Below are 56,897 nucleotides of genomic sequence, written 5' to 3'. Positions count from 1 at the left end.
CTGCCAGTACTTCACGCCGATCACGAGGAACTGGTCGGTCCCCTCCGGCAGCGGCAGGTCGCCCAGCGCGCGGCGGACCCGGTCGGTCACGTCGCCGGTGAGCAGCCGCTGGAAGGCGTGCTGCGGGTTGGCGTAGTAGTAGATCCCGGGGGTCATCGGGCCGCTCGACCCGGACACCCAGTAGACGGAGCACGGGTAGAGCCCGCCGCCCGAGGCGGTGCCCCGGTGCCAGTTGGCGTACGCGTACTGCGGCAGCGCCGCCATGTCGGTGTTGGCCTGCACGCCGAGGCGGCGGCCGAGCAGCCCGTACGAGTCGCGCAGCATCCCGCCGAGCAGTGGCAGGGTGAACCCGGCCGCCTGCTCGCCGAGCGCGTCGAGCCCGGCCTGCACGGTGGCCTCCGCCGGGGGCGGCGCGTCGGGCAGCGGGAGGTTCTCCGCGTCCGGGTAGAACTTGCTCTTGCGCGGCGCGTCCGGCCAGTTCGGCTCGAAGTTGAACGGTGGCATCGCGACCCGCCCCCGGTGCATGATCGCCGTGGCGTAGTCATGGGCGTATCCCACGGTGGTTCCTCTCTCGTCGTCGTCGGCTCAGGGGAAGGGGTGTGGCGCCGGGTTCAGGTCCTGCGGACGCAGGTCGGAGTCGCGCAGTCCCGCCGCCCGCAGCGCGGTGCGCACCCGGGGCATCAGCGGGGCCCGCTGGCGCATCCAGCCGAAGTCGATCGGCAGCAGTCCGGGCACCAGCACGCTGACCGTGTGCAGGCCGAGGTCGCGCTGCTCGGGCATGGTCTGGTCGACCACGATCACGTCGAAGCCCTTGTCCGCCACCGCCTCCACGCAGCGCTGCAGGTCCTCGCGCAGGTCGATGGCGAGCGGCGGGGCGGGGCGGCTGCCCCCGTAGATCTCGGCGACCGGGCGTGCGGGCGTGTGCGGCTGCCCCTCCGGTCCGATGAGGAACTCGGCGTAGCGCCGCATCTGCGGCACGCCGTACATCAGCGGGTGGTCGTGCAGGCCGCGGACCAGGTCGAAGTCCTCGGTCAGCGTGCGCAGCCGGGCCTCGTCGGCCAGCGTGCGCCCGCGCACCTTCACCGAGTCGGTGGCGATCTCGCACAGCGCGGCGCTCATCGCCGCCTCCGGGTCGAGGCTCGCGCCGCCGCCGAAGCACAGCGTGCCCAGGCCCCCGTCGCGGCGTACGGCCACGCCGGTGACCACCGGGATGTCGAAGGTGATGCGGGTGTCGAAGAAGCGGGCCTGGTAGCCGTACATCGCCATCCGGTCCACCATGTGCCGGGTCGCCGGCCGGGCGCTGGACTGGGGGTCGATCTCCGGCAGCGCGCTGCGCCCGTGCCACATCAGCAGGAACGCGTCGCGCTCGACGAGCTCCATGAGCCCGAAGTAGATGGCCTCCTCCAGCGACCCGCCGGAGGCGCAGCCGTTGGAGGTCTCCTGCACGAACCGGTTCTCCATGCCGGTGGCGTGGTAGTACACCAGCACCTCGGGCACGAGCACGGGCCGCTGGTCGCGCAACGACCAGCCGTACACCCAGGGGATCTCCCGCTCCGGGGTGAACCGGGTGACGTAGGGGTTCTTCTCGTAGAACTCGTCGGAGTGCACCCCGCACACCCGCGGGTCGAGCGCGGCGTCGCCCAGTTCGAGCAGCGACGCGACGACCTTCGCCGGTTTGGCGCGGGCACGCAGCCCGGCGGCCCGTTCCATGCCCTCCAGCACCCCGATGCGCGCGCTGCGGGCGTACGTGTCGGCGTGGCCGCCGTAGAGCGTCTCCCGCAGGTACACCCCGGAGCGCAGGGTGAACGCGCCGATGGTCGGCGAGGTGGACACCGAGGACATGTCGTAGAGCAGGTTGGTGCTCAGCGCCCCGCACACGGGGTTGGCGAAGGCCTCCAGTTCGAAGCCGTAGTCCTCGACCCGGCGCACCCGGAACGAGTTCTGGTCCAGCTTCGGCGCGGGACGCAGCGTGATCTGCGCGCCTTCGGCGGTGTCGTCGAGCTGCCGGGCGCAGTCGGGGCACTCGGCGTCGGGCACCAGCGGCCAGCGCCGCACCCGCAGCGTCTCCAGGTCGACCTGGTAGACGCAGGCCGCCGCGTCGGCGCGCGCCGTCTGCTCCGCGCGGACCAGCTCGGTGATCAGGGCGGCGACCGTGTCGGCGGCGAACGCCGTCGCGTACGGGTTGTCCCCGACCGCCTCGGTGTCCGAGCCGAGCTCCAGCGCGTCCCGCAGCTCCGTCGAGCGGATCGACTGCCACCGCCGGGCCAGGCAGCGCCCGCAGGCGCCGGCCGTGCCGATCGGGCCCACGATGGCGGTGCGGCCGTACACGTGCACGGGCACGCCGCCCGCCGACGCCTCGGTCGCGGGACGCGACAGCTCGTCGCGTACCCCGAGCGCGCTCACCTCGACCGGCCGGCGCGTCCCGCCCCAGCGCTGGGCGCTGCGGCGCAGCGCGGCGTCGAGCGGCGCGCAGGTGCGGTCCCACAGGACCTGCGCGGTGGTCATCGGTCGGCCCTCCGTGCGAGCAGCACCCGGGCCGTGTGGATCCCGGCCGTGCGCAGGTCCTCGGGGGTGGTCGGGACGGCCAGCGCGGTCAGCCCGAGGCAGGTCAGCGCGTCGAGGACCCCGGTCCAGGTGGTGGCGGCGTCGAGGGTCGCGGCGGCGGACCCGGCCGGGTGCAGGGTGCCGGCGTCGAAGTCGCCGAGCACGGGGTCGCCGCAGTCGACGTCGGCATCCGCGGGCAGTTGCTGGCGCAGCTGCACCTGGCCGAGCAGGTCGCGCACCGCGGCCAGCGCCGCGGCCTGCCAGGAGGTGTCGGCGGCCACCGCCCACACCCAGCCGGCCCCCTCGGGCGCGGGGGTGCGCGCGAACAGCGCGTGCCCGGCCCCGTCGCTCGGCAGCTGCAGCAGGTCGAGCCGGATGCCGAGGTTGTGCGCCGACTTGACCAGGAAGGTCAGCTCGGCGTCACCGTCCATGGTGTCCAGCCCGATCCGGGTCACCTCGCCGCCGCGGATCGCCGCGGTCAGCGCCCGGTGCGCCAGCGCGGACAGCAGGCCCTGCCCGACCGCCTCGGTCAGGTCGGCGCCCGCGCCCGCACCGGCCCGGGTGGCGGCGAAGACCCGCCGCTGGTTGGCCGGGCCGAACGGCTGCACCGCCGCCACCGGCACCTGCACGGCCTCGCCGGTGGTCAGGCAGACCGCCGTGGTCTGCGGGCCGGCCGGGTCGCCGACCGCGGGCACGCCCGTGGCCGTGCCGAAGGCCGCCGCGTCGCACCGCGGCAGGGCCGGGTCCGCGGCGGGCAGCAGTCCCGCCCGCTCCACGTAGACCACCGCGGCCTCGTGCAGTGCCCGGCGGCGCGCGCCCGCGACGTGGTGCACGTCGAAGGCGGACACCTGGCGGCGCTGCCCGGCGACGGTGGCCAGCTCGACGGTGCTGAGCTTGAGCGGGGTCTGCGTCCACTGCTCGTCGGTGTACTTCACGAACACGCCGGTGTGCGGCTGCAGCAGCATCGCGCGGGCGTTGAGCTCCTCGACCAGGGCATCGGCCGCGTCGTCGGCGTTGGCCTCGGCGTCGGCGCGCGCGGCGGCCGCGGCGGCGAGCACCACGTCGGCCGTGGTGCGCCAGGAGGTGTCGAGCACGTCGTCGACGGCCGTCGTCGACGGGCCGCAGTGCGGGCAGCGCGGATGCGGCAGCAGCCGCTCGCTGATCACGTCCAGCGAGGCCAGGTTCTGGATGATCACCTTGCCCGCGGTCTCGGCCGGCAGCGCGCCGGTGGCGATCCGGAACACCTCGTAGCCGAGCAGGTTGCCGATCATCGCGGCCAGCGGGCCGCCCGGGCGGCGCACGGGGGCGGCCACCGCCTCGGGCAGCGCCACCGTGCTCCACAGCGCGGCGCCGACACCGGCGTCGCCGTTGGCGCTCAGCCGCAGCGCGGAGCAGGTCCAGCAGCCGGTCGAGCCGGCGGTCATCAGCGGGCCGACGACGGCCCGCTCGCCGAAGACCCAGGTCGGCACCAGCGTCTTGCCCTCGGGCACGCCCGCCGACAGCAGGCGCAGCGTCTGGTACGGCGCGCGCTCGCCGCCCGCCACCACGACCACGTCGTAGTCGGCGAGGTCGGCCCAGTCGAACACGGACCCGGCCCCGCCCAGCGGCAGGATGGTCACCGGCGCGGCGGCCGCGGTGAGCTCGGCGGCCTCGGCCAGGTTCTGCTCGTGCAGGTCGGCCGCCTCACCGCCGCCGGGCACCACGCCGATGGCGGCCGCACCGTTGCGGACCAGGCTGGAGGCGCACCAGCGGGCGACCGGCGACTCGCCGAGCACGGCGATCCGGGCCTGCCGGAACCGGTCGAACCGGGTCTCCGGGGCGTCGGCGTAGTGGTCGATGTAGGCGATCTGCGCGGCGAAGCGCTCGGCGACCGCGGCGGCCAGGATCGGCTCGCCGGTTCCGTCGTCGGTCGGCTCCGCCGCCCGCGCGAAGTCCCGTGCGTACAGCGCGCTCACCAGCTCGCCGACCATCTCCCGCTGGTCGTCGCCGAGCCCCTGGCAGATGTCCGCGACCCGGTTGCGACCGGTGAAGTGCGGCATCAGCAGCGACGCCAGCCGGTACGCCGTCTTGGCGTTGACCCGGAAGCCTCCCTGCGAGTTGTGGAACAGCACACCGTCGGGTGTGCGGGTGAACAGCAGGTCACGGCGGACCCGCGGGCGGGTGTCGGCGACTCGTTCGTAGGCGGTGGTCATGGTGGATACACCTCTGTCCTATGCGGCGTTGACAACGCGGAGGGATACGGCCGGTTCGCCCGGGATGGCGACCATGCCGCGGCCGGCGGTACGCGCGGCGCTGGGTTTGCGGTTGACGTCGACCAGGCGGGTGGTGCCGGTGGTGCGGGGAAGGGCCGGGCCGACCGGTTCGGCCACCGCTGGCACGAGCCGGCTGCGCGCGTACAGCCACAGCAGTTCGTGCAGCGCGTAGTGGCCCGGCCCTTCCTCCAGGAGGTTCGCGTCGACAAGCTGGTCCAACAGCTCTTCGGCCGACGCGCGAGCGGCACCGAACAGCTGGGCGCTGTCGGTGACCGTGAAGACGGGGTCAGCGGCCGCGCCGAGCCTGGTGAAGGCTTCGGCGAGGGCTGGTTCCAGGCGGGCCAGCGCCCGCTGGAAGCTGTTGCGCACCGACAGCAGCGGCTCGTCGGGCAGCGCGAGCCGGGCGATCCGGTCGTCGCGCAGCCAGGTCACCGCGTCGGCGATGCGCAGGCGGGGGCGGGTCTGCAGCCGCGCGCCGACGATGCGCAGCGCCAGCGGCAGGTGGCCGCAGGCGATGGCGAGCCGGGACAGCTCGTGTGGCTCGGCCCCGGACCGCTCCGCGCCGAGCACCGTGGCCAGCAGCTGGTCGGACTCGTCGGGGTCCAGCACGTCCAGCCGGTGCACCCAGCCGCCGTGCGTGGCGACCAGGCCGGCGAGGCTGCGCTGGCTGGTGATGACGACGGCGTTGCCCGCGGCCGCGCCGTAACCCGGCAGCAGCGGGCGCACCTGCTCCACCCCGAGCACGTCGTCGAGCACCAGCAGGCCGCGCGGATTGCCGGTCACCGGCCGGTGGCCGGCCGGCCCGAAGGCGGCGTCGAGCTGCCGAGTGATCTCTGCGGCCGGGCGGGCCAGCCCGTCCGGGCCGGTCATCGCCACGAACAGCTCGCCGCCGGGAAAGCCCGCCTGGACGAGCCCGGCGACGTGCACGGCCAGCGCCGTCTTGCCGATCCCGGGCGGCCCGGTGAGCAGCACGGTCGCCGCGCCGGGATCGGCCAGCCGGGCGACGATCGCGTCGCTGACCACGGCCCGCCCGGTGAAGCTGGACACCGTCGGCATGCCGTGCGTGGCGACGGGCACCGCCGAGGCGGCGGGGCCGGGATCGGGCCGCTCGGCCACAGCCACCGGCGGCAGCTCCTCGCCCCGCAGGATGACCATCTCGAGCCGCTGCAGCCCGCGCCCCGGATCGACACCCAGCTCGTCGAGCAGGTACTCCTTGATCCGGCGGATCTCGCTGAGCGCGTCGGCCTGCCGGCCGGTGCGGTAGAGCGCCTCGATGAGCTGCTCACCGAAACGTTCGTGGCCGGGGTGGCTGCGCGCGGCCTCCCACAGGTCGACCAGCGCCGACCGGGACCGGCCGAGCGAGATCTTGATGTCGCTGGCCCGCTCCAGCACCTTCAGCCGCTCCTCGGTCACCCGCGGCACCACGTCGCGGTGCAGGGCGTCCGAGGGCACGTTGGTGAGCAGCGGGCCGCGCCACAGCGACAGCGCGCCCTCCAGCAGCGAGAGCTCGGCCTCGGCGTCGACCTCCGCGGCTGCCCGGCGCACCAGCTCGCGGAACCTGAGCAGGTCCAGCGACTGCGGGCCGGCCAGGATGCGGTAACCGCCGGGCACGGTCTCGATGGCGTTGGCGACGATGCCGTGCCGGCCGAACAGCTGCCGCAGTCGCATGGCGCAGGTCTGCAGCGCGGCCTTCGCGGTGACCGGCTGGTCCTCGCCCCAGATCGCGCGCTGCAGTGCCCCGACCGAGACCACCGCGTTGGGGTTGAGCAGCAGCACGGCCAGCAGGATCGTCGGCTTCGACGGTGCGAGCACGACGGAGTCCGAGCCGTCGGTGATGGTCAGCGGCCCGAGCAGTTGGAAGCGGGTCCGGCCCGGCGCCGGGTCGGCCTGACCTGGCGCCGGTGGCGTCTCGTGCCCCGGTCCCGGACCGTCGATGGTCCAGGCGTTGCGTATTTGCTGCATGGCGATGGCACCTCTCGGCGGGATCTGAGGGCCCAGCGGGCGGTGGAACACTCGGCTGCGGCGGGGCCGGCCGGTCTGGCACGGGTCACGGCCGGTGAATGGACCAACCGCGGAGTGCCGGCACGTTGTGAATCGCGCGTCCGCAGACCTTGCGGACGATGTAGTCGGAGATGCTCTGCTCGGAGGCGACCGTGAATACGCCGACTTCCACACAGTCGGCGCCGGCACGGGCGTGGATGTGCTTCACTCCGTCAGACAGAGCCGCGTTGAGCCATAACAGGTCGACGATCTCGCTGACTGACAGGTGGATGCCGGGGCTTTCCGGCGGCCGGAGGACGATCATTGTCAGCAGCATTTCCTGGTGCCGTTCTAGTCGGTCTTGGCTGTCGGGCTCTGCGGCACCCGGCTCCAGTCGAAGCCATCCGCGACGGTGTCGGTGCGGTGTTGCGGTACGCCGGTGAATGCAGCATTGGACGCGATGACCGAGAGGCTGAAGAATGCGGCGACGGCGAGTCCGCAGCGCATTGCGACAGACATTTTCATGACCTTCATGACAGCTTCTCCCCAAGCTAGTAGGTCGTTTTCTCCGGTGCTTTTCTCGCTCTGGGATAAGCGTGCATCCAGCAAGCCGCCGTGTCATCGATTCTGTATTGGACCGAAGCGGCCCTGGCCACTTCCGTCCACGCCCGCAGCGGAGAAACAGCAGCTCAGGGCCGGTTCATCCGGACAGGCGCGCCGGAGCTAGCCCGGGTGCCGAGGCGCGCGATCCGTTGCGGCGCACGGGTTCGCGAGCGTCCGGGCAGGTGAAGGGTGGTCTAGGTGGCCGGAAACGGCCAGCCGCGGCCGGCCGCCGATGGGCCGGGCCCACCCGGGCCGGGCACCCGCGATGCGGGCTGCGGAGCAGCGCACATCTACCGCCGGGTAACGATCCACCATCAGCCGAACGGCTCATGCCAATAAGCCGGTTGTCATATTCTCGGTCACGTTTGCTGTCCTATTCCGCCACTCCACAATGGACCGAATGTGTTGCACAATGTGGCCGAGGCGCGCTCTGAGGACGACGGGGGAAGCATGCTGGAGCGACTCGGGGTGTCGGCCGAGGCCGAGTCTGTCTACTGGGCCATGCTGAAGCACCCCACCTGGGACGTCGAGGAGATCGCCGAGGCGCTCAGCCTGCCGGAGTCCCGGGTCAGGGAGGCGCTCGGCTTCCTCGCGGAACGGGCGATGATCCAGCCGGCGGCGGGCCGTCCGGGGATGCTGCGCGCGGTCAGCCCGAAGCTGGGGCTCACCGCGCTGCTGGCGCATGTCGAGGCCGAGCTGTCCGAACGCCAGCAGTACTTCGCGACGGTCCGGGCGTCCATCGTCGCGGTGGCCGACGCGTACGACAACGGCCACGAGCGCGACGAGGTGGTGCGCCTCGACGGCCTGGACGCGGTGCGCGACCGGCTGGCCGAGCTGGCCCGCACGGCGCGGCACGAGTGCGCCACGTTCACGGCCGGCAACGCCCTGCCGCCCACCGCGATCGCGTCCGGCAAGTCGCTCAACCAGCTGGCGCTGGAGCGCGGCGTCGCGATCCGCAACATCTACCAGGAGAGCAGCCGCAACGATCCGGCGACACTGGCGTACGCGACCTGGATGGCCTCGATCGGCGGCCGCAGCCGCACCGTGGCGACCGTGCCGATGCGCCTGACCCTGGTCGACCGGGAGATCGCGCTGCTGCCGCTGGACGTCGCCGACAGCAGCAAGGGCGCGCTGGAGATCCGCAGCGGCAGCATGGTCGCCGCGCTGTGCCTGCTGTTCGACCAGACCTGGGAGCTGGCCACCCCGTTCGGCGAGACGCCCCAGCTCGACGAGCACGGGCTCAACCCGCAGGAACTCACCGTGCTGCGGCTGCTCAACGCCGGGCACACCGACGAGTCGGTGGGCCGCAAGCTCGGCGTGTCCGGGCGCACCGCCCGGCGGATCGTGGCCGACCTGATGAAGCGGCTCGGGGTCGAGAGCCGCTTCCAGGCCGGCGCCGAGGCGGTGCGGCGGGGTTGGCTCTGAGCCCCTCGCCCACTACTTGATCTTGATCGACACCGGCACACTGCGGTCGGTGCCGACCCTGGCGAACAGCTGATACGACCCCGCCGCCGGCGCGGGCCCGGTGGCCACCCGCACCTGGTTCTTGGCGCAGGCGCTGCTGGACTTGCCGTTCCAGAGCACGGTGAACACCATCTCCCGGCCCGCCGCGAGCCCGGTGACCTGCTTGCCCTTCGGCGCGCCGCAGTGGTCCGACGACCACACCTTGTCGGTGCCGTGCATCAGGAACAGCTCCTGCGCGTCGGCCCCGATGTCGCGGTTGCAGGTGTGCTTCGACAGGTTCTTGAGCACCAGCGTGAAGCCGATCGGGGTACCGCTCTTCACCTCGGTCTTCGACGCCCGCGCGATCACCTGCAGGTCGCCGTCGGTGCAGGACTCCTTCGCCGCCACCGGCTTGGGCTTGGCCCCGGCCGCCTGCGGCGCGTACCGCACGCGGTAGATCTTCGCGGTCGGCAGGATCGGGTTGTAGCCCTGGTCGGGGTAGAGCCCCGAGAAGTAGAGCCCGTCCGGGCCGGCGGCGATGCCTGCGACCGTCGTCTTGCCGTACCCGTTGTATTCGACCAGGGTCTTGGGCTTGGACACCGAGCCGTCCTTGCCGAAGGTGAACTCGACGATGCGCTTGCCCCGCAGCTGCGGACCGGTCCCGTAGGTCGGGCCGCTTTCGGACACGAACGCGTTGCCGAGCTTCGTGTCGGGGAACCCGGCCGTCTGGTTGCCCTCCTTCTGGATGAAGGTGATGCCCACCGGCGCGTGCGTCGGCGCCCAGTTGTAGAGCGCCTTCTTCTTCAGGCTGGAGGTGTTGGAGTTCCAGCCGTAGTCGGCGCCCTTGAGGATCCGGGCCAGCCGGTCGTTGTTGGTCGAGCCGTTCTCCACCGAGTAGTGCTGGCCGTCCGCCGCCCGCCAGGCCCCGCCGAACGGGTTGCGGAAGCCCGACGCGAAGACCAGGTCCTTGACCTTGCTCTTGTCCGCCGGGTCGTAGAACGGGTTGTCCTCGGGCGCGGTGCCGTCCAGGTTGACCCGCAGCACCTTGCCCCGGGCGTCGGTGAGATCGCGCGCGCTGGTCGGGACGAACCCGTCCCCGATGTGGATGTACAGCTTGCCGTCCGGCCCGATGGTCAGGTTCGAGATCTGATGCGAGGCGACCAGCGGATCGTCCTTGAGGTCCAGGACGGTGGTGACGGTCTTGCCGGTCAGGCCGCCGTCCTCGCTGTGGATGCGCACGACCTTCGGGAAGAACTCCAACCCCGCCTTGTACAGCATGCTGGCGAACACGTCGCCGGTCGTCGGTTCGACCACGACGCCGGTCAGGCCGATCTCGCCGGTGCCCGGGAAGTCCGCGTACGGGTCCCAGTTCAGCAGGTTCTTGGCGTACACCCCGACCTTCAGGTCGCCGCGCACCACCTTGATCGTGCCGTAAAGCTCGGTGACGTAGAACATCGGCTTGTCGGGCGCGATGGCGTGCGAGGGCACCATGGCGATGTTCACCGGCAGCTCGAACCCCGACGCCACCTCCTCGACCTTGTACCCGGGCTGGGCCACCACCCACTGCGGCGCGCCGGGCAGCGGCTTGCGCTCCTTGTCGGTCCGGAACGGCCGCGAGGTGTACGGGCTCCACTCCGTCGCCGGGTTGCCGCTGCTGTCCTTGTGCCGGACCCGCAGCTCGTAGTCGCGGTCGCCGGGCAGGTCACGGCGCGTCGCGAAGGCGTTCTCGAAGACGCCGTCGCCGAAGTGGGTGTGCGTCTTCTGCACGCCGCTGATGCAGTCGGCGAACCACACCCGCTCGTGCGGCTGCACCGTCCAGATCTCCCAGTCGGTGCAGACGTGCTCGCTGCCCGCGTCGACATCCTGCATGGGGCTGGTCTCCATGTGCACGTCCGCGCCGCTGAGCAGCTGGCCGGCGTTCTCCGGCTCGGTGATCACCGGGCCGAGCGGGGCCGACGTGGCGGGCAGCACCGGGCCACCGGTGTGCTGGCACGCGGCGATCACACCCAGGATGGTGAGCAGGATCGCGACCAGGATGGACTCGCCGGCGAGCGCGATCTTGCGAGCGTTCATGCGGGCTGTCCCCCGGGGTCGTGTCGTCACCTCACGTAACTCGGGCGAGGGTACAGAGACTTTTGGGGGCTGTTGTGTATTACACGCCCATTATTACGAACAACGACCCATTTGTCCGTTTATCTCTGCCGGGGCTGCGGGCGCTGTCGTCACGCAGGCCTTGCGGATCGGCACCGGCCGGAGAGCAGGGTTCCGCCCTGCTCGCACTGGAGGCGGAGTCGAATATTGCCATAGCGTGTCCGGATGACGCATGCGACCTTCGCCGACGGTGACGCCTACGAGGCCTATGTGGGCCGGTGGAGCCGTCCCGTCGCGCGGGCCTTCCTCCGGCGGCTGGGCGTGCCGGCCGGACGCGAGTGGCTCGACGTGGGCTGCGGCACCGGCGCGCTGAGCGAGACCATCCTGGACATGGCCGATCCCGCGCGGGTCACCGGGGTGGACAAGTCCGAGACCTTCGTCGACCTGGCGCGGACCCGCCTCGGCGACGCGCGGTCGAGCTTCGAGGTCGGCGACGCCGGGGCCCTGCCGCTGACCGACCACAGCATCGATGTGGCCGTCAGCGGCCTGGTCCTGAACTTCGTACCCGATCCGGCGCAGGCTGTCGCCGAGATCGCGCGGGTGCTGCGGCCGGGCGGCGTGGCCGCCGCCTACGTCTGGGACTACGCCGAGGGTATGGCCATGATGCGGCACTTCTGGGACGCCGCCGCCGAGCTCGACCCTGCTTCGGCCGCGTGGGACGAGGGCCGCCGCCCGTCGGTGTGCAACCCTGACGCGCTGCGCGCGCTGTGGACCGAGGCCGGGCTGACGGCGGTGGCCGTCGAATCCGTCCAGGTCCCGACGGTCTTCGCCGGCCTCGGCGACTACTGGGGACCGTTCCTGGGCGGGCAGGGTTCCGCGCCCGGATACCTGCGCGGGCTGCCCGACGCGCATCGCACCGAACTGCGCGAGCTGCTGCGCTCCCGGCTCCCGTCCAGCCCGGACGGCACGATCTCCCTGACGGCCCGAGCCTGGACGGTGCGGGGCCGAGCCTCCTGACCAGCTATTACAAAGAGGACAAAAGGCCCGACGGCATGTACGGGCTGACTCCATGATCCGTTTTTGTGGACGCCGGTTGCCCATATAGGGGCAGCTATCGTCCGCAAAAACGGATCATGGAGCGGTGTCAGGTTCGCTCAGGCGATGCCGCTCGTCCGCAACGCAACCGAACACGCAAGGACGTTGCTGGACCGAAGATCGCCCCGCAACGGGTCGAATTCGGCCGTCCATGGCGCGCTGTCCGGCCTGGCCAGCGAGAATTCAGGCATGTGGGAGCCGGTGCTGGACCGCGACGCGCGCGGCACCGCAGCACGGGCCGCCGCCGCCCGACTGGCGTCCGCGGGCGTGCACGCCGTCGCCCTGACCTGGGTCGACAACGCCGGGGTGACCCGGGTCAAGGGCGTCCCCACCGAGCGTCTGGACCACGCCGCAGCGTGGGGCGTCGGCATGTCCCCGGTGCACGACGTGTTCTGCGTCGACGACAGCATCACCGCCGGCGACCTGATCGGCGGCCCGGTCGGCGACCTGCGCCTGCACCCCGACCTGGACGCGCTGACGGTGCTGGCCGCGATGCCCGGCTGGGCCTGGGCGCCGGTGGACCGCTGGACCCAGGACGGCGAGCCGTACCCTGTGGACCAGCGGCTGTTCGCCAAGCGCATGGTCGAGCGGGCCCGTGCCGCGGGCCTGCATCTGCGCATGGCGTTCGAGATCGAGTGGTATCTGGCGAGGCCCGACGGGAGCCCCGCGGCCGACGGTCCGGCCTATGGCATGGCGCGGCTGGCGGAGCTGTCGGGCTTCGGCAGGGACCTGCTGGCCGCGCTGGCCGCGCAGGGGGTGGCGGTGGAGCAGTTCCATCCCGAGTACGGCCCGGGGCAACTCGAGGTGTCGGTCGCGCACGCGGACCCGGTCACCGCCGCCGACCGGGTGGTGCTGGTCCGGGAGACGATCCGGGCGCTGGCGTTCCGGCACGGGTTCCGCGCCTCGTTCGCCCCGGTGTCCGTCGCGGACCAGGTGGGCAACGGCATGCACCTGCACTTCTCGCCCTGGGCGGGCGGGGTGAACCTGCTCTCCGGCGGCGACGGCCCCTACGGCATGACGCGCCGCGGGGAGTCGGTGCTGGCCGGGGTGCTGCAACGGCTGCCCGCGCTGGCCGGGCTGGGCGCGCCGAGCCCGGCCAGCGCGCTGCGCCAGGCCCCGCAGCGCTGGGCCGGGGCCTACCAGTGCTGGGGGCACGAGAACCGGGAGGCGGCGCTGCGCTTCGTCACCGGCGCGACCGGCCACCGGGACACCGCCGCCAACGCCGAGATCAAGTGCGTGGACGGCTCGGCGAACCCGTACCTGGTGGCCGGGGCCGTCTGCGCGCTGGCCACGGACGCCGCGGGGGCGGGCATACGGCTGCCCGACGAGGTGCGGGTCGACCCGTTCACGCTCGCCGAGGCGCGCCGCCCACCCCGGCTGCCGGACTCCCCCGCGCTGGCCGCCGAGCGCCTGCGCGCCGACGCGGGCCTGGTCGCGATGCTCGGCGAGCCGCTGCTCGACGCGTTCGGCGCGGTGCACCGCGCCGAGGCCGACACCCTCGGCCGCCTGACCACCGCCCAGCTCGTGGAGGCCGTCCGGTGGCGCTACTGACCGCGAGGTGCCCGAAGGCGGCGGCCCGAGCGGCGCTCACCGCGACGCGGCAGGCAGCGGCGGTCCGATGGATGGGCTGACCGAGGACCTCCCGCTGATCGACGGGCACTGCCATGCGATCACGATGGCTCCGCTGGACGACGCGGCGTTCGAGATGTGGTGCACCGAGGCGGACGAGCCGCCGCCGGCGGGCACGTCCTACCTGGACAGCCAGGTCGGGCTGGCGCTGCGCCGCTGGTGTGCGCCAGTGCTGGAGCTGCCCGCGCACGCCCCGGTCGAGGAGTACCTGCGGCGGCGGCGCAGGCTGGGGCCGGACGAGGTCGCGGGGCGGCTGCTGCGGGCGGCGGGCCTGTCCGCGCTGCTGGTGGACACCGGCCCGGTCGCGGGCGGCCTGGCCGACCGCGGCGTGCTGGGCACGCTGGCCGGAGCCCCAACCCACCAGGTGGTACGCCTGGAGCTGCTGGCCGAGCAGGTCGCGCCGGGAGCCGACGCGGGCGGGTTCGCGGCCGCGTTCGCCGAGGCGCTCGACGAGGCACTGCCCGGGGCGGTGGCGACGAAGTCGATCGCGGCGTACCGGCACGGCCTGGACCTGGACCCGGCGCGGCCGGAACCGTACGAGGTGAGCGCGGCGGCGGCGCGCTGGTTACGCGACGGCGGGCGGCTGGCCGATCCGGTGCTGCTGCGCCACCTGCTGTGGAGCGCGGTCGACGCGGGGCTGCCGATCCAGCTGCACACCGGTTTCGGCGACCGCGACGCGGCGCTGGCCCGCGCCGACCCGGCGCTGCTGCAGCCGTTCTGCGAGGCCACGCTGCCGTTCGGGGTGCCCCTGGTGCTGCTGCACTGTTACCCGTACCACCGCCAGGCCGGCTGGCTGGCCCAGGTGTATCCGCACGTCCACGCCGACCTGGGGCTGGCCGTCCCGCACCTGGGCGGCCGGGCCACGGCGGTGCTCGGCGAGTTCCTGGAGCTGGCCCCGTTCGGCAAGGTGATCTACTCTTCCGACGCGTACGGCCTGCCGGAGCTTTACCTGATCGCCGCGGCGCAGCTGCGGCACAGCCTGGGCCTGGTGCTGGCCGAGATGGTCGACGACGGCGCGGCGGCCCCGGCCGACGCGCGGCGCATCGCCGAGCAGGTCGGCGCGGGCAACGCGGCCCGGGTCTACCGGCTGGGCTGATCACGCCCGGCACACCGGTCGCCGGGTAGACGATCAGAACGTGAGGGAATGGGTATGGGCCAGAGGTCAGCCGCACCCACCGGATCGAGGTGACGCATGAACCCCGCCGCCAGAACGCGCTACGGCACGCCCGCTGGTACCGCCCCGTACCGCAGGACCCGGCGGAACCTGCTGCCTCCCCCTGCCCCGCCGGTGCCGGAGCACGAGGAGGCGGCCGGGCACGACGTCCCGACCGGGCCGACCCCGATGACGCCGCACGACCAGGTCCTCGTGGAGGGCCCGTTCACCCGGGTCGACCTGCGCGGGATCCGTCGGCGCATCCACGAGCTGGGCGCGTCGTGGCGGCTGCCGGAACCGGTCGGCTGGGCGCTGGAGCTGGTGACGACGGAACTGGTCGTCAACGTCGTCATGCACGCCGAGGGGCAGGGCAGGCTGCGGCTGTCCCGCTACCCGGGATGGGTGTTCTGCCAGGTCAGCGACGTCGGGTCGGGAGTGAGCCGGCCTTACACGGCGGGCTGGCAGCCACCGTCGGGGACGCAGACCTCCGGCCGGGGCCTGTGGATCGCCCGATGCTTCTCCGAGCGGCTGACCATCGACTCCAGCGCGCTGGGCACCACGGTCACCGCGAAGATCTGGGCGCCGTCCGGGCCGCGGTGAGTCAGAGCCAGGTCGGGCGCAGCGGCATACCGCTGCCTCCGCGCGTGTCCAGGCGTACGCCCAGCACCTGGTGCAGCTGGACCTGGTCACGTTCGAAGCCGAGGCGGCAGCCGGCCAGGTAGAGCCGCCACACGCGGGCCCGGCTGTGCCCGATCTCCTCGGCCGCCTCCGCCCAGTGCCGTTCCAGGTTCGCCGACCACTGAGCCAGCGTCAGCGCGTAGTGCTCGCGGAAGTTCTCCTCGTGGCGGATCTCGAACCCGTTCTCGTTCATCACGCCGATCAGGTGGCCGATGCCCTCCAGCTCGCCGTCGGGGAACACGTACTGGTTGATGAACGTGCGCCGGTAGCGCCCCGGGTCGCGGTTGTCGGGCCGGGTGATGCAGTGGTTGAGCAGCCGCCCGCCGTAGCGCAGCCGCTGCTGCAGGAACCGGAAGTAGCCGGGCAGCTGGGCACGGCCGATGTGCTCGGTCAGCCCGATCGAGCTGATCGCGTCGTAGTGGTTGACCGGCACGTCGCGGTAGTCCATGTGGCGCACCTCCGCCAGGTCGGACAGGCCCGCGTCGGCGATCGCCTTGGCCGCCCACTCGGCCTGCCGCCGGGACAGGGTGACCCCCAGCGCCTTCACGCCGTACTCGCGGGCGGCGTGCATGACCATGCCGCCCCAGCCGCAACCGACGTCCAGCAGCCGTTTGCCGGGCTGCAGGTCGAGCTTGCGGGCGACCAGGTCGTGCTTGGCGAACTGGGCCTGCTCCAGGGTCGCCGCCGCGTCGGGGAAGACCGCGCAGGTGTACGCCATGGACGGGCCGAGCAGCCACTCGTAGAACCGGTTGGACACGTCGTAGTGGTGGGAGATCGCGGCCTGGTCGCGCTCCTTGGAGTGGCGGCGGCCGTGCAGCCGGGCCTCCATCGGCGGCCGGGGCGGCGGCTTCAGCAGCCGCAGCCCGCCCAGGTCGCGCAGCGCGTGGTAGCGGCCGGACCAGGACTGGTCCAGCTTCAGCCCGTTGACGGCGACCAGCGCCTCGTACATGTCGCCGTGCACCTCCAGGTCACCGGAGACGTAGGCGCGGGCCAGGCCCAGCTCGTTGCGGCCGGTGGCCAGGTAGGACAGCGCGCGCTCGCTGCGCACCTCGAAACCGACGGCGGCGTCGGACGGGCCCGCGACGCTGCCGTCGTAGGCGGAGAATCGCACCGGGACCGGGCCCGTGACGAGCCCCTGGACTACCTTCGCAATCGCCATCTCAGCCTCACCGAACACACTTGTCGTAAAGGTCGGGCAGCCGACCGTCCGGGTCGTACTCGCCCTTCACCGCCGCGTACGCGGGGCCGTTGTAGAGATCCCAGAACTCCTCGCGCGTGTAGTGCACCGTGGAATAGAGGGACTTGTGCCCGCCGAGCGCGTCGACGCGGGACTCGATGAGCCGGTTGTGGAAGTCCGCGGCCTGGCCCGGCCGCCGCGCGACGCTGGACCAGAACCCGAAGTTGACGTACAGGTCGTCGGGTTTGAGCGGGTAGAGCGGCCACGGCACGGGATCGCGCAGCCGCAGCGGGCACAGCCACAGCGGGGTGATGCCGACCTCGCCGAGGAAGAAGTCCAGGAACTCCGGGCCCTGGCGCACCGGCACCTCGACGTCCTGCACCACCGCCTCCTGGGCGGGCCGCCCGCGCACCTTGTCCAGGCGGGCGCTGAGCCGGTGCCTGCGGTCGAAGGCGACGATGCGGTGGTAGACGTCGGAGCGCCGGTAGGCGCTCGGCCACAGCCTGCGGACCAGGGGATGCTGCGCGCCGAAGGCCCGCGAGCACCAGAACCAGTCGGTGTCCCAGCGCCACAGGTAGTCGCGCACCGACAGGTAGTCGATGGGCCGCCGGGCGGGCGACCGGTAGTAGATCTCCTGACCGGTGTAGTCGCTGGTCCACGGCGCGGTGTCGGTGAGCGTGCCGATGGTCAGGTACATCTGGCGGCCGTGGAAGACGGTGCCGTCGAGGAAGTCGACCCGGGCGTCGCCGTCGCGGCCGGTGCTGCACAGCTCGTCGAGCGCGGCGAAGCAGGCGGCGGCGTTGTCGAACCGGCGGTGCCGCAGCCGCACATACGGCTGCACGGGCTCCAGTTCGATGGTCAGCCGCAGCGCGTAGCCGAGCGTGCCGTACGAGTTGGGGAACGCGCGGAACAGCTCGGCGTGCTCGTTGTCGGGCCGGGCGACGACCACCCGCCCGTCGCCGGTGAGGATCTCCATCTCCAGCACGGACTCGTGTGGCAGCCCGTTGCGGAACGACGACGACTCGATGCCCAGCCCGGCCACCGCCCCGCCGATGGTGATGGTCTTGAGCTGCGGCACGACCAGCGGCATCAGCCCGAAGCGCAGGGTCTCGTCGACCAGCCGCTCGTAGGTGACCATGCCCTGCACCTGGGCGGTGCGCTCGGTCTCGTCCACGTAGATCACCGAGTCGAACGCGCTTACGTCCAGGCCGCGCCCGGCGTCCGAGCGGCCGAAGCGGAACAGGTTGGACGTGCGCTTGGCCAGCCGCACCGGTTCCGTGCGGGGCAGAGCCTGGTACTGCGCCCACAGCGCGCGTACCGCACCGGCATGGTCCTCAACGGATGGCCCCACGCTCGAAACGTACCGCCGCCGGGTGTGCTCGGCGTCATAAATCACTCATCACCGATACCCACCCGTGGTTGACTTCATGTGTGCGCAAGTACGTGATCATGGGCGTCCAGGGCAGTGGCAAGGGCACCCAGGCCAAGCAGCTGGCCGCCGACTTCGACCTCGTGCACATCAGCGTCGGCGACGTCTACCGCTGGCACGTGCAGTACCACACCAAGCTCGGGGCGCAGGTGCGCCGGGCGATGAACGCCGGCGACCTGGTCGACGACGCCACCACCGAATCCGTGGTGCGCGACCGGCTGGCGCTGCACGACTGGAACTACGGCTTCGTGCTCGACGGCTTCCCCCGCAACCGCCGCCAGGCGCAGTTCTTCCTGGAGAGCTACGACGTCGACGCGGTGATCCACCTCGACCTGCCCGACAGCGAGGTGCGCCGCCGCGTGCTGGCCCGGCGGCTGTGCTCGAACTGCGGCATGGACTACAACCTCATCGAGCACCGCCCGGCCCGCGAGGGCCGCTGCGACGCCTGCGGCGGCGAGCTGGTCAGCCGCGCCGACGACACCGAGGAGGCGCTCGCCTCCCGGCTGGCCGACTACCACGCCAAGACCGACCCGGCGCTGGAGCTTTTCCGCGGCAAGGAACTCGTGATCAGCGTGGACGCCCGGGCCGCCAAGGCCGCCGTGCAGCGCGCCATCCGCGAGCAGCTCGGCCTGCCCGTGCCCGCCCGCAGGCCGTCGCGTGCCGCGGGCTGACCAGCGCAGATGATCTGCTACGGATCGAATTTGCGTACACTGGCGGGCATGACCGCGATGGCGCCCACCCGCACCAGCCCCGACCTGTCCTTCCTGCTGGACCACACCAGCCACGTGCTGCGCAGCCGGATGGCCGCGGCGCTGGGCGAGATCGGGCTCACCGCGCGGATGCACTGCGTGCTGGTGCACGCGCTGGCGGAGGAGCGGACCCAGATCCAGCTCGCCGCACTCGGGGACATGGACAAGACCACGATGGTGGTCACCGTCGACGCGCTGGAGAAGGCCGGCCTGGCCGAACGCCGCGCGTCGAGCACCGACCGGCGGGCCCGCATCATCGCGGTGACCCCGGACGGCGCGAAGGTGGCCGCGCGGAGCCAGGAGATCGTCGACCGGGTGCACGAGGAGACGCTGTCGGCGCTGCCCGCGGCGCAGCGCGAGGCCCTGCTGCGCGCCCTGGAAGGCCTGGTCGGCGGGCATCTGGCCACCCCTGCCGAGTCTGCGCAGCCGGTGCGGCGGGCGCGCCAGTAGCCAATCTGCTCCCGTAAAAGATTGTCTGCAACGAAACTATCCACTACGGTCACTCCTATCGGCACAGTCCACAGGAGGACCCGCATGTCCACGCCCGTCTCGTCCGCCCCGCCCCGTTCCCGCTGGATCGCCCTGGGGGTGATCGCGACCGGGCTGCTGATGACCGTCCTCGACGGCAGCATCGTCACCGTCGCGATGCCCGCCATCCAGCAGGATCTGGGCTTCTCCCCCGCCGGCCTGAGCTGGGTGGTCAACGCCTACCTGATCGCGTTCGGCAGCCTGCTGCTGCTGGCCGGGCGGCTCGGCGACCTCATCGGCCGCCGCCGGCTGTTCCTGGCCGGAACCGCGGTGTTCACCGCCGCCTCGCTGCTGGCCGGGCTCGCCGACACCCCGGCGCTGCTCATCGCCGCCCGCTTCGGCCAGGGCCTCGGCAGCGCCATGGCCGCCGCGGTCGGCCTGGGCATCCTGGTCAACCTGTTCCCCAAGCCCGCCGAGCGGGCCAAGGCGATCGCGGTGTTCAGCTTCACCGGCGCGGCCGGGGCCTCGCTCGGCCAGGTGCTCGGCGGCGTGCTCACCGATGCGCTCGACTGGCACTGGATCTTCTTCGTCAACCTGCCCATCGGCGTCGCCGCCCTGGCGGTCGCCGTCGCGGTGCTGCCCGCCGACCGCGGCCTGGGACTGGCCGCCGGAGCCGACACGATCGGCGCGCTGCTGGTCACGGCCGGGCTGATGCTGGGCATCTACACCGTGGTCAAGGTCGAGGAGCACGGCTGGACGTCGACCCGGACGCTGACCACCGGCGCGGTGGCCGTGCTGCTGCTGGCCGCGTTCGTGGTCCGACAGGCCACCGCCCGGCGGCCGCTGATGCCGCCCCGCGTCCTGCGCTCGCGCAGCGTCGCCGGGGCGAACCTGGTGCAGATGCTGATGGTCGCGGCCCTCTTCTCCTTCCAGATCATCACCGCGCTGTACCTGCAGAAGGTCCTCGGGTACGGCGCGGGCGAGACCGGGTTGGCGATGCTGCCCGCCGCGCTGGTGATCGGCGCGGTGTCGCTGGGGGTCTCGGCCCGGCTCAACACCCGCTTCGGCGAGCGCCGGGTGCTGCTGACCGGCCTCGCCCTGCTGATCGTGCTGCTGGGGCTGCTGGCCCGCATCCCGGTGCACGCGTCGTACGTCACCGACCTGCTCCCGGCGATGCTGTTGGCGGCCGGGTTCGGGCTGGCCCTGCCCGCGCTGACCACGCTCGGCATGTCCGGCGCGGGGCCGGACGACGCCGGGCTCGCGTCCGGCCTGTTCAACACCACGCAGCAGATCGGCATGGCGGTCGGCGTCGCGGTGCTGTCGACCCTGGCCGCGGGGCACACCGGACACGCGCTGGCCGGGGGCGCGAGCCAGGCCGCGGCACTGACCGGCGGTTACCGGTTGGCGTACACGGTCGGGGCGGGACTGATGGTCGCCGCCTTCGCGGTCGCGTACACCGTGCTGCGCGAGCCACGCCGGACCATACCGGCGCAACCGGCGCGCCCAACCGTGCCCGCCGCCGCCTGACCCCGCTCATGATCCGTTGTGCGGAGCGGTGTCCCGGCTGATCCGAGATAGACGTTGGCCTATCTAGATGAGAAATCGTAGATCGAATCCATCTAGATAGGCCAATGTCTATTGGAAGCGCGGACGGGGCGACGCTCAGCGCTCGTCGGACGGCGGGCGGTCGTCGTCGGCGGGGACGAAGCCGGCGGGGACCTGGGGGGACGCGGACACGGCGTGGCGGCCTGATTCGGTTACCGGCTCGGACGACATCTGCAGGTCCGCGGCCTGCGGCGGGACCAGGCCGAGGCGCACCGACGGGGTGGGCAGCACGGCGTCGAGCAGCCAGTCGGCGGCCACTCTCGCCCGGTTGCCGGGCAGCGAGACCAGGTGGTAGCCGCGGGTCACCAGCGACGCGGGCAGCCCGGACAGGGGCACGCCGAACGGGTTCGCGGCCGCGTCCAGCCCGCCGAGGTCGACCAGGAAACCCAGGTCGTGGTGCCGGTACGGCTTGCGCGTGCCGACCCCGCAGGAGGCGGCGACGTTGTGCGCGGCGACCCGGCCCTGCCGTACCGCGTGCTGGGCGGTCATCGGGGTGTGGTGGCCCGGACGGGTCAGGTCGGGCACGGCGGCGGCGTCGCCGCAGGCGAACACCTCGGGGTGGCCGGTCACGGTGAGGTATTCGTCGACGATCAGGCGGCCCTCCGCCGACGGCAGCCCGAGCCCGTCCACCAGCGGGTCGGGGCGCACGCCGACGCACCAGATCAGCGAGCGCGTCGGCACGTACGAGTCGTCGGTGAGCTGCACGCCCTCGGCCTCGGCCTGGCGCACCGAAGTACGCATCCGCACGTCGACCCCGCGCCGGGCCAGCACCCGCGCGGCGGTGCGCGACAGCCGCGGGTCGAGCTCGGGCAGCACCCGCTCGGCGGTGTCCAGCAGCAGCCAGCGGGGCCGTTCCCGCAACCGGGGCAGCGACTTGGCCAGCGCGTCGGTGAACAGCTGCCCGTGCGCGGCGACCTCGGTGCCGGTGTACCCGGCGCCGACCACGACGAAGGTGCACCGGGCGCGGCGCTCCTCCGGGTCGGTGGCCTGCGCGGCCAGCTCCACCTGCAGCGTGATGTGGTCGCGCAGGAACATCGCCTCGGCCAGGCCGCGCAGGCCGTGCGCGTACATGCCGACGCCCGGGATGGGCAGCAGCCGGTTGACGCTGCCCGGCGTGAGCACGAGCCGGTCGTAGTCGATCGTGTTCTCCGCGCCCTCGGGGCCGGTGTAGGCGAGCCGCCGGTTCGCCAGGTCGACGTTCGTGACCATGCCGGGCACCTGCCGCACGTGCCGCAGCGTGCCGGTCAGCGACACCGCGATCCGGCGCGGCTCCAGCAGGCCCGCCATCACCTCCGGCAGCAGCGGCACGTAGAGCAGGTAGTCCGCCGGGTTGATGAGCGTGATGTCGGCGTGGCCGCGCGACTTGCGCGACAGGCTGCGGGCAGCGTGGAAGCCCGCGAATCCCGCTCCGACGATGACGATGCGAGGCCGGGCCATAGCCGTCTCCATTCCCCGGGACGGCATTCGCCAAACGCGCCGTGACCGGCTCTCGCGCACACTCTGTCACAGAATCGCAACGCTCCGCCGCCGGTTCCTCGCGCTTGGTAGTGTCCTGTCAGGCCTCGGGTTCCGCGTGGCTCACCCGGTTCCCATACGGCCTTCGGTTCCGGATCGGCGTTCGCGCCGGTAGAGCAGGGGGTGCGACACATGTTGGACGTTCGGAGCGAGCGGCTCGCGCGGCGGTTCCGGCTGTGGGACACCGACGGCAACGGCCACGTCGACCGGTCGGACTTCGAGGCCGAGGGCCGGCGCATCGTGGCGGCGTTCGGCGAGGACGAGCAGTCCCCGCGCGGCCGGGCCGTGCTCGACTCATACCTGGCGATGTGGGAGTACCTGGCCGCCAAGGCGAGCCTGCAGCCCGACGACACGCTCTCGGCCAAGCAGTTCGACCGCATCGCGCAGACCGAGATCATCCTCATGGGCAACACCGGTTTCAGCACCGTGCTGCGCCCGACCATCAGCGCCACCCTCGACCTGTGCGACACCGACGGCGACGGCCAGGTCAATCCGGCCGAGTTCCGCCGCTGGATCGAGGCCATCGGCGTGACCAAGCCCCACGCCGAGGAGGCCTTCGACCAGATCGACGAGAACCACGACGGCCAGCTCAGCATCGACGAACTCGCCCAGGCCGTCCGCGACTACCACGCCGGCCTCCTCGACATCCCCCTCCTAGGCAGGTAAGAAAGGCCACCTGCTGAACCCGGTCAGGACTCGGGGACCACCTCGGACGGGGACTTGTCCGGGCGTAGGCCGCGCCAGGCGGGGTGGCGCAGCCTGCCGTCGCGGGTCCATTCGGTGAACCGCACCTCCCCGACCAGCTTCGGTGTGACCCAGTGCGCGTCCTTGGCGTCGCGGGTCGGCAATGCTTCCGCGAACGGCGACGTGCTCCGCTCCAGCTTGGACAGCCGCTGCCGCAGGTCGTCGAGCATCTGCCGGGTGAAGCCGGTGCCGACCGAGCCGACGTAGCGCAACCCGTCCGGCCCGGGAATCCCCAGTAGCAGCGCCCCGATCGTGTCCGCACGGTTGCCCTGGCCCGGCCGCCACCCCGCGACGACCACCTCCTGCGTACGCAGGTTCTTCACCTTGATCCAGGCCCGTGACCGCCGCCCCGGCTCATACGCCGAGTCCAGCAGCTTCGCTACGACTCCCTCCAGGCCCTGCTCCCGCGAGGTCTCCAGCAGCCGCGTCCCGCCGCCCTCGGTGTACGGCGGGGTGTCCCAGTGCGCCCCCGACAGGCCCAGCCCCTCCAGCAGTTCACGCCGCTGCCGGTAGGGCAGCTTCGTGGTGTCCCGCCCGTCCAGGTGCAGCAGATCGAAGATGACGTAGGTGACCGGCGTCTGCGCGGCCAGCCGGCGCACCCGCGCCGCGTCCTGCACATGCATCCGCGGCTGTAGCGCGCCGAACGAGATCCGCCCCGAGCGGTCGAACGCCACCAGCTCGCCGTCGAACACCGCGGTGGTCGACCCGAGCGCCTCCGCGAACGCGCGCAGCTCCGGGTACGCCGCAGTGACGTACAGGTCGTTGCGGCTCAGCGCCCGCACCCGGCCGCCCTCGGCGTAGACGACGGCCCGCACCCCGTCCCACTTCAGCTCGTAGCCGTACCGGCCGTCCTGCGCCTTCGGCGGCAGTTCCCCCAGCGTCGCCATCATGGGCCGGATCAGGTCCGGCGGCGCGGTCCGGTCCGCCGGGGGCGGGTCCATGCGGTGCATCAACCACTGCGTGCCCTTCGTATGGATGAGCACGTAGCGCCCCTCCACCCGTTGCCCGTGCAGGACCACCTTGACCTCGTCGTCGGTCCACTTCTCCAGCTCGTACGCGCCCCGGTCCCAGATGCTCACCTCGCCCGCACCGTACTCGCCCGCCGGGATGTGACCGGCGAAGTCGGCGTACTCGAGTGGGTGGTCTTCGGTGTGGACGGCGAGGCGGTTGTCCTTCGGGTCCAGTGGCAGGCCCTTGGGGACGGCCCAGGAGACGAGCACGCCGCCGTGCTCCAGGCGGAAGTCCCAGTGCAGCGCGCGGGCGTGGTGCTCCTGGATGACGAAGGTGTCGTCATGCCCACGCGGCAGCGGCCCGGCCGCGGGCACCGGCTCGGGCGTACGCACCGCCGACCGCTTCCCCCGGTACGGCGCGAGCTTGTCGGCCACAGTGCAGTTCTACCCCGCCGCAGGCACATGCGGACCTGGTTTGCCCTGCACAACGGTCAGGTTGACGCCGGGCGTCGTCAGTCCTGCTCGGGCACGAAGGTGCCGCGCCCGGGGACCCCCACGATCGTTCCGCGCGTGCGCAGCACGATCATCACGCGCGAGATCGTTCCGTCGCTGACGTTGTAGAGGCTGGCGAGCTGCGCGATGGTCGGCAGTTGGCTGCCCGGCGCATACTCCCCAGCCGCGATACGGGCAGTGATGTCCTCTGCGATCTGCGCAGAACTCATGGGGATGGCAGGCATGGTGACTTCCTCGGGTCGGCTGCCCGAGTTGATCACGTCTAGTTACTTCATGGCAATCAAGTCTTGTGGCTCTACAACCTCTTACAGTAGGTTGCAGAAGAGCCTCCGGTCGGCACTTGAGGCTCACGAGCGGGCTGGAACGCACCCCAGCCCGCCTCCAGGACCGCCCCTGCCGTTCGCGCCCACCGAGACCGGGCGGCGGGGTGCCCTGCTTGGTGAGGAGTAAGCAGCATGGAGCCGATCACCGACAAGCGGGCGGCCTTCCTCTACGAGGAGCTGTACCGGCACCGCAACAGGAAGCGGACGGGCCGCTGCCGTATCTGCTCCCGGGTGAGCTGCCAGGCGACCTGGCAGGCGACGGCGGAGCTGCTCATGGCCGGTCGGCAACCCACCCAGCCCGGCAGACGGACCTGGCCGCTCTTCGGGTGAATGCCCCCGAGCCGCGCGACGACCTGCCGCAGCCGGCGGGGCAGCGGAGCCGGGATGCAACGGGCACACTCTCCCGCATGACGCCGACGACATCGCAGACGCGGCCGGACGGCGACCCGGCCGGCAGGCCTTCGCGTCGCGGCGCAAAGTTGCTGGAGACGCTCGGACACCTGCTTCTCATCGCGTGGATCGGCGCGTTGGTGGCGCTGGCGTTGTCGAAGTTCGAGCTGTTCGACGGCTGGGACACGCCGGCGGAGAACGCGGCGGAACTGCGGCTGACCGTCGGCTGCCTGAACGCACTGCTCGCGATTCAGGGCGCGGGCGCGCTGCTCTTCCTGGCGCAGCGCGGCAAGCGCGGGACCGGCGTGGCGCTGGCAGCCGCGACACTGCTGCTCTCGCTGGTCACGATCGGGTTGCGCGCCCCCGGCGGCACCCCGACGCCCGACGTCACGCCCACCGGTTGCTACTCCCGCAGTGGCGGCACCAACACCTGCGCCGGAGGCTGAGCAAGACCAGTCCGGGTCCACGTGACCCCGCGTCGTCCGGCCACATCGGAGCGGCACGGCGAATCCGTGACACGGCCGCGACAGACCCACCATCCGTACACATGATTTCGATGTCCATCGATCAGCTCTAGCGTCCCTTCCACATGCATGGGAACGGCGCGGACTACCCCACCGCGCCAGGGGCAGGAGAGGTGATTCGATGAACCTGAGGCGCTCCCTCAGCACACTCGGACTGACCGCGCTCGTCGCGGCGTCCACGCTCACCGGAGGGGCGGCGGTCGGTGTGGCCGCGGCACCCGCGCCGGTGTGCGTGGAGCCGGCCGCCGCGATGAAGGCCAAGCCGGGCGGCTCCGCCAAGCACGACCCCAACGAGCTCACCACGGAGCAGGTGGCCGCCAACGAGAAGGCACTGGAAGCCGCCCTCAAGGCCAAGGGCAAGGCCCGTGCCACCGCGGCCGCCGCGGCGGCCACCGTCACCATCCCGGTGGTCGTGCACGTGATCTCCGAGGACGGCACCCGCGCCAACGGCAACATCCCCGACTCGATGATCAACAACCAGATCAGCGTGCTGAACCAGGCGTACTCCGGCGGCACCGGCGGCGCGGCGACCGCGTTCGCGTTCCAGCTGCAGTCGATCAACCGGGTCACCAACGCCGCCTGGTATCCGATCGTCTACAACTCCAACACGGAGAAGGCGATGAAGTCGGCGCTGCGCGTCGGCGGCGACGGCACCCTGAACATCTACACCGGCCTGCTCAGCCAGGACCTGCTCGGCTGGGCCACCTTCCCCCAGTCGAACATCACCTCGTACGACGGCGCGGTGATCCTCGCCGAGTCGCTGCCCGGCGGCAACGCCAGCCCGTACAACCTGGGCGACACCGCCACCCACGAGATCGGCCACTGGCTGAACCTGTACCACACCTTCCAGGGCGGCTGTAACGGCCAGGGCGACCAGGTCGCCGACACCCCGGCGGAGAAGGCCGCCGCCTTCGGGTGCCCGACCAACCTGGACACCTGCAAGAACAAGCCGGGCCTGGACCCGATCCACAACTTCATGGACTACACCGACGACGCCTGCATGTTCGAGTTCACCGCGGGCCAGGCGACCCGCATGCTCGACGCCTGGACCGCGTACCGCGCGTGACGGCAGGTGGGGCCCGGTGCGTCCGCGCCGGGCCCCACTCCTGTTCGCCGGGTCCCGGCGACAGGTGGGTGCCGGGGCCCGGTGTCGGTCAGCTCTGCCGCAGTGCAGGCATCGGCACGGGGATGTTCAGGCTGGTCGCGCCGACGCCCATGCCACCCTCGCAGGTGTTCGGCGGGGCGGTGCCGACCCCGCGGGTCGACGGCTTCTCCGCGGCCCAGAACATGAAGCCCAGCATGCCCGCCGTGGTGCCCGCACCGTTCGGAGCCACCGACTGCACGTACGGGGCCGCGGCCTGCTGCACCGAGTTCGCAAAGTTCGTGCACTCCGCGCGGACCTTGCTGCCCTCGGCGATGTAGAGGCCGCCGGTGAACTTCGCCGGGGCCAGCGGCGGCACCGGCGGGTTGTACTGCGGCTTGCCGTCGATGTGCTCCTGCCAGTTGGCCTGCGCCGTCGACGCCGCCGGCTGCCGGGCCGGCACCATCGCGTTGGCCCAGTCCAGCACCGGGTTGTCGGTGCGCAGCCAGTCGGCGGTCGCCTTCTGGTTGAGCGCGATCAGCCAGCGGTCACCCGCGGCCACGTCGATGGTCAGCCGCGCCCGCGGGTTCGCGCCGCTCGCGTCGTACGGGTGGACCGCCCGGTACGCGGTGATGAAGTTCTGCAGCGCCGCGACGTTCGGGCTGCTGTTCTGCTCGTAGTCGATCTCGATGCCGACCCCGAACTGCGTCGCCACCGCGGCCGCGCGCTGCCCGAGCAGGGTGCCGCTCGTGGCGAGCGCGGTGTCCCAGTCGTCGGTGTAGGTGATGCCGCCGATCGACAACATCACCCGGATGCCGCGCGAGGTGAAGTGGTTGACGATCTCCTGCGTCATACCCCGCGGCACACCGTTGAGGGTGGCCGCGTCGGTGGTCTGGTTCAGCAGCTTCAGCGGGTTGACGAAGCTGAGCACGACCAGGTTGACCGACGGCCGGCCGTCACCGCGGTCGACGAGCCAGTGGTTCTGGCTGTCGAACTCGGCCACGGTGCGCGGCGTCGCCCACAGGCAGGCGTCGTTGCTGCAGTGCCAGGCGCCGTAGATCTGGATCGGTGTGATCGCCGCGGCCTGCGGCGTGGGCGGGGGCGCGGCCGCCGCGGGCAGCGGGCCGGCCAGCCCGATCAGTACGGCGAGGAGCAGCGTGAGGCGTCTCATGAGGACCTCCGTTGATGGTGCCTGAACAGAAACCGGAAAGAAGGTTCACCGTTAAGGCGTCAACGAACGCCGATGTGTCACGGGCCCCAGGCGCACCATGATCGTTCGACTTGCCGGGCAGGTGGGCGAATGCGGGGTCAAGATACGCACAGGTGCCAGGCAGGTCGAACGATCAAAGCGGGACGATCACGCAGGCTCAGGCGCTGATGCGGGCGTGGGCGGTGGCGGCGCCGGTGCGGGCCATGCGGTGCCAGCGCAGGCGGTCGCCGACCAGCGCCATGACCGTCGACTGGATCACCACGAGGTACATCAGCTGCCGGTACACGACCTGCTGCAACGGCAGGCTCCACAGTGGGCCGTAGCGCTCCCCGTCGAGCTTGAGGGCGTACGCCGCGGTCAGTACCTGGACCATGGTGAAGCCCAGCCACACCGCCGCCACCTGCGTCGGGGGCAGGAAGATCGCGCCGTACACGCCGTAGACGTCGACCATCGGCGCGGACAGCGGCAGCAGCACCTGGAACAGCGTCAGGTAGGACAGGCCGCGCCGGCCCAGCCGCCCCGACGCTCCGCCCTCGGCCAGCGCCCGGCGGTGCTTCCACATCGCCTGCATCGTGCCGTAGCACCACCGGTAGCGCTGCCGCCACAGCTGCCGCAGCGAGGCCGGGGCCTCGGTCCAGGCGATGGCGTCGGGCGCGTACACCACGCGCCATCCGGCCCGGATGATCGCCATGGTGAAGTCGGTGTCCTCGGCCAGCGTCTGCGTGGAAACCCCGCCGACGTCGACGACCGCCTCGCGGCGGAACGCGCCGATCGCGCCGGGCACGGTCGGCATGCACTGCGCGACGTCGAACATCCGGCGGTCCAGGTTGAAGCCGATCACGTACTCCAGGTGCTGCCAGCGGCCCAGCAGCCCGCCGCGGTTGGCCACCTTGGTGTTGCCGGACACCGCGCCGACCGCCGGGTCGGCCAGGGGCTGCACCAGCTCGCCGATCGCGTCGGGCTCGAAGACCGTGTCGCCGTCGACCATCACCAGGATGTCGCCGCGGGCGAACATGACCCCGGTGTTCAGCGCGGTCGGCTTGCCGGCGTTCTCCTGCTCGACCACGTAGACGTTCGGCAGCCGCAGGCGGCGCACCAGCTCGGCGGTGCCGTCGGTGGAGCCGTCGTCGACGACGATGACCTCGACGCTCGGGTAGTCGCCGCCGATCAGCGAGCGCACGGTCGCCTCGATGTTGGCCGACTCGTTGTAGGCGGGCACGATCACCGACACCGCGCCGACGTACCGCTTGCGCCCGCGGGTCAGCTTGCGCACCCGGCGCACGTGCACGCGGGCGCACCATACCTGCACGATCAGCCGCAGCACGGCGAGCACCACCGCGGCGAGCATGAGCCAGGTCATCGCGCCGGCCAGCCAGCCCGCGCCGAGCTGCGCGAACCGCAGGGCCTGTCCGCGTATCCGCTGCCCGGCGGGCGCGGCGGGTGCGGCGGGCAGCTCCATGGCCTGCGACACGGTGGTGAACCGGTAGCCCTGCTCCTGCAGCCTCGGGATGAGGATCTCCAGGGCGGCCACGGTCTGCGCGCGGTCGCCGCCAGCGTCGTGCATCATCACGATCGCGCCCGCGCCGCGGGAGGGCGTGGCCGCGGCGACGATCGCGTCGACGCCGGGCCGGCTCCAGTCCTTCGTGTCGAGGTCGGCCAGCACGGTGAGGTATCCCTCGTCGGCGGCCTGCCGCATCGCCTCGTACGCGGGCACGGTCACCGCGTCCGGGGTCGCCGAATAGGGCGGGCGCATCAGCGTCGGGCGCAGGCCGGTCGCGGCGGCGATCGCGTTGCCGGTCAGCGTCGTCTCCGCCGAGCGCTGCCAGCTCGGCGCGGCGGTCAGGTCGAGGTGGGTGAAGGTGTGCGCGGCGACCTCGCTGCCGCTGTCGACGATCTGCCGCGCGATGTCGGGGTGCTGGTTGACCTGCGCGCCGACGGCGAAGAAGGTGCCGGCCGCGTCGTGACGGCGCAGCACGTCGAGGATCGCGGGCGTCCAGCGCGGGTCGGGTCCGTCGTCGAAGGTCAGGGCGATCGTCTTGGCCGGCATCGCGCGCGTGGTCACCGTGCCGTCGGCGGCGAGCCGCTGCACCGGGCCGCCGTCGACCACCTCGTCGGGGGCGGGGCGCTCGTCGGCGACGGGGTGCGGGCCGCTGCCCTCCGCGCCGATGTGCTCGACATAGCCGTTGAGGGACAGTCCGGCCAGGGCGAGCAGCAGGGACAGCGCCAGCAGCAGCCAGTGCGCCTTGGGCGCCCGGCGCGGGGACTCGCGCCGTCTCGCGTGTCGCGACATCGCTACTTCTTCTTCGACGCGGTCGGGTGCGGCCGGTCGGTGGGCCGGTTGCCGTGGATGGTCGACGAGGAGCTGGGCGCGGCGCTCGGCTTGCCGGTGGTCTTCGTCGGCGACGCGGAGGGCTCCGTGACCGGTTGCGGCCGCGGCTGCGGCGTCGAGTCGGCCGGCGCCGGGCTGGGCGACTCCTCGGCCGCGGGACGGTCGGGCAGCAACTGGGGCAGGCCGGGCAGCCCCGCCCCGTCCACCCCGAGGAATCCCGCCACCACGACGCCCAGCATCAGCGTGAGCGCTATCCCGCCACCCGCGGCGAGCACGGTGAACAGGCGCCGCCTGCGGCCCGTGCGGTCCACGAACACCGGCCGGTTCGCGCCTTTTCTTCTGCTCATCCCCTGCTGCCCTGACCTAGCCCTCGCCTCCTGGAGGAGGCCTGTCACCGCGCACGACATGCGCCACCGGTAGAGCGCCGCACGCCCGCCGAACGTCACACCGGGTGACGCGTATCCCAAGGCAGGGGTCAGCCGGTTCGCACTGGCGGGTGCGATGTGTGCACAATCAAGCGCTCAGCCAGAGACGTGTGGGAGGGGAGCTGCCGGTGACCGAGCTGCGGCCCTCTGCTGCCGACCTGACGGCAGCGGTCGATGCGGCCCGGCACGGCGACGAGGCGGCGTTCAACAGCCTCTACCTGGCGGTTCAGCCGGGACTGCTGCGCTACCTGCGGATGCTCGTGGGCTCGGACGCCGAGGACGTCGCCTCCGAGACCTGGCTGCAGATCGTGCGCGACCTGCACACGTTCCGTGGCGACGAGGGCGGTTTCCGGCGCTGGGCGGCGACCGTGGGCCGGCACCGGGCCATGGACCACCTGCGCCATCACCAGCGCCGCCCGTCGGTGCCGTTCCCGGTCGAGGCGATGGCCGACCTGCCCGCCGCCGACGACACCGCGGCCTCCGCCGAGCAGTCGATGACGACCGACGAGGCGCTGTCGCTCATCGCCTCGCTGCCCGCCGACCAGGCCGAGGCGGTGCTGCTGCGGGCGGTGATGGGCCTGGACGCCCAGTCTGCCGCCGACGTGCTGGGCAAGCGGTCCGGCGCGGTGCGCATGGCGGCGCACCGGGGGCTGCGGCGGCTGGGCGAGATGCTGGGTGGCGCACGTCACGGTGGCGAGGCAGTGACACCCCGCGCGGATCCGACGCTCAACGAGGTGACATGAGCGAGTTTTCCACGACCGGCGGAATCGACCCCGGCACGAGCGAGCGGCTGCTCGATGGCGCCCGGACCCAGGCCGCCGACCAGGGACCGGTCGGCGACCTGCTGGCCCGTGCCGCCGCTCCGGGACGACCCGAGGAACTCGCCGGGGCGGCCACCGTGCTGGCCGCCTTCCGTGCGGCGTACCCGCAGCCGGCGGCGCGCCGGCGGCACACGCTGCGGCGGGCCCTGGCGCTGAAGGTCGGGGCGATCGTCGCCGCGTTGACGGTCGGCGGCGTCGCGTTCGCGGCCCACTCGGGCGTGCTGCCCAACCCGTTCCCGATCGGCCCGCAGTCTCCGGTGTCGCCGTCGAAGTCCCGGCCGGGCGCCACACCGGGCCACAGCGCCCTGCCGTCGCCGAGTGGCACGCCGTCGCCGAGCGGCTCGCCGCCGGCCCTGCCCTCGGCCCCGGCGAACCTGCACGGCCTGTGCCGCTCGTTCCTGGCCACCGCGGACAGGGACAAGCCGAAGGCGACGGACAGCCCGGCGTACGCCGCGCTGGTCGCCGCGGCGGCCGGGCAGGACCTGACCGGCTACTGCACCGCGCTGATCGAGCCGAACGGCGCTCGGCCCAGCGGGAATCCCGGCAACGGGCCCTCGCCGAGGCCGAGCAAGGCCAACCCCGCACCCTCCGCGAAGAAGACTAAGCACGGCTGACGGCACGCGCGTGACATGCGGGCGACGCCCGGCGCTAGCAGAGTGGGACCAGCAGGACGCACCCCTGCTGGTCCCATGATCCGTCCATGGTGAGCGCGTCCTCCGTCGCAGCCCATGGCGGCCGGGCGCGGCGCGCGCGCACTCCTCCCGCACGCGCGGCGCGCACCGGCGACATTGCTGAGACGACTCCCGCACGGCGCGTGCGCTTTATACCACTCTGCGCTATAGGTAGCCTGACCTGGTTTGTCGCATTTGTTGACATTTCAGGAGGCATATCCAGCATGAATAACGGATTAAGAGCAGGCGCGCTCGGCACCTCACTGCTGTCCGCTGTCCTGATGTTCGGCACCGCGGCCGCGCCGGCCCCGGTCGCCGCCCGCGCCGCAGGCCCCGCGGCCCCGGTCATCACCGAACCGGAGAAGGACAACAGACTGCTCAGCGCCGCCGACGTGCACATGGAGACGCGGGCGATGCAGAACAACGACGCCGGCGACGCCCACCTGTGCACCGACTGGGAGATCTGGGCCGGCAACGCCGGCTCCGGCGAGCGGGTCTGGTTCGACTCCTGCGCCAGCGGCACCGGCCGGGTGCACGTGCACCTGGGCGACGGGGTGTTCGAGAACTCGTTCGCCGGTCGCAAGGACCTGATCGCGGACAAGGCCTACACGTTGCGCGTGCGGCACCGCGACGCGAGCGGCGTGTGGAGCGCGTACTCCACCCGGCCGTTCAAGACCGACGTCGAGCGCAAGCCGCTGCCCGGCGCGGGCGACTGGAAGATCCACCAGCCCGGCTTCGTGGTCGAGGAGGTCACCGGCGACCTGGCGCTGCCGGTGAACATCGCGATGGTGCCGAACTACTCCGGCGACCCCACCAAGCCGCTGTTCTACGTCACCGAGCTCTACGGCCGCATCCGCGTGGTGACCGGTGACTACAAGAAGCACACCTACGCCGACGACCTGCTCGACTTCGACCCGAGCGCGCAGTTCCCGGGCACCGGCGAGATGGGCGTGACCGGCATCGTGGTCGAGCCGGAAACCGGCGACCTGTTCGTGTCCATGCTGTACAAGGACGACGGCGACCTGCTTCCCAAGATCGTGCGCTTCCACAGCGCGGACGGCGGCCTGACCGCCGCCACCAAGACCACGATCTTCAAGGCGCCGGGCGAGGAGCAGTCGACCTCGCACCAGATCTCGAACCTGAGCCTCGGGCCCGACAAGAAGCTCTACGTGCACATGGGCGACGGCTTCATCGCCGACACCGCCGAGGACATGGACTCCTTCCGCGGCAAGGTGCTGCGAATGAACCTGGACGGCACCGCGCCCAGCGACAACCCGTTCTACAAGGGCACCGGCAAGTTCCAGGCCAAGGACTACATCTACGCGTACGGCCTGCGCAACCCGTTCGGCGGGGCGTGGCGGGCCGCGGACGGCCAGCACTACTCGGTGGAGAACGGCCCGTCGGTCAACGACCGCCTGGCCCGGATCACCAAGGGCGGGCGCTACCACTGGACCGGCGGCGCCAGCGGCCTGACCAAGAACGCCCTCTACAACTGGAAGGAGACGCAGGGACCGGTCAACATCGCGTTCACCGAGCCCGGCGTCTACCACGCGGCCGGTTTCCCGCAGGAGAAGTACGGCAACGGCTTCGTGACCCTGAGCGGCCCGACCTACGCCAGCGGCCCGCAGCGGCGGGGCAAGAAGATCGTCGAGTTCTCGTTCAACGAGGACGGCTCGGTCGACGACCCGAAGACCCTGATCGAGTACACCGGCAGCGGCAAGACCAGCGTCGCCGGCCTCGCCCCGGGACCCGACGGGCTCTACTTCACCACGCTGTACACCAAGAGCGGCGACGCCACCGACTCCGGCGCCAAGGTGCTGCGCGTGCGGTACGTGCGCAAGGACACCGGCTCGCCGGTGACGCTGTACTCCGACAGCGGGTTCAAGGGCGAGTCCAAGGGCCTGGGCACCGGGATCTTCGACACCGCCGCGTTCGGCAAGGTCAAGGACAACACCGTCAGCTCCCTGCGGGTGGCCGGCGGCTACCGGGCCGTCGCCTGCGACAGCCCGGCGACCGCGCCCGACCTCGGCGCCTGCCGCTACTTCGGGCCCGGCGAGCACGGCGCGCTCGGCGACTTCAACGACAAGGTCTCGTCACTGACCGTCTTCGGCGGCCCGGTCGAGGGCAAGGGCGTCGTCGGCTACGGCGAGACCGGCCTCAAGGGCGCCGCGCAGCCGCTGGGCGCGGGCATGCACGAGTCGGTCGCGGGCGAGCTCGGCGGCGGCGAGAGCACGTCGATCAGCTCGCTGAAGGTCGGCGCGGGATACCGGCTGATCGCCTGCGACAAGGACCGCTCGGCCGGCACCGACCTCGGGGTCTGCCGCATCCTCGGCAGCGGCGAGCACGCCACGATCGGGGCGCTCAACGACAAGATCTCGCTGATCGGCGTCGTCGGGCCGCCGCTGACCGTGTTCTCCGAGGCCAAGGGCAAGGGCAAGAGCCAGAGTTTCGAGGCCGGGGTCCACGAGGGCACCCGGGGCGAGCTCGCGGGCGTCGGCGACAACGCGATCACCTCGCTGCGCCTGGAGCCGGGCTACCGGCTCGTCGCCTGCGCCGGTGACGGCAGCACCGGGGCCGGTGTCGCCACGCTCGGCCGCTGCCGGTCCTTCCCCGCCGGGGAGCACACGCTGACCGGCACCGACCTCGACGACGCCATCTCGCTGCTGCTGGTCTCGGGCGACCCGGTCAAGGGAGCGAACCTGACCGCGTACTCCGACCAGGAGTTCGAGGGCGGGGAGTCCGCCCTGGGCCTGGGCGTCTTCGAGGCGTCGCGGGGCGACCTCGGCGAGGCCGGCAACGACGACATCAGCTCGCTGAAGGTCGCCGCGGGGCACCGGGCGGTCGCCTGCGAGCACGGCACCAAGCCGGTCGTGCTCGACGCGGGCATCTGCCGCTACTACGCGGCGGGCGACGTCGCGTATGTCGGCGCGGACATCAACGACCTGATCTCGCTGATCGCGGTCGACAAGGTAGGCGGGACGCCGGCCAAGCGCTGACGCTCCGCACGACAAAGGCCCCGTTCCCGCCGCACGGCGGGGACGGGGCCTTTCCGCATACCCCCTAGGAACTGCTGCTGCCGGAGTCGCTGCCGCCGCCACCGGACGAGCTGCCACCACCGGAATCGCTGCCGCCGCCGGACCAGCCGCCGCCGGAGTCGCTCCCGCCCGACGAGCCGCCGGAGTCCGAGCTGCCCGACCAGCCGCTGCCGCCGGAGTTGTGGACCCAGGTCTGTTCGTCGGTCCAGACAGGGTCACCGGAGGTGGAGCCGCTGTACACCGGTCCGACGTACCCGCCGGGGCGGCGCTTGGGCCCCTGGCCCTGGCGCGCCGTGCCGCGCGACGCGGCGACGCTCACCATCACGACGACGATCACGACGAGGAACAGGCACGCCACTCCGGCGACAAGAAGGACGAATGATTCCATCGGGCCAATGTAGACGTCTCGCGCCATTCCTTCACACCGTCAGGAACCGACCCCGCCGCCGCCGTCACCCGAGCCGCGCGATGCGGCGGGCATGGAAAAGGCGCGAGGAGTGACCGGGTCACCCCTCGCGCCCTCGTGACGCTCAGCCCAGGTCGATCGTCGGGTACAGCGGGAAGCCCTTGAGCAGGTCGGTGGTCTGCCCGGCGACCCGGTCGGCGACGCCGTCGGCCAGCACGTACGCGGCCTTGGACGGCTTGCCGTCGGTGGTGCCGGGCGTGGTGCCCGCCAGCACGGTGTGGATCAGGTCGGCGATCTCGTCCATCTCGGCCGTGCCCAGGCCGCGCGTGGTCAGCGCCGGGGTGCCCAGCCGGATGCCGGAGGTGTACCAGGCGCCGTTGGCGTCCTGCGGCACCGCGTTGCGGTTGGTGACGATGTTCGAGTCCAGCAGCGCCGACTCGGCCTGACGGCCGGTGATGCCGTACGACGACACGTCGAGCAGCACCAGGTGGTTGTCGGTGCCGCCGGTGACCAGCTTCGCGCCGCGGCGCAGCAGGCCCTGGGCCAGCGCGTGCGCGTTGTCGACGATGCGCTGGGCGTAGTCGCGGAACTCCGGCCGGCGCGCCTCGGCCAGCGCCACCGCCTTGGCCGCCATGACGTGCGGCAGCGGGCCGCCGAGCACCATCGGGCAGCCGCGGTCGACCTGGTCGGCGAGCTCGGTCTGGCACAGCACCATGCCGCCGCGCGGGCCGCGCAGCGACTTGTGCGTGGTGGTGGTGACGATCTGCGCGTGCGGGATCGGGTCGAAGTCGCCGGTCAGCACCTTGCCCGCGACCAGGCCCGCGAAGTGGGCCATGTCGACCAGCAGGGTCGCGCCGACCTCGTCGGCGATCTCGCGCATGATCCGGAAGTTCACCAGCCGCGGGTACGCCGAGTAGCCCGCCACGATGATCAGCGGCCGGAACTCGCGCGCCGACCTGGCCAGTGCGTCGTAGTCGACCAGGCCGGTCGCCGGGTCGGTGCCGTAGCTGCGCTGCTCGAACATCTTGCCGGAGATGTTGGGGCGGAAGCCATGCGTCAGGTGACCGCCCGCGTCCAATGACATGCCGAGCATGCGCTGGTCGCCGAGCTCGCGGCGCAGCGCCGCCCAGTCTGCCTCGTTCAGGTCGTTGACATGGCGGGCCTGCGCCTTGGCCAGCGCCGGAATCTCCACCCGCTGGGCGAGCACGGCCCAGAAGGCGACCAGGTTGGCGTCGATGCCGGAGTGCGGCTGCACGTACGCGTGCTGCGCCCCGAACAGCTCGCGGGCGTGCTGCGCGGCCAGCGCCTCGACGGTGTCGACGTTCTTGCAGCCGGCGTAGAAGCGGCGGCCGACGGTGCCCTCGGCGTACTTGTCGCTGAACCAGTTGCCCATCGCCAGCAGGGTCGCGGGCGAGGCGTAGTTCTCACTGGCGATCAGCTTGAGCGATTCGCGCTGGTCGTGCAGCTCGGCGCCGATCGCGGCGGCCACCGCCGGCTCGACGGCGCGGATGGTGTCCAGTGCATGGCGGTAGGCCAGGGACTCGCTGGACAGGGACGCGTCAGACATCGGACCTCCTAGACGATACGGAAGAGGCCCAGGCGCTCGGCACAGCGTCACGACGACGGAGCCGCTCCCCGATGGTGACCCATCCCAGCGCGCCAGTCACGGCCCACCGCCCAGCCTAACAATCCCGGCCCGCCCCCGCCCGCCGCCGCACCGCCCGCGCCCACATCCCGGACAGTTGATCATGAAGTTGTGGCAGCGACACGCCGTCGAACCGTGCCATATGTTCATGATCGACGCTCGGGAGGGGGTCAGCCGAGGGCGCGGTCGAGGTTGAAGGCGGCGCTGATCAGGGCCAGGTGGGTGAAGGCCTGGGGGAAGTTGCCGAGCTGCTCTCCGGTGTGGCCGATCTGCTCGGCGAACAGGCCCACGTGGTTGGCGTAGGTGAGCATCTTCTCGAACGCCAGGCGGGCCTCGTCCAGGCGGCCCGCCCGGGACAGCGCCTCGACGTACCAGAAAGAGCAGATGGAGAAGGTGCCCTCCGCGCCGCGCAGGCCGTCGGGGCTGACCGCCGGGTCGTAGCGGTAGACCAGGGAGTCCGAGACCAGGTCGTTGCCGAGCGCGTCCAGCGTGGACAGCCACTTCGGATCGGTTGGCGAGACGAACTTCGACAGCGGCATCATCAGCACCGCGGCGTCGAGCACGTCGTCGTCCTCGTGCTGGGTGAACGCCGCACGCTCCGGCGACCAGCCCTTGCGCATGATCTGGTGGTAGACCGCGTCCCGGGCCTCCCGCCAGCGGCGCAGGTCTGCCGGCAGGCCGCGGCGGTTGGCCATCCGGATCGCCCGCTCGATCGCCACCCAGCACATGAGCCGTGAGTACAGGAAGTTCTTGCGGCCGCCGCGGGTCTCCCAGATGCCCTCGTCGGGCTGGTCCCAGTGCCCGCACACCCACTCGACCAGCTCCGACACCTCCTCCCAGCGGTCGCTGGAGATCGGCTGGGCCCATTTGTCGTAGAGGTAGATCGAGTCGATCAGCGCGCCGTAGATGTCGAGCTGCATCTGGTCCACCGCGGCGTTGCCGACCCGGACCGGGGCCGAGCACCGGTAACCCTCCAGGTGAGGCAGTTCATGCTCGTCGATGTCGGTGCGGCCGTCGATGCCGTACATGATCTGCAACGGGCCGTCCGGGCCGTCGCCGCGCATGGCCACATGGCGTTCCAGGAAGTCCATGAACGCCGACGCCTCGTCGGTGAAGCCGAGCCGCAGGAGCGCGTACACGCAGAACGCGGCGTCGCGGATCCAGACGTAGCGGTAGTCCCAGTTGCGCTCGCCGCCGATCTGCTCCGGCAGGCTGGTCGTGGCGGCCGCGACGATCGCACCGGTCGGCGCGTAGGTCATCAGCTTCAGGGTGAGCGCCGAGCGGTGCACCATCTCCCGCCACCGGCCCCGGTACCGCGACCTGGACAGCCAGCTCCGCCAGTAGCGCACCGTGTCGTTGAACTGCTCCTCCGCCTCCGCCAGCGGGCACGACCGGGGACGCACCTCGTCGGAGACCCGGTCCAGCGCGAACACCGCCGTCTCGCCCTCGTTCAGGGTGAAGGCCGCGCGCACGTCGCCGTCCTCCTCGGTGACCTCGACGCTGCTGGTCAGCGCCAGGGACAGCAGCGGGCACTCGAAAAGCACCCGGTCGCCGTCGCGGCGCAGCATGTGCGACTGGCGCCCGTAGTCGAAGCGCGGCGCGACCAGCGCGGCGAAGGGCAGAGTGCCGCGTACGCAGATCACGCGGCGGATCAACCGGTGCCGCCCCGCCTCGGTGGGGTCGCCGACGATGGGCATGAAGTCCTGGATCTCCCCCACCCCGTCGTAGGCGTAGAAGCGGGTGATCAGGACGTTGGTGTCCGGGAAGTAGAACTGCTTGGTCTGCGCCGGGACGGCCGCGGCCAGTTCGAACCGCCCGCCGCGGTCGGCGTCCAGCAGGGAGGCGAAGACGCTGGGCGAGTCGAACCGCGGGCAGCAGTACCAGTCGATGGTGCCGTTCACGCCGACCAGCGCCACGCTGCGCATGTCGCCGATCAGCCCGTGATCGGCGATCGCCAGGTAGCATCCTGCGTTCCCGTCCGCCACCCGCCCAGCATATGACCGAAATGCGGCAACCGACCCCCGTTGCCCGTCCAGGGTGGGCTTGGCCGCACCGGTGGGGAGCGGCCTACTCCGCGTCGACCCGGCGCAGCGCCTGGAGCGCGCCGTCCAGGCTGACCCCGAGTGCGCGGGCCGCGGTGCGGTATGTCCGTGCGGCCTCGTCGAGCCTGGCCATCGCCTCGGCGGGCGGCAGGTCGGGGCGGCGCTCCGCGACCGTGGTGCCGTGCCGTACCCGGCTCACCACGAGGCCCGCGGCCTCCAGCTCACGGTAGGAGCGGGCCACGGTGTTCACGGCCAGGCCCAGGTCCGCGGCGAGCTGCCGGATCGTGGGCAGGTGCGCACCGGGGGCCAGCGTCCCGTCGGCGATCATCGTGGCGACCCCCGCCCGCACCTGCTCGTACGGCGGAACGGCGCTGTCATTGTCGATCTTGAGTTCCATCGGGCGTGCCTCCCGGGTCGCTCGCCCACTCCGGCGAACACCCTAACCCGCGCCGCCGCCGCGGACCCGGCTCGCGGGACCGCCGGGCCGCACGGACTGACCGTCGGGCGTACGCCCGCGTATCCCGCCCGCGAGCGGACCGTTCTTGATGAGTGACCCGGACCCGCGCCCCACGTGTGCGCGGGTTCGAAGTCGACCCGCCATCGAAGGGATCGAACGTGCACGACGGCTCACTGCTCACCGCCGAACGGACCCGCCCCGCCGCGCCGGTGCCCGGTCCCGTGCCCGCCGCGGGCCGGACCCCGCGCCCGGTCGCGATCGCCGTGCTGGCGGGAGCGGGACTCACCGTCGTCGCCGCGGTGCTTGCCGCGCTGCAGCTGCTGCCCGCGGGCTCGCGGGCGGGCGCATGGCGCTACCGCTACGCCCACACGTTCTCCTGGGAGATGCTGCTGCCGTTCGCGGGCGGCGTGGCCGCGGTGCTGGCCCTGCTGTGGCTGACCCACCGGCTCGGCGCGCGCCGGGAGCGGCTCGCGCTGGGCATGTGGCTGGCCGCCGCCGTCCCGCTGCAACTGGTGGTGCGCGCCGCCGACGAGGCGTCGCTGGGCGCGATCGTCGGCAGCGACCGGGCAAACTCGTTCTACACGCCGTCGCTGCGCTTCACCGCGTACGAGTACCTGTCGCGCTTCGAGGAGATCGTGCACGCGCTGCCGCAGCACGCCCGCTCGAACATGCCCGGCAAGACGCTGCTCTACCACCTGCTCGGCACCCTCACCACGAACCCGGCCGCGCTCGGCATCCTGGTCGTCGCGGTCTCCAGCCTGTGCGCGCTGCTGGTCTACCTGGTGGTGCGCGAGGTGCTCGGCGACCGCCGGGTGGCGCTGTACGCCCTGATCCTGTGCCTGCTGGTGCCGGGTCGGCTGTACTTCCTGCCCATCCTCAACGCCGTCTCGCCGGTGCCGATCCTGCTGTCGCTGTGGCTGTTCACGCGTTACCTGCGTGCCGCGCACTGGGGCTGGGCGGTGGGCCTGGGCGCGTCGCTCTACCTGGTGTTCTTCTTCGAGCCGCTGCCGCTGGTGATGGGGCTGACGTTCGCCGCACTGGCCGCGCTGGCGCTGTACCGGCGGCAGCTGGACTGGGTGGGGCTGCTCAAGCTGGTGTCGTTGACGCTGGCCGCGTTCGCCGGGGCGTACCTCGGCACGAAGCTGGTGTTCGGCTACGACCTTTTCGTCAACCTCGCCGAGGTGCTGGCCGACGCCACCGACTTCAACGAGCGCGCGCACCGGCCGTACGACGTGTGGGTGGTGCGCAACCTCGGCGACTTCGCCCTCTGCGCCGGGTTCGCGGCCACCGTGCTGATCGGGTACGCCGCGTGGGACGCGGTGCGCCGCGGCGCGACCCGCCCCATCGCCGCGCTGACCCTGTCCGGGCTGGCCGTGCTGGCCTTCCTCGACCTGGTCGGGATCAACCGCGGCGAGACCACCCGGCTCTGGATCTTCCTCGCGGTGTTCCTGATGATCCCGGTCGCCTGGGTGTGCGCCCGCTCGCCCCGGGTGTGGCCGTTCGCCGTGGTCACCGCGGCGCTGATGCTGCAGATCGCGACGACCACCCCGATGATCGCCTTCATCCGCCCCTGAGCCTGCGCTGCCCCCTGAGCCTGCACGGTGCGGCGCCCCACCCGGTCCGGGTGGGGCGCCGCAGCGTTCACCGGGCGTACCGGTACACGCCGATGCCGTCCCTGGTCGGACAGGTCAGCATGGTCGCGTTCGCCGAGCAGTAGCCGGCGACGGCCGGCTCCCCGAGCGCGACGTTCTCGCCGGTGGACAGCTGATGACCGAAGACGCCGGCCTGGCCGAAGACCAGGAGGTTGCCGGACTCGATCCACATCGCCTGGCCGTCCAGGCTTGCCAGTGGCGTGCCGTCCGGGGCGATGACCACGGACGGCTCGCCCATGACCAGCAGTCCGACCTGCGCCGGGAACAACCCGCGCACCCTGGACTTCACCTCGCGCTCCCAGACCGTCCAGCCGAGGCCCGGGTCGACGACCGTCAGCGTGGCGCTCTCGCCCGTGTCGCCGGTGACGGCGCAGAAAAGCGTGGCCATGCACGGCGACGGCCAGGCCCCGTCGAGTTTCGCCTGGACCGCCTGGTCCGGCATGGACGGCCTCCCGTCGAGCGGCTGCGCTTTGACCCGACCCCCGGCGAACTGGTACATCACCCCGTCGACGACGATCTCCTGCCGCAACCGGTCCCCGTCCAGGGGCACCACCGGCGCGGCGAGTTCCTGCTCCACCCGGCCGGTGGTCACCTCACGCAGCTGTGCCCGGCCGGTGGCCAGGTGCAGCACGACGCGCCGGTCCGCGGGCGTCCGGCCGGCGAAGCCGCCCACGGCGTACAGCTCGGACATGGTGCGGATCGCGTTGGTGCCGGACTGGATCACCCGCTCGGCGGCCGTCCATCGCGGCTTGCCGGTGCGCAGGTCGAGGGCCTCGGTGACGCCGCGCTGGTGCCAGGTGATCACGAGCGTGTCGTCGTAGAGGACGCGGTCGGTGTCGTTGAAGGAGTACGGCAGCGTCCACATGAGCTGCCCGGTGGCCGGGTCGATCGCGATGATCGTGTCACTGCCGTCCTTGATCAGCGGGTTGTCGAAGCCCTGCTCGGTGAGCAGCAGGATCGCGCCAGCGGACACCTCCATGCCGTTGGTGTCGCCGAACCTGCCCAGCGACCGTGCGGGCCACAGCGGCTTAGCCGTGGTCAGATCGACCGCGCCGACCCATTCGGCCCCGTCCTCGGCCATCCACATGGCGTACGCACGGTCGCCGACGGTCGTGGTCATGCCGAAGGTGACCGGCCCGGCGAAGCGGATGACCGGCTCGGCGGCGCCGTCGAACGGGACGAACTCCGTCACGGCCGGCAACGCGGGAAGGACCGGCCGCACCGGTGTGGTGGCGGGCGCCAGCACGGCCTGCGCGCCGAGCAGCGCGGCGACGACGGCCGCCCCGGCGGCGAGCAGCCCGCCGAACGAGCGGCGGCGGCGCTGGGCGGCGCGGGCCAGCACCGCGGACAGCTCCGGCGGCGGCACCGCGTCGACCCGGTCGGCCAGCCTCGCGTAGAAGGCCTCCGGTTCAGTTGACATGGCTGCGCTCCCCCAGTGCGGCGGCGAGGCCGGCCCGTCCGCGGGCGAGCCAGGACTTGACGGTGTTGACCGGCACCGACAGCTCCGCGGCGATCTCCGCCACGGACTGGTCGAGCAGGTAGTGCATCGCCAGGACGCGACGCTGGTCGATGGGCAGCTTCTTCAGCGCCGCGACGACGGTCATCAGCTCCTCGTCGGGGGGCGGCACGTTCGGGGGTTCGGGCAGGGCGGCGGCCCGGCGCACGGTCAGCCGACGCCACCAGTCGGTGGCCAGCCGGGTCACCACCAGCCGCAGCCACGCCTCGGGGTTGTCGTAGCGCTGCAGGGTCGGCCAGCGCTGCCAGGCACGGGCGTACGCCTCCTGGGTGAAGTCCTGCGCCTCGGCCAGGCCACCCGTGAGGCCGTACGCGAAGCGCATCAGCCGCGGGGCGGTGCCCCGGTAGAACGCCTCGAAATCTGACACTGTCACTCCAAGGACACGGGCCGGACCGCCGCCAGGTTGCAGCACCGCCGGGCCTCGCGGGAAGGGGCGTCCGGCAGACTGGGCGGGTGCTTCGTGACGTGGCTGGAACCGACCTCCCGGTGCGGGAGGCGCTGCCCGCGCTGCTCGCGGCGCTTGCCGGGCACGGCGCGGCGGTGCTGGTCGCGCCGCCGGGCTCGGGCAAGACCACGCTCGCGCCGCTGGCCCTGGCGGGCGAGGTCGCCGGCCGGGTGATCGTCGCCGAGCCGCGCCGGGTCGCCGCCCGCGCCGCGGCCCGCCGGATGGCCGAGCTCACCGGCACGCCGCTGGGCGGCCCCGTCGGGTACAGCGTGCGCGGCGACAGCCGCACCAGCGCGGCCACCCGGATCGAGGTGGTCACCACCGGCCTGCTGGTGCAGCGCCTGCAGCACGACCCGGAGCTGTCCGGGGTCGACGCGATCCTGCTCGACGAGGTGCACGAGCGCCAGCTCGACTCCGACCTGGCCCTGGCGTTCACCACCGACGTGCGTGCCGCGCTGCGCCCCGACCTGCGGCTGGTGGCCGCTTCCGCCACCGCGCAGGCCGAGCGGCTCGCCGCCGTGCTCGGCCCGGGCACGCCCGTGGTCGCGGCGGGCGGCACGCCGTTCCCGATCGAGGTGCGCTGGCGGCCGCCGACCGGCCCGGTGCACGCGGCGTACGGGCTGCGCGTCGATCCGCGCCTGCTCGACCACGTCGCCGCCGTGATCCGGCAGGCGCTGTCCGAGGCCGCCGGGGACCTGCTGGTGTTCCTGCCCGGCGCGGGCGAGATCGAGGGCGTCGCCGGGCGGCTGGCAGGGCTGCGCGCCGAGGTGGACCTGCTCACCCTGCACGGCCGCCAGGCCGCGGGCACCCAGGACGCCGCGCTGCGGCCGGGACCGCGCCGCCGCGTCGTGCTGGCCACCGCGGTCGCCGAGAGCAGCCTGACCGTGCCGGGCGTACGCGTCGTCGTCGACGCGGGCCTGGCCCGGGTGCCGCGGACCGACCTCGGCCGCGGGCTGGGCTCGCTGGTCACGGTGCGGGCCTCGCGGGCCTCGGCGCACCAGCGCGCCGGACGCGCCGGCCGCGAGGGGCCCGGTGTGGTCTACCGCTGCTGGTCGCAGGCCGAGCACGAGCGGCTGCCCGAGCACCCCGACCCTGAGATCGCCTCGGCCGACCTGACCGCGTTCGTGCTGCAGCTGGCCTGCTGGTCCAGTGCGGACGGCGCGGGCCTGGCCCTGCTCGACCCGCCCCCGGCGGCCGCCGCGACGGTGGCCCGCGAGACGCTGACCGCGCTGGGCGCGCTCGACGGCGACGGGCGGGTCACCGGGCGCGGCCGGGCCATGGCGGGTATCGGCGCGCACCCGCGCCTGGCCCGGGCGCTGCTCGACGCCGCCGGTGAACTCGGGCCGCACCGTGCCGCCGAGGTCGTCGCCCTGCTCGGCGCGGACGCTCCGCTCGGGACCGACGACCTGGCCGCGGGCTGGCGGCGGCTGCGCGACGGGGTCGACGCCGCCGCGAGCGCCGCCTGGCGCACCGAGGTCCGCCGCCTGACCGGCAGCGCCGGCGGTGCGGCCGGTGCACGGGAGCGGCCCGCGCCGGGCCGGCTGACCGACGACCTGGCCGGTGCGCTGGTCGTGGGGCTGGCCTACCCGGAGCGGGTGGCGCGGATCCGGGGCGCCGGCAGCCGGACGTATCTGATGGCCGGAGGCACCGCCGCCGAGCTGCCGCCGGGCTCACCGCTGACCGGCGTGCCCTGGCTGGCCGTGGCCGCCGCGGACCGGCAGCCGGGCAGCAGCTCGGCCCGGATCCGGCTGGCCGCCGCGACCGACGAGGCGACCGCGCGGCAGGCGGCGGCCCCGCTGCTGGTGACCGGCGCGGAGATCGCCTGGTCCGATGGGGACGTGGTGGCCCGGCAGGTGACCCGGCTGGGCGCGATCGTGCTGGCGGAGCGCCCGCTCGACCGGCCCGACCGGGAGCTGGTCGCCCAGGCGCTCGCCGAAGGGCTGCGCCGGGAAGGGCTGCGGCTGCTGCGCTGGACGCCCGAGGCGAGCGCGCTGCGCGAGCGCCTGGCGTTCCTGGCCCACGCGCTCGGCGAGCCGTGGCCCGCGGTCGACGACGAGTCCCTGCTGGCCACCGCCGGGCAGTGGCTGGGCGGGGCGCTGCACACCGCGCGCCGCCGCGACGACCTGCAACGGGTGGACGTCGCCGCGGCCTTGCGCGCCCTGCTGCCCTGGGCACAGGCGGCGCAGCTGGACCAGCTCGCCCCGGAGCGGCTGGAGGTGCCCAGCGGGTCGCGGGTGCGGATCGACTACTCGGATCCGGCCGCGCCGGTGCTGGCAGTCAAGGTGCAGGAGGCGTTCGGCTGGACGCAGACGCCCCGGCTGGCCGGCGGACGGGTGCCCGTGGTGCTGCACCTGCTCTCCCCAGCCGGGCGCCCTGCCGCCGTCACCGGCGACCTGGTCTCCTTCTGGCGCAACGGCTACCCCCAGGTCCGCGCGGAACTGCGCGGCCGCTACCCGCGCCACCCGTGGCCGGAGGACCCGACGACGGCCCAGCCAACACGCCGCCTACAGCCCCGTAACCCTTGATCGCGACGATCTTGCGTGGACGGTGGGTACGACACGCACTATTCGGGCAGATCGACAACAGTTCGCGCAAGATCGTCGCGATCAAGGGGCGAGTAGCAGGGCGATAGGGGCTGCTGGGGGAGGGGTGGGCCGTAGAGTGGCAGCGTGGGCCTGGTGCATACGGTGGGTCTGGTGCTGCATCCGCAGCGTGACTCCGTGCCCGCGATCGAGACCATCATGGCGTGGGCGCGCCGCCGCGACGTCACCGTGCTCGGCCTGCCCGACGAGGTCGACCGCATCTTCTGCGGCGCGGTCGCGGTCGATCCGCAGGAGCTCGCCGAGCGGTCCAGCCTGCTGGTGAGTTTGGGCGGCGACGGGACGATGCTGCGCACCATGCGGCTGGGCGCGGGCCGGACCACGCCGGTGCTCGGGGTCAACCTCGGCCGGCTCGGCTTCCTGCCCGAGATCGACGTGGACGGCCTGCCCGCGGCCCTGTCCGCGATCGACAACCATCACTACTCGATCGAGTCGCGGCTGGCGGTGCGCACCACGCTGCCCGGCGACCACGAGGTCACCGCGTTCAACGACATCGCGCTGTGCCGGATCCCCGGCGACGGCCTGGCCGGGGTCGCCATCACCGTCGAGGACCACGCTTTCGTGCGCTACGCCGCCGACGCCGTCATCGTCGCCACGCCCACCGGGTCGACGGCGTACGCCTTCTCCAGCGGCGGCCCGATCGTCTCCCCCACCGTGCGGGCCGTGCTGGTGACGGCCGCCGCCGCCCACTCCAGCTTCAACCGCGCGCTGGTGCTCTCCGCCGACGAGCAGCTGGCCCTGCAGGTGCTGCCGAGCAGCGGCCGGCTCGCCGTGGAGGTCGACGGGCGCGTCGACGGCTACGTGGCGCCGGGCGACCGGCTCGCGATCACCGCGCTGCCCGACGCCGGCCGGGTGGTGCGGCTCGGGCTCACCACGTTCTACGAGCGGGCCCGGCGCAAGCTCCAGGTGCGCGGCAGCGCCGAGGTCGACAGCCCCGGCGACCTCGGTGCCGTGGCGCCCGTGCCGCATACGGCACGATGAGCGCTGTGCACATCCGCCGTGAGACACCTGCCGACGTCGACGCCATCCGCACGCTGACCGAGGCCGCGTTCGGGCCGCAGTACGCGCCCGAGCCGGCTCCCGAACCGGGACTGGTCGACCAGCTGCGCGCCGACACCGGCTGGTTGCCCGCCCTGTCACTGGTCGCCGAGGTCGACGGCGGGATCGTCGGGCACGTGGTGTGCACCCGGGGCCGCGTCGGCGACACCCCGGCCCTGGGCCTCGGCCCGCTCAGCGTGCATCCCGGCCACCAGCGGGCCGGGGTCGGCAGCGCGCTGATGCACGCGGTGCTGGGCGCGGCCGACGCGCTCGGCGAACCGCTGGTGGCCCTGCTGGGCGACCCCGGCTACTACCGCCGGTTCGGCTTCCGGCCCGCGCAGGAGCTGGGCGTGCTCGCGCCGGAGGCCGAGTGGGGGATCCACTTCCAGGCGCGGCCGCTGGCCGGCCACGACCCGGCGGTGCGGGGACTGTTCACCTACGCGGAGCCGTTCCTTCGCCTGTAGCCGACTAAGATCGCGGCGAGAGCCCTGCAGGAGGTGACCATGAGCGACGAACAGCACCAGCAGGGCCTCGCCTGGACCTGGACCGCGCCGCTGCGCAAGGCCGCCTCCCGCATCCGCCCGCCGGGGCCTGCCGGCACGGACGACGACGACGGCGACGCGCCGGACCAGTCCGTGGTCGACTGCGCGGTGTACGTCGAGGGGCGACGCCGGCCGGGCGCGTGCGACTACGACTCCGGCCTGGCAACCGTGCGGCAGACGCCCGGCTCCTTCCTCTGGTTGGGCCTGCACGAGCCGAGCGAGGCGGACTTCGCCCCCATCGCCAAGCGCTTCGGCCTCGACGAGCTCGCGGTGGAGGCGGCGACCACGCGCCGCCAGCGCCCCAAGATCGAGCACTTCGCGGACGTGGCCCTGTTCGTGCTGCGCACCACGCGCTACGTCGAGCACTCGACGCTGACCGAGACCTGCGACGTGGTGGAGACCGGCTCCGTCGTGCTGTTCATCGGCGACGCCTACGTCATCAGCGTGCGCCACGGTCCCGCGGGAGAGCTCCGGTCGGTGCGCACCGACCTGGAGAAGCGGCCCGACCGGCTGGCGCAGGGCCCGTGGGCGGTGGCGCACGCGGTGGCCGACCGCCTGGTCGACTCCTACCTCGAAGTCGCGGTCGCGTTCGAGAACGACATCGACGAACTGGAGGACCACGTCTTCGCCCCCCAGTCGCAGAACCGGGCCGCTCAGATCTACCAGCTCAAGCGCGAGCTGATGGAGTTCAAGCGGGCGGTCGCCCCGCTGCAGCATCCGCTGGCCGCGCTGATCGACGACAAGGAAGGGCTGCCCAAGGAGATCCGGCGCTACTTCCGCGACGTCAACGACCACCTGCTACGGACGGTGGAGCGCATCGTCACGTACGACGACCTGCTCAACTCGATCCTGCAGGCGCGGCTGGCGCAGCTGTCCGTGGACCAGAACAACGACATGCGCAAGATCGCCGCCTGGGCCGCCATCGCCGCCGCGCAGACCGCTATCGCGGGCATCTACGGCATGAACTTCGACTACATGCCCGAACTGCACTGGAAGTACGGCTACGTGATCGTGCTGGCGCTGATGTTCGCGGTGGCGTCGGCGATGTACCGCGCGTTCCGCCGGTCCGGCTGGCTGTGACCCCGGGGCGACGCGGTCCGCGCCGCCCCGGGCGTCCTGCTCAGCCGACCCGGTAGGGCCGCATCATCTCGTTGTCCTCGTGCTCCAGCAGGTGGCAGTGCCACACGTACTGCCCGGCCAGGTCGAACTTGGCCTTCACCCGCGTGATCTCGCCCGGCAGCGCCATCACGGTGTCCTTGGTGCCGCGCTCGCCCGGCCCCGGCGGCTGCTTGCCGTCCACGCCCCGGCCGAGGATCTCGAACTGCACCAGGTGCAGGTGGATCGGATGCGCGTCCTGGCTGAAGTTGTGCAGCTCCCAGATCTCGGTGGCGTCGAGCTTCGGGTTCTCGGTGATCGGGTGGTCCCAGTGCATCGGCATCGCGTGGCCGTCGGGGCCGACCGTGCCGAGCATGAGCTCAATGGACTGGTCGTGGCCCAGCTCCTCGTCCAGTGACAGCTGCCGGGTGTTGTCGGCCGGGCCGATCGGCTTGATCCAGGGCAGGTCGAGGTCCTCAGGCGGGGTGCTGCGGTCCTTGCCGGTCAGCCGCCCGACGGTGAAGCGCATGACCTGGCCGGTGGTGGCCGGGTCGGACGGGTTGAAGGTGCCGTTGTAGGGCTCGTCCGGGCCCTCGTTGATGAGGTACAGCTCGGTGCCCTCGCGCAGCCCGGTGAAGTCGAGGATGACGTCGGCGCGCTCAGCCGGGCCCATCAGCAGCTGCTGGAGCTTGGCGGGCTTGGGCAGGAAGCCGCCGTCGTTGCCGATCTGCCAGATGGGCAGCGCGACCGGCGCGGGCCGGGTGGCCAGCGGGTCGGTGGTCACCTTCATGATCAGTACGCGGCCGTTGCAGCCGTTGAGGAAGCGCAGCCGGTAGCGGCGCGGCTCGACCTCCAGCTCCGGCCAGGTGTTGCCGTTGACCATGATGGTGTTCGCGAAGAACTCCGGGTTCCAGATCGGCGGGAACGGGCCCTCGGGGATGTACGGGCCGGCGTCGTCGGCGAACGCGCGGCTGGCCGGGTAGAACAGCGAGCCGTCGGCGTTGAACGAGCGGTCCTGCACCACCACGGGGATCTCGTAGTAGCGCATGCCCGGCTTGTCGCCCAGCTGCGGGGCCGGGCCCGGCAGCACGCCCGGGGGCAGGTCGCTCTTGCCGCCGCGCAGCAGATAGAAACCGGCGAGTCCGGCGTACACGTTGACGCGGGTCACGCCGAGCGTGTGGTCGTGGTACCACAGGGTCGAGGCACGCTGGTCGTTGGTGTACTGGAACGTCGCCGTGCCCGGCTTCCAGTCGACCCCGTAACGCTGCTCGAACTCCTCCCCGAACTGGTCGTAGAAGGTGCCCTCGGTCGCGTACCCGGCCGGGATGTTGCGGGCCTTCGGCAGGTACCACGCCTCCGGGTAACCGTCGCTCTCCTCGTGCGAGTGGCCGCCGTGCAGGTGCGTGACCAGCGGCACCGGGCCCCGGTACGGCCCGGGGGTCGAGGTGAACGTGGGCCGCGAGTCGCGCCCGGCGTCGCCGCCCGGCGGGTTGGCCCAGTGCAGCGTCGGGTCGACGGGCAGCAGGTGCGGGCGGAAGTCGCCGTACGCGTCGACCAGGTCGTTGACCCAGGTGACCAGCACCGGCCGGTCCACCCGGGCCTCGATGGTGTCCGACGGGGTCCGGAAGCTGCGCGGCTGCGAGACGTCGCCGTAGCCCCAGACCGTGGTCTGCGGCAGGTTCGACGGCAGGATCTGCTGGCGGAACTGGCGGATGCCGATCAGGTAGCGGGCCAGGCCGCCCTCGCCGCGGTGGGCGGGCGGCATCACCGACGGCACCGCCAGCGGCGTCACGTACTTGCGGATCTTCGTCGGGTCGAGCGTGCCCGCCCGGCCCTGCCCCACCGCCCAGGCCCACCCGGCACGTTGGGAGATCACCGTGGCGGCCCCCGCGGCCGCCGTCGCCTGAAGAATCCGCCTGCGGTCGACCATGTCGCACACCTTCCGCCGCCCCCGCGCGGCGTCCACAAAGCTGCCGCGGAACGTCGGGCGTCCCGCGCGGCACCGCCCCCGCGCGGCACCTGCCAGGAGGAACGACTCAATCGACCTTGGGAAACGAGCCGCCGCCCGGGGCCGGGCGGCGGCTCGGACCGTCAGCCGACCCGCAGATCGTCGATGACCCAGTACCAGTTGTTGCTCGCGTTGTAGTAGCGGAACTTCACCGTCATCGAGGTCGCCCCGGCGGGCACCGTGACGGTCAGCGTCTCGGCCTTCGCCCGCGCGTCGGCACTGTAGCGCTTGACCAGCTGGTTCGCGCCGCCGTTGAACGAGACCAGCACATCGCCGGTCTGCGCGCCCTCCTGCAGGTAGTGCGTGACGTAGCGCAGCGTCTTCACCGTGCCGGCGGTCACCGGGTACGCGGGCGAGACCAGCGTCGAGTCGAACGACGCGCCGCCCGAACGGTCGTCGAACTCGTCGGAGTCGGCCACCGCGAACACCCCGCGCAGCCGCAGGCCGTTCTCCCGGTTCTGCGACGACTGGGCGCGGCTCCAGAACTCCTCGTTGGTGAACGACCAGCCGCGCCACTCGTTCACGCCGCCGGCCGGCATCGCCGAGCGGTCGACCGACCAGCCGGCGGGGGCGGTGTGCGTCCAGCCCTTCACCGTGGCCGGGATGCCGGTCTCGTGCGAGCGGGTCTGCAGCGAGGCGTTGAGGCCGTCGAACGGGTCGGTGGCGCGTACGTTCAGCGGCTTGGAGTCGAGGTTCCAGGCCGGGTTGGCGGCCACGCCCAGGTGCGCGAACACGGTGCCGGCGACGTCGGACAGCCGGGTGTCGATCGGGCGCAGGCCGGCGGCGTGACCGGTGCCCTTGGCCAGCACGAACGTGCGGCGCTCGGCGTCGACGCCGCAGCCGCCGTGGCCGCCCGACGGGTTGTTGTGGCCGTGGTCGGTGGTGACCACGATCAGCCAGTCCTCGCTCGCGTACGTCGGCCGCGCAGCGACGGCGTCGAGCATCCGGTCGAGCTGGGCGTCCTGGGTCTCGATCGCGGTGCGGTACGCCGTGCCGGTGCCCGTCGAGTGCGCCACCACGTCGGTGTTGCCCAGGTAGACGAAGGTCGCGTCGGGGTCGTTGTTCCGCAGGTGGTTCACCGCGTCGTTGGTGACCTTCACGTCCTCGCCGACGTAGCCGTTGGCGTCGCCGTTGTAGGTGATCCGGGTGTCGATCGCCGCGCCGAACGTGCCCTGGGTGTGCAGCACGGCCCAGTCCAGGATGGACAGCGTGGAGTACGCCGGGTCGGCCTGCTCCAGCCGGGTCAGGAAGTCGGGGTACGTGCCGTACTGCTTGCCGCTGAAGGTGTTGTCCTTGACGCCGTGCTTGTCGGGCATGACGCCGGTGGCGATGGTGGACCAGCCGGGCCCGCTGGACGAGTTCGCCACCGGGTTGCAGTAGAGCAGGCTCTCGCCGAGGGTGCCGCCGGCGGCCAGCGCGTCGAGCGTCGGCGCGTTCGCGTCGACGACCTTGGCCCAGTTCAGCCCGTCCATGCCGACCACGAGCACCTTCGGGGTGAGCGCGGCGGCCTGGGCGGGCGGTGCGGTGAGCGTGAGCGCGGCCGCTGCCGCGACGGCGGCGGCGGCGGCGGCGGCCGCGAGGGCACGCGGACGGGAGAACGGCGACATGGGGTCGACCTCCGATCGGGACGGGATGTCCAGATCAGACCGTCACACGATGAACGTTCGGCGACAAGGACCGCCCGTTCGGACTACACCGCCGTGAAAGGACGACGCCGCGCCCTAGCGCAGCCCGAGCAGGCCGGGGAGCTTGCGCATGTCGTGGAAGACCACGGTGTCCGGGCCTTCGAGCCAATCGGCCGGTGTCACTCCCCCGGCGTACGCCAGGACCCGCATGCCCGCCGCCCGCGCGGCCTGCACGCCGGGCCGGCTGTCCTCGACCACCACGCAGCGTGCCGGGTCCGCCCCCATCCGCTCTGCGGCGTACAGGAACAGGTCCGGCGCGGGCTTGCCGTTGGCCACCTCGGTGGCCGAGAAGATGCGGCCTTCGAACCGCTCGTAGAGCCCGGTGATCCCGAGCGTGTTGCGCATCTTGTCGTGCCGCCCGCTGGAGGCCACGCAGGTCGGCAGCGTGATCGCGGCGAGCGCCTCGACGATGCCGGGCACCGGCACCAGACCGGCCTCGTGCGCGGCCAGCTGGCGCGCGACGAACATCTCCGGCCACTGCGGCAGCGGGCGGCCCAGCTTCTGCTCGATCACCGGCACCATCGAGGCCGCCGAGCGGCCCACGAAGTTCTCCAGCAGCTCGTCGTCCGTCAGCGGCCAGCCCAGCTCGGCCAGCATCTGCGAGGCGACCCGGATGGCGATGGTCTCGGAGTCCACCAGCACGCCGTCGCAGTCGAAGATGACGAGGTCCACCGTAGCGATCACGGCAGGACCCTACCGCCCGGCCCGGCCGCGGCCCGCATCAGTACGACGCGGTCCCACGGCCGTCCTTCAGGCGACGAAGTTGTTCTGCACGAAAACGATGACCATCGCGCCCTGCAGGGCGAGCATCACGGTGGTGTAGACGCGGTCGAAATGCACGTTGCGTCCCATCCGTGCCAGCACCATGAACGCCACCGTGCACTCCAGCGCGTACCGCCAGGTCGAGCTCAGCGGGTAGTGGGTGTGGATCGGGTTCGACAGCGGCATCAGGATGATGAACGCCGCGAAGACCACCAGGTAGGCGTGGTCCGCCCCCAGCTTCCAGGGGCCCACCAGGGCCAGCACCAGCAGCGTCAGCATGATCAGCGCTGTGGTCAGGTTGACGATGTTGCGGATCGCGTCGGGGTGGTAGACCGAGTCGCTGCCGTTGATCAGATCGACGACATCGCCGATGACCGTCCACGGTGCGGTGAACCCGGACCGGAACCAGGCCTTCTGGGCATCGAGGAACTGCAGCGCGTTGCCGAAGGTCAGGTAGCAGAACAGCATGTACGCGGCGAGTCCGGTCGGGACCAGGACCACGGCCAGCGCATTGCGGTCGAACGTGCCCGCCGGCCACGGCAGCCACCGCCCGTTGCGCATCTGTGCGGCCGTGGCTCGGCACGAGAACCCGCGCTGGCGCAGGTACTCGTAGACGAAGGCCGCGCCGAGCATGACGCCCGCCATCCGGGTGGCGCTGGCGTATCCGGCGAACATCGCCGCCCACCACCAGCGCCCGCGGCGCATGTTGTAGAGCGAGGCCAGCGCCAGCGCCACGAACAGCGATTCGTTGTATGCGGCCACCAGGTAGAACGCGGTCGGGAAGGCGAGCAGGTAGACCGTGGTGCGCCGGGCGTCCTCGGCCCCGATCATCTCGGTGGCCAGCCGGTGCACCAGGATCAGCGCGGCCAGGCAGGCCAGCGCGCCGATGATGAGGCCGGCCTCGAAGGTGCCCCCGGGCAGCACCGGGTTGAGCGCCCGCACCGTCATCGGGTAGAGCGGGAAGAACGCGGTGCTGCGGGAGTCGTACTCGTAGCCGGAGTCCGCGATGATCACGTACCAGACCGTGTCCCAGTGGTTCCACGACTGGATCAGCTGCCCGAACGTCGACGGGACGGGCCCGGCCTTGCTCTCCAGCCCCTCGGTCGGCATCCACGCGACCGCGGTGACCAGGAAGTACGCCAGCAGGCCGCTCGCCCAGGCGACGAACCCGGTGACCACCGAAGGCCGCCACCGCCGCCAGGCCGCCGCCCTGACGCCGTGTTCCGGCTCCGCCGCCCCCGCCTGGTCGTTCAGTGACAAAACGGGCGACTCGGTCAGATCGTCGGCAGGGAGGGTGGTGTCGCCGGGTGCGTCCGCCGGGCGGCGGCGGTGCACCGGGACGAGCCCTGGTCCGGGGGAGTCAGACATAGGCAGGAATATAACCATGGGCGACCGAAGTCACGCTGCCCTGCGCTTGGTGTCACCGGCAGCTGGGACACGGTACGGTTGTCCACCATGTCCGCCTTCACCCCCGGCCTCAAGCTGCACGACCGCTACCTGCTGGATCGCCGCATCGGCTCCGGCGGCATGGCGGAGGTCTGGCAGGCCCATGACCTCGTGCTGGGCCGCCCGGTGGCGGTGAAGGTGCTCGCCGGGCCGACGGCCGCCGACCCGGCCCTGCGCGCGGGCGCACTGCGCGAGGCCCGCTCGGCCGCGCAGCTCACCCACCCGCACATCACCGCGGTGCACGACTTCGGCGAGGTCACCTTCCCCGACGGCCACGTCGAGCCGTATCTGGTGATGGAGCTGCTCACCGGCGAGTCGCTGGCCGACCTGATGGCCCGTGGGCCGCTGCCCTGGGCGCACGCCGCCTCGATCGGCGCGCAGGTCGCCGGGGCGCTGGCCGCCGCGCACTCCCGGGACGTGGTGCACCGCGACATCAAGCCGGGCAACATCATGATCACCGCGACCGGCGCGAAGGTGCTCGACTTCGGCATCGCCGCGATGACCGGCCTGCCCGACGCGACCGGCACGCTGATCATCGGCACTCCGGCGTACGCGGCCCCGGAGCGGCTGCGCCAGAAGGCCGCCGATCCGGCCGCCGACGTGTACGCCCTCGGCCTGCTGCTGATCGAGATGGTGTCCGGCCGGCGGCGCAACGGCATCGACAGCTGGGAGCAGTTCGAGTCCGAGCACGCCCGCCCGCGGCCGCTGCCCGCCCTGCCCGGGGTGCCCCCGGCGATCATGGCGCTGATCGCGGCCGCGGTGGACCCCTCCCCCGCGCGCCGCCCGCGCGCCGACGACCTGGCCCACGCCCTGGGCGGCCTGTCCGTGCCCGCGGTGTCCGGCCCCGCGCCCGCCACCGCGGTCGCCGGACCGCCTCCGACGCTGCTCGCACCCACCGGCGGTGCGATCGCCGGCGCGGCCCGGGTGCCCGCCCCGGCCACGCGGGTGCAGGCCGCCCCGCGGGCCAAGGCCGCGCCCCCGGCCCGCCCCAAGCGCAACCGCAAGCCGCTGCTGGCCCTCGCGCTGGTGATGGCGATCATCGTGGTCAGCGGCGTACTACTGATCATGTCAGCGCTGCGGGAGCCGCTGGACCCCGCGAACGCCACCACCCCGACCCGGTCGCCGAACCGGCCCGCCCGCACCACGGCGGCCCCCAAGCCCAGCCCCACCCCGGAGCGGGCCGGGCCGTTCCAGGTGGTGAAGCTGATCTCCGACCTCAACGACGCCGTGCAGAAACTGCGCGACACCGAGGTGATCACGCCGAAGCAGAAGACCGAGCTCGAGAACGGGCTCAAGAACATCTCCGGGAAGATGCTCCAGGGCGACTGGGACGAGGCGCGCCGCCGCGCCGAGAACCTGCAGAAGAAGGTCGAGGACTGGGCCGCGGACGCCGAGGGCGACGCCAAGGAGGCCTACGAGCCGGTGCAGAAGCTGCTCGACGAGCTGGAAAAGCTCGCCAGGCGCAACGGCTGAGCCTCAGCGCGACGCGATGTCCCGGCCGTCGCTCAGCGCGGCAGGGCGCGCTGCAGCTCGGCGCGCAGCGCCGGGGTGAGGATCTCCCCGGTCTGCTTGGCCAGCCGCGCCATCTCGAAGCCGACCACGCCCAGGTCGGCGTCGGCCTCGGCGACCACCGCCAGCACCGAGCCGTCCCGGATCGCCATGGTGAGGAAGTAGCCCCGCCCCATCTCGATCACCGTCTGGCGGACCTCGTCGCCGTCGGACAGCTGCGCCACACAGCCCGCGATGCCGATCAGGCCGGAGGTGACCGCGGCCAGCTGGTCGGCGGTGGCCCGGTCCAGGTTCGCGGAGACCGCGACCACCAGGCCGTCCGAGGACGCCACGATCGCGTGGCGCGCTCCCGGCACCCGATCGGCGAATCCGGCCACCAGCCAGTTGAGGTCCTGGGCCGGCTTGCTGAGCGTCGCAGTGGTCATGGCTCCCCCTTGATGTCGTCCGGTGCTGCCGGCGGCACCGCCGTGCCGTCGCCGGCCTGCCCTCGGCGTACGCCCTCGTACAACCGGGTCAGCGTGGCGGCCGTGGCCGCCGGGTCGGGCTCCCGCCGGCGCCGCGGTGCGCTCGGCGGTTCGGCGGTGGCCGGTGCCGGGCGGGCCGGCCCGGCGACGGGCGGCGC

At 72.4% G+C, this 56,897-nt stretch carries 48 protein-coding genes and 1 riboswitch (1 of these 49 running past the window's edge); of the genes, 21 read left to right on the top strand and 27 right to left on the bottom strand.

Annotation, left to right across the window (positions count from 1 at the left end; all coding sequences use genetic code 11):
- The 6 genes from F9C41_RS31210 to F9C41_RS31185 form a co-directional block, all read right to left on the bottom strand.
- Nucleotides 1-525, bottom strand: partial view of a nitroreductase family protein gene (locus F9C41_RS31210; protein WP_230690187.1) — the 5' end (the start) only. Its footprint begins 1,047 nt before the window's first position; 525 of the gene's 1,572 nt are visible here — the first part of the coding sequence; its start codon is at nucleotides 523-525; its stop codon lies off the left edge, out of view.
- A gap of 60 nt (nucleotides 526-585) precedes the next feature.
- Nucleotides 586-2,505 (bottom strand): TOMM precursor leader peptide-binding protein, encoded by a 1,920-nt coding sequence (locus F9C41_RS31205; protein ID WP_155390400.1) that lies wholly within the window; start codon nucleotides 2,503-2,505, stop codon nucleotides 586-588.
- Nucleotides 2,502-4,736: a TOMM precursor leader peptide-binding protein gene (locus tag F9C41_RS31200; protein WP_155390399.1), complete on the bottom strand. Its 2,235-nt coding sequence runs from the start codon at nucleotides 4,734-4,736 to the stop codon at nucleotides 2,502-2,504. Before F9C41_RS31200 ends, F9C41_RS31205 begins: the two co-directional genes overlap by 4 nt.
- An 18-nt stretch (nucleotides 4,737-4,754) precedes the next feature.
- Nucleotides 4,755-6,758 carry an AfsR/SARP family transcriptional regulator gene (locus F9C41_RS31195; protein WP_155390398.1) on the bottom strand — a complete coding sequence of 668 codons (2,004 nt, stop codon included), beginning with the start codon at nucleotides 6,756-6,758 and terminating at the stop codon, nucleotides 4,755-4,757.
- Between the two features lie 85 nt (nucleotides 6,759-6,843).
- Entirely contained in the window at nucleotides 6,844-7,101 is a 258-nt protein-coding gene (locus F9C41_RS31190; protein WP_155390397.1) for a hypothetical protein, read from the bottom strand.
- A gap of 26 nt (nucleotides 7,102-7,127) precedes the next feature.
- On the bottom strand, nucleotides 7,128-7,310 hold the full coding sequence (locus tag F9C41_RS31185) for a hypothetical protein (protein WP_155390396.1): 183 nt from the start codon (nucleotides 7,308-7,310) through the stop codon (nucleotides 7,128-7,130).
- A 519-nt stretch (nucleotides 7,311-7,829) separates the two neighbouring features.
- Here F9C41_RS31185 and F9C41_RS31180 point away from each other — a divergent pair.
- A complete protein-coding gene (locus tag F9C41_RS31180; RefSeq protein WP_155390395.1) occupies nucleotides 7,830-8,804 on the top strand; it encodes a TrmB family transcriptional regulator in 975 nt (324 codons plus the stop codon).
- Between the two features lie 12 nt (nucleotides 8,805-8,816).
- On the opposite strand, the gene F9C41_RS31175 is transcribed toward F9C41_RS31180, so the two are convergent.
- Nucleotides 8,817-10,895 carry a PQQ-dependent sugar dehydrogenase gene (locus F9C41_RS31175; RefSeq protein ID WP_155390394.1) on the bottom strand — a complete coding sequence of 693 codons (2,079 nt, stop codon included), beginning with the start codon at nucleotides 10,893-10,895 and terminating at the stop codon, nucleotides 8,817-8,819.
- A 243-nt stretch (nucleotides 10,896-11,138) separates the two neighbouring features.
- Between F9C41_RS31175 and F9C41_RS31170 the strand changes: the two genes are divergently transcribed.
- The 4 genes from F9C41_RS31170 (at nucleotide 11,139) to F9C41_RS31155 (ending at nucleotide 15,390) form a co-directional block, all read left to right on the top strand.
- A complete protein-coding gene (locus F9C41_RS31170) occupies nucleotides 11,139-11,930 on the top strand; it encodes a class I SAM-dependent methyltransferase (protein ID WP_155390393.1) in 792 nt (263 codons plus the stop codon).
- A gap of 267 nt (nucleotides 11,931-12,197) precedes the next feature.
- Complete coding sequence (locus F9C41_RS31165; protein ID WP_155390392.1) at nucleotides 12,198-13,559, top strand: type I glutamate--ammonia ligase; 1,362 nt, start codon at nucleotides 12,198-12,200, stop codon at nucleotides 13,557-13,559.
- Between the two features lie 67 nt (nucleotides 13,560-13,626).
- Complete coding sequence (locus F9C41_RS31160; RefSeq protein WP_155390391.1) at nucleotides 13,627-14,733, top strand: amidohydrolase family protein; 1,107 nt, start codon at nucleotides 13,627-13,629, stop codon at nucleotides 14,731-14,733.
- Between the two features lie 96 nt (nucleotides 14,734-14,829).
- Entirely contained in the window at nucleotides 14,830-15,390 is a 561-nt protein-coding gene (locus tag F9C41_RS31155) for an ATP-binding protein (RefSeq protein WP_155390390.1), read from the top strand.
- Between the two features lies 1 nt (nucleotide 15,391).
- Here F9C41_RS31155 and F9C41_RS31150 read toward each other — a convergent pair whose 3' ends face one another.
- Together F9C41_RS31150 and F9C41_RS31145 are read right to left on the bottom strand one after the other, a co-directional pair.
- Nucleotides 15,392-16,627 (bottom strand): SAM-dependent methyltransferase, encoded by a 1,236-nt coding sequence (locus F9C41_RS31150; protein ID WP_155390389.1) that lies wholly within the window; start codon nucleotides 16,625-16,627, stop codon nucleotides 15,392-15,394.
- Between the two features lie 7 nt (nucleotides 16,628-16,634).
- On the bottom strand, nucleotides 16,635-17,996 hold the full coding sequence (locus tag F9C41_RS31145) for an FAD-binding oxidoreductase (RefSeq protein WP_230690151.1): 1,362 nt from the start codon (nucleotides 17,994-17,996) through the stop codon (nucleotides 16,635-16,637).
- A gap of 80 nt (nucleotides 17,997-18,076) precedes the next feature.
- On the opposite strand from F9C41_RS31145, the gene F9C41_RS31140 reads away from it, so the two are divergent.
- From F9C41_RS31140 to F9C41_RS31130, 3 genes are all read left to right on the top strand, one after another.
- Nucleotides 18,077-18,745: an adenylate kinase family protein gene (locus F9C41_RS31140; protein ID WP_155390388.1), complete on the top strand. Its 669-nt coding sequence runs from the start codon at nucleotides 18,077-18,079 to the stop codon at nucleotides 18,743-18,745.
- A gap of 48 nt (nucleotides 18,746-18,793) precedes the next feature.
- Nucleotides 18,794-19,273 carry a MarR family winged helix-turn-helix transcriptional regulator gene (locus F9C41_RS31135; RefSeq protein WP_155390387.1) on the top strand — a complete coding sequence of 160 codons (480 nt, stop codon included), beginning with the start codon at nucleotides 18,794-18,796 and terminating at the stop codon, nucleotides 19,271-19,273.
- An 84-nt stretch (nucleotides 19,274-19,357) separates the two neighbouring features.
- Nucleotides 19,358-20,818 carry an MFS transporter gene (locus tag F9C41_RS31130; protein ID WP_155390386.1) on the top strand — a complete coding sequence of 487 codons (1,461 nt, stop codon included), beginning with the start codon at nucleotides 19,358-19,360 and terminating at the stop codon, nucleotides 20,816-20,818.
- A 135-nt stretch (nucleotides 20,819-20,953) separates the two neighbouring features.
- Here F9C41_RS31130 and F9C41_RS31125 read toward each other — a convergent pair whose 3' ends face one another.
- On the bottom strand, nucleotides 20,954-22,333 hold the full coding sequence (locus F9C41_RS31125; protein ID WP_155390385.1) for an NAD(P)/FAD-dependent oxidoreductase: 1,380 nt from the start codon (nucleotides 22,331-22,333) through the stop codon (nucleotides 20,954-20,956).
- Between the two features lie 210 nt (nucleotides 22,334-22,543).
- Between F9C41_RS31125 and F9C41_RS31120 the strand changes: the two genes are divergently transcribed.
- On the top strand, nucleotides 22,544-23,077 hold the full coding sequence (locus tag F9C41_RS31120) for an EF-hand domain-containing protein (RefSeq protein WP_155390384.1): 534 nt from the start codon (nucleotides 22,544-22,546) through the stop codon (nucleotides 23,075-23,077).
- A 23-nt stretch (nucleotides 23,078-23,100) separates the two neighbouring features.
- On the opposite strand, the gene ligD is transcribed toward F9C41_RS31120, so the two are convergent.
- Both ligD and F9C41_RS31110 read right to left on the bottom strand, forming a co-directional pair.
- Nucleotides 23,101-24,540 carry a non-homologous end-joining DNA ligase gene (gene ligD, locus F9C41_RS31115; protein WP_155390383.1) on the bottom strand — a complete coding sequence of 480 codons (1,440 nt, stop codon included), beginning with the start codon at nucleotides 24,538-24,540 and terminating at the stop codon, nucleotides 23,101-23,103.
- Between the two features lie 77 nt (nucleotides 24,541-24,617).
- On the bottom strand, nucleotides 24,618-24,842 hold the full coding sequence (locus F9C41_RS31110) for a winged helix-turn-helix domain-containing protein (protein WP_155390382.1): 225 nt from the start codon (nucleotides 24,840-24,842) through the stop codon (nucleotides 24,618-24,620).
- A gap of 231 nt (nucleotides 24,843-25,073) precedes the next feature.
- Between F9C41_RS31110 and F9C41_RS31105 the strand changes: the two genes are divergently transcribed.
- The 3 genes from F9C41_RS31105 to F9C41_RS31095 all read left to right on the top strand — a co-directional run bounded on the left by F9C41_RS31105 (nucleotide 25,074) and on the right by F9C41_RS31095 (nucleotide 26,921).
- The gene (locus F9C41_RS31105; protein WP_155390381.1) at nucleotides 25,074-25,271 is read left to right on the top strand and encodes a hypothetical protein; all 198 of its coding nucleotides are present in this window, start codon (nucleotides 25,074-25,076) and stop codon (nucleotides 25,269-25,271) included.
- A 77-nt stretch (nucleotides 25,272-25,348) separates the two neighbouring features.
- On the top strand, nucleotides 25,349-25,777 hold the full coding sequence (locus F9C41_RS31100) for a hypothetical protein (protein WP_155390380.1): 429 nt from the start codon (nucleotides 25,349-25,351) through the stop codon (nucleotides 25,775-25,777).
- Between the two features lie 199 nt (nucleotides 25,778-25,976).
- Nucleotides 25,977-26,921, top strand: coding sequence for a zinc metalloprotease (locus F9C41_RS31095; RefSeq protein WP_155390379.1), 945 nt, complete (start codon nucleotides 25,977-25,979; stop codon nucleotides 26,919-26,921).
- Nucleotides 26,922-27,009: 88 nt separating this feature from the next.
- Here F9C41_RS31095 and F9C41_RS31090 read toward each other — a convergent pair whose 3' ends face one another.
- The 3 genes from F9C41_RS31090 to F9C41_RS31080 all read right to left on the bottom strand — a co-directional run bounded on the left by F9C41_RS31090 (nucleotide 27,010) and on the right by F9C41_RS31080 (nucleotide 30,822).
- Nucleotides 27,010-28,107 carry a glycoside hydrolase family 18 protein gene (locus F9C41_RS31090; protein WP_196280038.1) on the bottom strand — a complete coding sequence of 366 codons (1,098 nt, stop codon included), beginning with the start codon at nucleotides 28,105-28,107 and terminating at the stop codon, nucleotides 27,010-27,012.
- 196 nt (nucleotides 28,108-28,303) lie between these two features.
- On the bottom strand, nucleotides 28,304-30,436 hold the full coding sequence (locus tag F9C41_RS31085) for a bifunctional polysaccharide deacetylase/glycosyltransferase family 2 protein (RefSeq protein WP_155390378.1): 2,133 nt from the start codon (nucleotides 30,434-30,436) through the stop codon (nucleotides 28,304-28,306).
- Nucleotides 30,437-30,438: 2 nt separating this feature from the next.
- Nucleotides 30,439-30,822: a hypothetical protein gene (locus tag F9C41_RS31080; RefSeq protein WP_155390377.1), complete on the bottom strand. Its 384-nt coding sequence runs from the start codon at nucleotides 30,820-30,822 to the stop codon at nucleotides 30,439-30,441.
- A 206-nt stretch (nucleotides 30,823-31,028) separates the two neighbouring features.
- On the opposite strand from F9C41_RS31080, the gene F9C41_RS31075 reads away from it, so the two are divergent.
- The 3 genes from F9C41_RS31075 to F9C41_RS31065 all read left to right on the top strand — a co-directional run bounded on the left by F9C41_RS31075 (nucleotide 31,029) and on the right by F9C41_RS31065 (nucleotide 35,388).
- A complete protein-coding gene (locus F9C41_RS31075; RefSeq protein ID WP_230690150.1) occupies nucleotides 31,029-31,643 on the top strand; it encodes an RNA polymerase sigma factor in 615 nt (204 codons plus the stop codon).
- Entirely contained in the window at nucleotides 31,640-32,335 is a 696-nt protein-coding gene (locus F9C41_RS31070; protein WP_155390376.1) for a hypothetical protein, read from the top strand. Before F9C41_RS31075 ends, F9C41_RS31070 begins: the two co-directional genes overlap by 4 nt.
- 281 nt (nucleotides 32,336-32,616) lie before the next feature.
- A complete protein-coding gene (locus F9C41_RS31065) occupies nucleotides 32,617-35,388 on the top strand; it encodes a PQQ-dependent sugar dehydrogenase (protein WP_196280037.1) in 2,772 nt (923 codons plus the stop codon).
- Between the two features lie 64 nt (nucleotides 35,389-35,452).
- Here the strand turns inward: F9C41_RS31065 and F9C41_RS31060 are convergent, their stop codons facing one another.
- The 4 genes from F9C41_RS31060 to F9C41_RS31045 form a co-directional block, all read right to left on the bottom strand.
- Entirely contained in the window at nucleotides 35,453-35,815 is a 363-nt protein-coding gene (locus F9C41_RS31060; protein WP_155390374.1) for a hypothetical protein, read from the bottom strand.
- A gap of 142 nt (nucleotides 35,816-35,957) precedes the next feature.
- The gene (locus F9C41_RS31055) at nucleotides 35,958-37,400 is read right to left on the bottom strand and encodes a glycine hydroxymethyltransferase (RefSeq protein ID WP_155390373.1); all 1,443 of its coding nucleotides are present in this window, start codon (nucleotides 37,398-37,400) and stop codon (nucleotides 35,958-35,960) included.
- 19 nt (nucleotides 37,401-37,419) lie between these two features.
- Nucleotides 37,420-37,510, bottom strand: a riboswitch (ZMP/ZTP riboswitch).
- 138 nt (nucleotides 37,511-37,648) lie between these two features.
- Nucleotides 37,649-39,463, bottom strand: a complete 1,815-nt coding sequence (locus tag F9C41_RS31050; protein WP_269058997.1) for a glycoside hydrolase family 15 protein — start codon at nucleotides 39,461-39,463, stop codon at nucleotides 37,649-37,651.
- 82 nt (nucleotides 39,464-39,545) lie between these two features.
- On the bottom strand, nucleotides 39,546-39,917 hold the full coding sequence (locus tag F9C41_RS31045) for a GntR family transcriptional regulator (protein ID WP_155390372.1): 372 nt from the start codon (nucleotides 39,915-39,917) through the stop codon (nucleotides 39,546-39,548).
- A 218-nt stretch (nucleotides 39,918-40,135) separates the two neighbouring features.
- Here F9C41_RS31045 and F9C41_RS31040 point away from each other — a divergent pair, with 218 nt between their 5' ends.
- Entirely contained in the window at nucleotides 40,136-41,551 is a 1,416-nt protein-coding gene (locus tag F9C41_RS31040; protein WP_155390371.1) for a hypothetical protein, read from the top strand.
- A 67-nt stretch (nucleotides 41,552-41,618) separates the two neighbouring features.
- Here the strand turns inward: F9C41_RS31040 and F9C41_RS31035 are convergent, their stop codons facing one another.
- A complete protein-coding gene (locus F9C41_RS31035) occupies nucleotides 41,619-43,049 on the bottom strand; it encodes an outer membrane protein assembly factor BamB family protein (RefSeq protein WP_155390370.1) in 1,431 nt (476 codons plus the stop codon).
- A complete protein-coding gene (locus F9C41_RS31030; protein ID WP_407924754.1) occupies nucleotides 43,039-43,512 on the bottom strand; it encodes a sigma-70 family RNA polymerase sigma factor in 474 nt (157 codons plus the stop codon). Before F9C41_RS31030 ends, F9C41_RS31035 begins: the two co-directional genes overlap by 11 nt.
- Nucleotides 43,513-43,598: 86 nt before the next feature.
- On the opposite strand from F9C41_RS31030, the gene hrpB reads away from it, so the two are divergent.
- The 4 genes from hrpB to corA all read left to right on the top strand — a co-directional run bounded on the left by hrpB (nucleotide 43,599) and on the right by corA (nucleotide 48,850).
- Nucleotides 43,599-46,115 (top strand): ATP-dependent helicase HrpB, encoded by a 2,517-nt coding sequence (hrpB, locus tag F9C41_RS31025; protein ID WP_155390368.1) that lies wholly within the window; start codon nucleotides 43,599-43,601, stop codon nucleotides 46,113-46,115.
- A 144-nt stretch (nucleotides 46,116-46,259) separates the two neighbouring features.
- Nucleotides 46,260-47,171: an NAD(+)/NADH kinase gene (locus F9C41_RS31020; protein WP_230690149.1), complete on the top strand. Its 912-nt coding sequence runs from the start codon at nucleotides 46,260-46,262 to the stop codon at nucleotides 47,169-47,171.
- Nucleotides 47,168-47,692 carry a GNAT family N-acetyltransferase gene (locus F9C41_RS31015; protein ID WP_230690148.1) on the top strand — a complete coding sequence of 175 codons (525 nt, stop codon included), beginning with the start codon at nucleotides 47,168-47,170 and terminating at the stop codon, nucleotides 47,690-47,692. Before F9C41_RS31020 ends, F9C41_RS31015 begins: the two co-directional genes overlap by 4 nt.
- A 39-nt stretch (nucleotides 47,693-47,731) precedes the next feature.
- On the top strand, nucleotides 47,732-48,850 hold the full coding sequence (gene corA, locus F9C41_RS31010) for a magnesium/cobalt transporter CorA (protein WP_155390366.1): 1,119 nt from the start codon (nucleotides 47,732-47,734) through the stop codon (nucleotides 48,848-48,850).
- Between the two features lie 40 nt (nucleotides 48,851-48,890).
- Here corA and F9C41_RS31005 read toward each other — a convergent pair whose 3' ends face one another.
- From F9C41_RS31005 to F9C41_RS30990, 4 genes are all read right to left on the bottom strand, one after another.
- Complete coding sequence (locus tag F9C41_RS31005) at nucleotides 48,891-50,795, bottom strand: multicopper oxidase family protein (protein ID WP_155390365.1); 1,905 nt, start codon at nucleotides 50,793-50,795, stop codon at nucleotides 48,891-48,893.
- Nucleotides 50,796-50,956: 161 nt separating this feature from the next.
- On the bottom strand, nucleotides 50,957-52,480 hold the full coding sequence (locus tag F9C41_RS31000) for an alkaline phosphatase family protein (protein WP_155390364.1): 1,524 nt from the start codon (nucleotides 52,478-52,480) through the stop codon (nucleotides 50,957-50,959).
- 114 nt (nucleotides 52,481-52,594) lie between these two features.
- Nucleotides 52,595-53,242: an HAD family hydrolase gene (locus F9C41_RS30995; RefSeq protein ID WP_155390363.1), complete on the bottom strand. Its 648-nt coding sequence runs from the start codon at nucleotides 53,240-53,242 to the stop codon at nucleotides 52,595-52,597.
- 66 nt (nucleotides 53,243-53,308) lie between these two features.
- Complete coding sequence (locus tag F9C41_RS30990; RefSeq protein ID WP_155390362.1) at nucleotides 53,309-54,688, bottom strand: mannosyltransferase family protein; 1,380 nt, start codon at nucleotides 54,686-54,688, stop codon at nucleotides 53,309-53,311.
- 87 nt (nucleotides 54,689-54,775) lie between these two features.
- Here F9C41_RS30990 and F9C41_RS30985 point away from each other — a divergent pair, with 87 nt between their 5' ends.
- Entirely contained in the window at nucleotides 54,776-56,239 is a 1,464-nt protein-coding gene (locus F9C41_RS30985; RefSeq protein WP_155390361.1) for a serine/threonine-protein kinase, read from the top strand.
- 32 nt (nucleotides 56,240-56,271) lie between these two features.
- Here the strand turns inward: F9C41_RS30985 and F9C41_RS30980 are convergent, their stop codons facing one another.
- Nucleotides 56,272-56,700 (bottom strand): roadblock/LC7 domain-containing protein, encoded by a 429-nt coding sequence (locus F9C41_RS30980; protein ID WP_155390360.1) that lies wholly within the window; start codon nucleotides 56,698-56,700, stop codon nucleotides 56,272-56,274.
- Nucleotides 56,697-56,897, bottom strand: a 201-nt coding sequence (locus tag F9C41_RS40885; protein ID WP_230690147.1) for a hypothetical protein, incomplete at its 5' end; no start/stop codon positions are given. The genes F9C41_RS30980 and F9C41_RS40885, both read right to left, overlap by 4 nt.

The organism is Catellatospora paridis (assembly GCF_009720365.1).
In the GTDB taxonomy this organism is placed as follows: Bacteria; Actinomycetota; Actinomycetes; order Mycobacteriales; family Micromonosporaceae; genus Catellatospora; species Catellatospora paridis.
Note: the sequence above shows the minus strand (reverse complement) of the source record. Positions and strands in the feature narration are given on the sequence as shown.

Coding starts and splice junctions, on each gene's coding strand:
- F9C41_RS31205 (WP_155390400.1), bottom strand. CDS start 2,505: ATGACCACCGCGCAGGTCCTGTGGGACCGCACCTGCGCGCCGCTCGAC.
- F9C41_RS31200 (WP_155390399.1), bottom strand. CDS start 4,736: ATGACCACCGCCTACGAACGAGTCGCCGACACCCGCCCGCGGGTCCGC.
- F9C41_RS31195 (WP_155390398.1), bottom strand. CDS start 6,758: ATGCAGCAAATACGCAACGCCTGGACCATCGACGGTCCGGGACCGGGG.
- F9C41_RS31190 (WP_155390397.1), bottom strand. CDS start 7,101: ATGATCGTCCTCCGGCCGCCGGAAAGCCCCGGCATCCACCTGTCAGTC.
- F9C41_RS31185 (WP_155390396.1), bottom strand. CDS start 7,310: ATGAAGGTCATGAAAATGTCTGTCGCAATGCGCTGCGGACTCGCCGTC.
- F9C41_RS31180 (WP_155390395.1), top strand. CDS start 7,830: ATGCTGGAGCGACTCGGGGTGTCGGCCGAGGCCGAGTCTGTCTACTGG.
- F9C41_RS31175 (WP_155390394.1), bottom strand. CDS start 10,895: ATGAACGCTCGCAAGATCGCGCTCGCCGGCGAGTCCATCCTGGTCGCG.
- F9C41_RS31170 (WP_155390393.1), top strand. CDS start 11,139: ATGACGCATGCGACCTTCGCCGACGGTGACGCCTACGAGGCCTATGTG.
- F9C41_RS31165 (WP_155390392.1), top strand. CDS start 12,198: ATGTGGGAGCCGGTGCTGGACCGCGACGCGCGCGGCACCGCAGCACGG.
- F9C41_RS31160 (WP_155390391.1), top strand. CDS start 13,627: ATGGATGGGCTGACCGAGGACCTCCCGCTGATCGACGGGCACTGCCAT.
- F9C41_RS31155 (WP_155390390.1), top strand. CDS start 14,830: ATGAACCCCGCCGCCAGAACGCGCTACGGCACGCCCGCTGGTACCGCC.
- F9C41_RS31150 (WP_155390389.1), bottom strand. CDS start 16,627: ATGGCGATTGCGAAGGTAGTCCAGGGGCTCGTCACGGGCCCGGTCCCG.
- F9C41_RS31135 (WP_155390387.1), top strand. CDS start 18,794: ATGACCGCGATGGCGCCCACCCGCACCAGCCCCGACCTGTCCTTCCTG.
- F9C41_RS31130 (WP_155390386.1), top strand. CDS start 19,358: ATGTCCACGCCCGTCTCGTCCGCCCCGCCCCGTTCCCGCTGGATCGCC.
- F9C41_RS31125 (WP_155390385.1), bottom strand. CDS start 22,333: ATGGCCCGGCCTCGCATCGTCATCGTCGGAGCGGGATTCGCGGGCTTC.
- F9C41_RS31120 (WP_155390384.1), top strand. CDS start 22,544: ATGTTGGACGTTCGGAGCGAGCGGCTCGCGCGGCGGTTCCGGCTGTGG.
- F9C41_RS31110 (WP_155390382.1), bottom strand. CDS start 24,842: ATGCCTGCCATCCCCATGAGTTCTGCGCAGATCGCAGAGGACATCACT.
- F9C41_RS31105 (WP_155390381.1), top strand. CDS start 25,074: ATGGAGCCGATCACCGACAAGCGGGCGGCCTTCCTCTACGAGGAGCTG.
- F9C41_RS31100 (WP_155390380.1), top strand. CDS start 25,349: ATGACGCCGACGACATCGCAGACGCGGCCGGACGGCGACCCGGCCGGC.
- F9C41_RS31095 (WP_155390379.1), top strand. CDS start 25,977: ATGAACCTGAGGCGCTCCCTCAGCACACTCGGACTGACCGCGCTCGTC.
- F9C41_RS31090 (WP_196280038.1), bottom strand. CDS start 28,107: ATGAGACGCCTCACGCTGCTCCTCGCCGTACTGATCGGGCTGGCCGGC.
- F9C41_RS31085 (WP_155390378.1), bottom strand. CDS start 30,436: ATGTCGCGACACGCGAGACGGCGCGAGTCCCCGCGCCGGGCGCCCAAG.
- F9C41_RS31080 (WP_155390377.1), bottom strand. CDS start 30,822: ATGAGCAGAAGAAAAGGCGCGAACCGGCCGGTGTTCGTGGACCGCACG.
- F9C41_RS31070 (WP_155390376.1), top strand. CDS start 31,640: ATGAGCGAGTTTTCCACGACCGGCGGAATCGACCCCGGCACGAGCGAG.
- F9C41_RS31065 (WP_196280037.1), top strand. CDS start 32,617: ATGAATAACGGATTAAGAGCAGGCGCGCTCGGCACCTCACTGCTGTCC.
- F9C41_RS31060 (WP_155390374.1), bottom strand. CDS start 35,815: ATGGAATCATTCGTCCTTCTTGTCGCCGGAGTGGCGTGCCTGTTCCTC.
- F9C41_RS31055 (WP_155390373.1), bottom strand. CDS start 37,400: ATGTCTGACGCGTCCCTGTCCAGCGAGTCCCTGGCCTACCGCCATGCA.
- F9C41_RS31045 (WP_155390372.1), bottom strand. CDS start 39,917: ATGGAACTCAAGATCGACAATGACAGCGCCGTTCCGCCGTACGAGCAG.
- F9C41_RS31035 (WP_155390370.1), bottom strand. CDS start 43,049: ATGTCAACTGAACCGGAGGCCTTCTACGCGAGGCTGGCCGACCGGGTC.
- F9C41_RS31015 (WP_230690148.1), top strand. CDS start 47,168: ATGAGCGCTGTGCACATCCGCCGTGAGACACCTGCCGACGTCGACGCC.
- corA (WP_155390366.1), top strand. CDS start 47,732: ATGAGCGACGAACAGCACCAGCAGGGCCTCGCCTGGACCTGGACCGCG.
- F9C41_RS31005 (WP_155390365.1), bottom strand. CDS start 50,795: ATGGTCGACCGCAGGCGGATTCTTCAGGCGACGGCGGCCGCGGGGGCC.
- F9C41_RS31000 (WP_155390364.1), bottom strand. CDS start 52,480: ATGTCGCCGTTCTCCCGTCCGCGTGCCCTCGCGGCCGCCGCCGCCGCC.
- F9C41_RS30990 (WP_155390362.1), bottom strand. CDS start 54,688: ATGTCTGACTCCCCCGGACCAGGGCTCGTCCCGGTGCACCGCCGCCGC.
- F9C41_RS30985 (WP_155390361.1), top strand. CDS start 54,776: ATGTCCGCCTTCACCCCCGGCCTCAAGCTGCACGACCGCTACCTGCTG.
- F9C41_RS30980 (WP_155390360.1), bottom strand. CDS start 56,700: ATGACCACTGCGACGCTCAGCAAGCCGGCCCAGGACCTCAACTGGCTG.